At 51.4% G+C, this 41594-nt stretch carries 31 protein-coding genes; 22 read left to right on the forward strand and 9 right to left on the reverse strand.

Annotated features, from left to right (window positions below; all coding sequences use genetic code 11):
* The 16 genes from JK211_RS13495 to JK211_RS13570 all read left to right on the forward strand — a co-directional run.
* Window positions 1–2081, forward strand: a 2081-nt coding sequence (locus JK211_RS13495) for an AAA family ATPase (protein WP_212709193.1), incomplete at its 5' end; no start/stop codon positions are given.
* 394 nt (window positions 2082–2475) lie between these two features.
* Window positions 2476–3666: a voltage-gated potassium channel protein gene (gene kch, locus JK211_RS13500; RefSeq protein WP_212709194.1), complete on the forward strand. Its 1191-nt coding sequence runs from the start codon at window positions 2476–2478 to the stop codon at window positions 3664–3666.
* Window positions 3667–3932: 266 nt separating this feature from the next.
* Window positions 3933–4463, forward strand: a complete 531-nt coding sequence (locus JK211_RS13505; protein ID WP_212709195.1) for a phospholipase D family protein — start codon at window positions 3933–3935, stop codon at window positions 4461–4463.
* 109 nt (window positions 4464–4572) lie between these two features.
* Entirely contained in the window at window positions 4573–5850 is a 1278-nt protein-coding gene (locus tag JK211_RS13510) for a nitrate regulatory protein (protein ID WP_212709196.1), read from the forward strand.
* Window positions 5851–6203: 353 nt separating this feature from the next.
* Window positions 6204–7475 carry a CmpA/NrtA family ABC transporter substrate-binding protein gene (locus JK211_RS13515; RefSeq protein WP_212709197.1) on the forward strand — a complete coding sequence of 424 codons (1272 nt, stop codon included), beginning with the start codon at window positions 6204–6206 and terminating at the stop codon, window positions 7473–7475.
* Window positions 7475–8326: a nitrate ABC transporter permease gene (ntrB, locus tag JK211_RS13520; protein WP_249213371.1), complete on the forward strand. Its 852-nt coding sequence runs from the start codon at window positions 7475–7477 to the stop codon at window positions 8324–8326. Before JK211_RS13515 ends, ntrB begins: the two co-directional genes overlap by 1 nt.
* A gap of 10 nt (window positions 8327–8336) precedes the next feature.
* Window positions 8337–9131 carry an ABC transporter ATP-binding protein gene (locus JK211_RS13525; RefSeq protein ID WP_212709199.1) on the forward strand — a complete coding sequence of 265 codons (795 nt, stop codon included), beginning with the start codon at window positions 8337–8339 and terminating at the stop codon, window positions 9129–9131.
* Between the two features lie 17 nt (window positions 9132–9148).
* On the forward strand, window positions 9149–12097 hold the full coding sequence (gene nirB, locus JK211_RS13530; protein ID WP_343877286.1) for a nitrite reductase large subunit NirB: 2949 nt from the start codon (window positions 9149–9151) through the stop codon (window positions 12095–12097).
* Window positions 12098–12124: 27 nt separating this feature from the next.
* Window positions 12125–12958: a uroporphyrinogen-III C-methyltransferase gene (gene cobA, locus JK211_RS13535; protein ID WP_212709200.1), complete on the forward strand. Its 834-nt coding sequence runs from the start codon at window positions 12125–12127 to the stop codon at window positions 12956–12958.
* Entirely contained in the window at window positions 12958–17094 is a 4137-nt protein-coding gene (locus JK211_RS13540) for a bifunctional nitrate reductase/sulfite reductase flavoprotein subunit alpha (RefSeq protein WP_249213806.1), read from the forward strand. The genes cobA and JK211_RS13540 overlap by 1 nt, the downstream gene beginning before the upstream one ends.
* A gap of 162 nt (window positions 17095–17256) precedes the next feature.
* A complete protein-coding gene (locus JK211_RS13545; RefSeq protein ID WP_212709201.1) occupies window positions 17257–18264 on the forward strand; it encodes an ABC transporter substrate-binding protein in 1008 nt (335 codons plus the stop codon).
* Between the two features lie 24 nt (window positions 18265–18288).
* A complete protein-coding gene (locus JK211_RS13550) occupies window positions 18289–19179 on the forward strand; it encodes a TauD/TfdA family dioxygenase (RefSeq protein ID WP_212709202.1) in 891 nt (296 codons plus the stop codon).
* A gap of 13 nt (window positions 19180–19192) precedes the next feature.
* The gene (locus JK211_RS13555; protein WP_212709203.1) at window positions 19193–20047 is read left to right on the forward strand and encodes an ABC transporter ATP-binding protein; all 855 of its coding nucleotides are present in this window, start codon (window positions 19193–19195) and stop codon (window positions 20045–20047) included.
* The gene (locus JK211_RS13560) at window positions 20007–20867 is read left to right on the forward strand and encodes an ABC transporter permease (protein WP_212709204.1); all 861 of its coding nucleotides are present in this window, start codon (window positions 20007–20009) and stop codon (window positions 20865–20867) included. Before JK211_RS13555 ends, JK211_RS13560 begins: the two co-directional genes overlap by 41 nt.
* A 118-nt stretch (window positions 20868–20985) precedes the next feature.
* Complete coding sequence (locus JK211_RS13565) at window positions 20986–21786, forward strand: MetQ/NlpA family ABC transporter substrate-binding protein (RefSeq protein ID WP_212709205.1); 801 nt, start codon at window positions 20986–20988, stop codon at window positions 21784–21786.
* 274 nt (window positions 21787–22060) lie between these two features.
* A complete protein-coding gene (locus JK211_RS13570; RefSeq protein WP_212709206.1) occupies window positions 22061–24217 on the forward strand; it encodes a TonB-dependent siderophore receptor in 2157 nt (718 codons plus the stop codon).
* Window positions 24218–24269: 52 nt separating this feature from the next.
* Here the strand turns inward: JK211_RS13570 and JK211_RS13575 are convergent, their stop codons facing one another.
* On the reverse strand, window positions 24270–25388 hold the full coding sequence (locus JK211_RS13575) for an ABC transporter substrate-binding protein (RefSeq protein WP_249213358.1): 1119 nt from the start codon (window positions 25386–25388) through the stop codon (window positions 24270–24272).
* Between the two features lie 215 nt (window positions 25389–25603).
* Entirely contained in the window at window positions 25604–26857 is a 1254-nt protein-coding gene (locus tag JK211_RS13580) for a dicarboxylate/amino acid:cation symporter (RefSeq protein ID WP_212709207.1), read from the reverse strand.
* Window positions 26858–27255: 398 nt separating this feature from the next.
* On the opposite strand from JK211_RS13580, the gene JK211_RS13585 reads away from it, so the two are divergent.
* Window positions 27256–27975 (forward strand): dienelactone hydrolase family protein, encoded by a 720-nt coding sequence (locus tag JK211_RS13585; protein ID WP_212709208.1) that lies wholly within the window; start codon window positions 27256–27258, stop codon window positions 27973–27975.
* Between the two features lie 58 nt (window positions 27976–28033).
* Here the strand turns inward: JK211_RS13585 and fecA are convergent, their stop codons facing one another.
* The 3 genes from fecA to fecI form a co-directional block, all read right to left on the reverse strand.
* A complete protein-coding gene (fecA, locus tag JK211_RS13590; RefSeq protein WP_212709209.1) occupies window positions 28034–30400 on the reverse strand; it encodes a TonB-dependent Fe(3+) dicitrate receptor FecA in 2367 nt (788 codons plus the stop codon).
* 93 nt (window positions 30401–30493) lie between these two features.
* The gene (gene fecR / locus JK211_RS13595) at window positions 30494–31453 is read right to left on the reverse strand and encodes a ferric citrate uptake sigma factor regulator FecR (protein ID WP_212709210.1); all 960 of its coding nucleotides are present in this window, start codon (window positions 31451–31453) and stop codon (window positions 30494–30496) included.
* Window positions 31453–31974 (reverse strand): ferric citrate uptake sigma factor FecI, encoded by a 522-nt coding sequence (gene fecI / locus JK211_RS13600; RefSeq protein ID WP_212709222.1) that lies wholly within the window; start codon window positions 31972–31974, stop codon window positions 31453–31455. Before fecI ends, fecR begins: the two co-directional genes overlap by 1 nt.
* Window positions 31975–32160: 186 nt before the next feature.
* Between fecI and JK211_RS13605 the strand changes: the two genes are divergently transcribed.
* Together JK211_RS13605 and JK211_RS13610 are read left to right on the forward strand one after the other, a co-directional pair.
* Entirely contained in the window at window positions 32161–32907 is a 747-nt protein-coding gene (locus JK211_RS13605; RefSeq protein WP_212709211.1) for a 5'-nucleotidase, lipoprotein e(P4) family, read from the forward strand.
* A 137-nt stretch (window positions 32908–33044) separates the two neighbouring features.
* Window positions 33045–34286, forward strand: coding sequence for a cytosine permease (locus tag JK211_RS13610; protein WP_212709212.1), 1242 nt, complete (start codon window positions 33045–33047; stop codon window positions 34284–34286).
* A 47-nt stretch (window positions 34287–34333) separates the two neighbouring features.
* Here the strand turns inward: JK211_RS13610 and JK211_RS13615 are convergent, their stop codons facing one another.
* Genes JK211_RS13615 through JK211_RS13625 form a run of 3 tightly spaced genes read right to left on the reverse strand, consistent with a single transcriptional unit; the run spans window position 34334 to window position 37603 of the window.
* A complete protein-coding gene (locus JK211_RS13615) occupies window positions 34334–35035 on the reverse strand; it encodes a hypothetical protein (RefSeq protein WP_212709213.1) in 702 nt (233 codons plus the stop codon).
* Between the two features lie 39 nt (window positions 35036–35074).
* Complete coding sequence (locus JK211_RS13620; RefSeq protein ID WP_212709214.1) at window positions 35075–36235, reverse strand: beta-propeller fold lactonase family protein; 1161 nt, start codon at window positions 36233–36235, stop codon at window positions 35075–35077.
* 48 nt (window positions 36236–36283) lie between these two features.
* A complete protein-coding gene (locus tag JK211_RS13625; RefSeq protein WP_212709215.1) occupies window positions 36284–37603 on the reverse strand; it encodes an MFS transporter in 1320 nt (439 codons plus the stop codon).
* Window positions 37604–37871: 268 nt separating this feature from the next.
* On the opposite strand from JK211_RS13625, the gene JK211_RS13630 reads away from it, so the two are divergent.
* Window positions 37872–38897 (forward strand): LacI family DNA-binding transcriptional regulator, encoded by a 1026-nt coding sequence (locus tag JK211_RS13630; protein WP_343877266.1) that lies wholly within the window; start codon window positions 37872–37874, stop codon window positions 38895–38897.
* Window positions 38898–38929: 32 nt separating this feature from the next.
* Here the strand turns inward: JK211_RS13630 and JK211_RS13635 are convergent, their stop codons facing one another.
* Window positions 38930–40180 carry an alpha-hydroxy acid oxidase gene (locus tag JK211_RS13635; protein WP_212709216.1) on the reverse strand — a complete coding sequence of 417 codons (1251 nt, stop codon included), beginning with the start codon at window positions 40178–40180 and terminating at the stop codon, window positions 38930–38932.
* Window positions 40181–40417: 237 nt separating this feature from the next.
* Between JK211_RS13635 and JK211_RS13640 the strand changes: the two genes are divergently transcribed.
* On the forward strand, window positions 40418–41074 hold the full coding sequence (locus JK211_RS13640) for an aspartate/glutamate racemase family protein (protein ID WP_212709217.1): 657 nt from the start codon (window positions 40418–40420) through the stop codon (window positions 41072–41074).
* Window positions 41075–41139: 65 nt separating this feature from the next.
* Window positions 41140–41541, forward strand: coding sequence for a DUF441 domain-containing protein (locus tag JK211_RS13645; protein WP_212709218.1), 402 nt, complete (start codon window positions 41140–41142; stop codon window positions 41539–41541).
* Window positions 41542–41594: the final 53 nt, after the last annotated feature.

Here is a 41594-nt window from a genome sequence, read left to right on the forward strand (position 1 = left end):
AACGCACAGAAATGGAAGCCACAAAAGTACCTCAAAAACACCATCATACACTAATCAATAAGTTGGTAGCATTACCTGAAACTCTTGAGGTAGAACTCGGTTCTAGTATTGAAGGGCAAGAAACCGGTTTGTTTGCCGACAAAAAGCAGGCTGCAGTTGCATACAGCAATGCCTTTGCCGCTCATAAACAATCGAATGAAAGTCTAGAAAAACAATTGGGTGATAAAGCGACTAATAAAAACATCGGCATTAAATACAAGCCTGAGCGTTTTGGTGACCAAAACTACACTATTACCAAATTAAAGGCCGATATCACAACTGTTAGTAGCCCTGATTTTCAGCCGTTAACATCAGAGCAAGTGAGCGAGCACCAAAAGCTGATTGATGAAAAGGTTTTGCCTGCAATACCTAAATTTTCTTCACCTCAGCTAAGTTTTTTAAGCTTGGCACAACAAGTTGAAACGCTGGTAACCAAGCCCATCAGTGAGTCTGATAAAATTCAGGCGTTAGTAAAAGATGCTGTACTTAACCGCTGGGTCAATGAAGGTCGTTCTCATCATCGAAATAAGCATAAAAAATGCGCATTTTGTGACAATGAAATTTCGACTGAGCGGTGGGCAGAGCTTGATAAGCACTTTGATGAAGAATCTGAGCTATTAGAAAAGTCGATTGATGCGTTACTTGCTAAAATAGGAACCGAAAATCAAACAGTTCAATCCGCACTCACCATTGATCAATCTGCTTTTTATTCCAAGTTTCACTCACAACTAACTGCCTTAAATTTAAGGTTAAAAGCTGAAACCAAAGACTATCAGCTTGCTTTAGGTAATCTAACCAAGCAACTGAAGGCGCGAAAAGGTGATATTTTAAACGTTAAAGACTATGATAGCCCCGCTGATGGTACCGCGAAACTAACGCAAATCTGGCAGGAATATAGTGACCTTTGCGCTCAATCAGAGTTATTTAGCAGCTCATTAGCTGGCGAACAAACCAAGGCCAGAGCCGACTTGCGATTGAAAGAGGTCGCTGAGTACTTGCTTACGATTGATTACCAAACACAGCTCAATTCAATTGAAATCTTACAGCAAAAAAGAGATGAGGCTGAACAAGCGCAGGCGATTATCAACACGAATATTACCCAAAAACAAGCACAAGTTACGACTAAAAAACGTGAACTGAATGACGAAGAAAAAGGGGCTAAAAAGGTAAATGAATATCTGAATAATTTTTTCGGGCATCAGTTTTTGACGTTGGAGGCTAAAAACGATGAAGGAACAACGCAAGAGGCAAAACGTATTCGGTTTGAAGTGATCCGTGACGGTAAGAAAGCTTATCACCTAAGCGAAGGCGAGTGCAGCTTGCTGGCATTCTGCTACTTTTTGGCCAAGTTGGATGATGTCGCAACCAAAGACTCAAAACCCATTATTTGGATTGATGATCCAATCTCGTCGCTCGATGGTAATCATATTTTCTTTATTTATAGCTTGTTGAATGCGGAAGTGGTCGAAAAGGGAAAATTTGCACAACTTTTTGTTTCAACACACAACCTTGATTTCTTGAAGTATCTGAAGAGACTGAAAGACAATTATCTTAATGCTGAAGGCAGCAAAGTGAAATGTCAGAAAGCTTACTTTGTTGTTGTTAGACAGGATAAAAAATCTACCTTACAGGTCATGCCATCATACTTAAAAGAATATGTGACTGAGTTTAACTACCTGTTCCATCAGATCTATAAATGTGCCTCTCTTGATGCTATCGATGATACTAATTACGTAACCTTTTATAATTTTTCCAACAATGCGAGGAAGTTTTTCGAGATTTATCTCTATTACAAATATCCCGATCAAGGCATGACGCCAGAGACCTTAAGTACATTTTTTGGTGAAGATCGTATTCCGGCGGTCTTAACAGACAGGATTAACAATGAGTATTCTCATCTGTCTGGAGTTTTTGAAAGAGGGGCATCTCCTGTTGAAGTACCAGAAATGCAAACTGTGGCAAGGCAAATTATCGAGCGACTAAAACAAGACAATGAGCAGTTTTCTTCATTAATGAGAAGTGTTGATGAGGCCATTATCTGAAATCATGATTCATGAAAAATTATTATTTTAGAACTATTTTGTCATTTTTTCGAAGGTAACATATGAATGTGATTGAATCGATTTTATAACTATTTTGTCACTTTGTGAAAATCTGATACTAGAGAATGGGCCTTTCAGAGCGATTTATTTTAGATCTATTTTGTCATCCCACAATCTTTTGCGGGCGGATAACTCCCCGCCACTCTGCCTTCCGCTGCCGTCCTGTCACCTGAATCCTCCCCCCGGTACGGAACACCCACATATTTGAGAACGTTTTTTACATTGCAGTTCCTGAGATTCTCCGTAGTCTGGTATTGATTAGATAAATTTTTGTGTTCTGTGGTAGCGGAATACGGTACCCGACGACTTTTAACCGGACAGGCCCGGGGAGCAGATGAAGATTATTAAAATTCTGAAAAGCCCGATGATTGCTGTTTATTGTCTGGCACTGATGGTGGCGCATAACGGGTATCTGATGCTCAGCCCTATCCTTGAGCGGGTGTTGCTGAATGCACCGGAAAAATTCAGGGATTTTCATTCATGGCAGGAGACGCTGAGCTTCCTGGAAACCATGGATATCCCCAGATTTATGATAGGCCTGGTCCTGTTTTGTATGGCCTTTACTCTGTTAATGCGTACCCGTATCGCCTGGTTCAGTTCATTGCTGTTACTGTTTTGCATTGTACTGACGAATGCTTTTATTCTGAAAACCAACCATAGCCAGGTTGTGTATGCCATGTTCACTATTGGCGGCCTGATTGTGTACTGGCGCCATTTTGATAAGCACAGCCTCGGCAGTACCAGTATTTTCGCGGTGGTCAGTATATTATCGCTGATTGTTTACGGCATGCTGGGCACCTTATATCTGGGTGACCAGTTTACTCCGCCGGTGAAAGATCTTCCGACCGCGTTTTATTTTGTTATGGTCTGTATGTCGACGGTCGGTTTTGGCGATATTATTCCCCATACCACCATGGCACGTATGTTTACGCTGACGGTCATTATCTTTGGTATCACTATTTTCGCCGCGTCAGTTGCATCCGTTGCCGGTTCGCTGATTAGCCATAATATTCAACGTATTCTCAAAGGGCGGTTTTCTCACGTGGTACGTAAAAATCATTATATCGTTACCGGATCTTCGGCGCTGGCACAGAGCGTCAGTCAGGGGCTGACCGATGCCGGAGGTGTTGTCACCGTTGTCTGCTATCCGGGAAATAAAACACAGTTTCCGGCCACCACGGATGTGATTGAAGGCGATCCTTCTGCTGTCGCGACACTGGAGCAGGCGGGTGCCTCCAAAGCAAAATATATTGTTGCCCTGATGGATAATGATGCAGACAACGCCTTTGTGGTACTGGCGGCCAAAGAAGTGGGTGGTGAAGACACCAAAACTATTGCGCTGGTCAATGAAAGCCAGAATATGAATAAAATAAAACGGGTTCGTCCTGACGGCGTGTTGTCATTACAGCAACTGGGCAGTGAGATTCTGGTCAGAACACTGAATGGCGATACCATGGACAATAAAATGAATATCAATATATTTTTTAATAGCGCTCAGTCTCCGGATGGCCATAAATCTCCCTGAGCCAGCCACCGTCCGGGGTTCCCCGTAATGCCCCCTGCAGGACAGGCATAAACCGCCGCTTACACTCTGCCAGTTACTGACCCGGTTAATCAGAATCCGCAGTGCCTTTTTCAGAGGATGCGGATTTTTTATTGCCGGTATCTGTGTCAGGGTGCGCTGCCTTTTACCTGAGTAATCACCTCTGGCAGAAGCTAATTCAAGGGTACACGGCCACAGGCCGCGCTGTTGTCGTGCTGAAGCATGATTAAGTATGAATGGATGTACAAATGAAAAAAACCGGTTATTTACTGACAGCCCTGTTACTGGGTTCCCCCTGGCTGACCATGGCTGCAGAGCCGCAGATTGAAGCGGGATTTTCTCCCGAAGGCTCAGCCCGAACACTGGTGCTGGAAACCATCAATTCGGCCCATAGCAGTATTCGTATGCTGGCTTATTCGTTTACGGCCCCGGATATTATGCAGGCATTGGCAAATGCCAGCAAACGCGGGGTGGACATTAAAATAGTGGTCGATGAAAAGGGCAACAAAGGGAAAGCCAGTCTTGCGGCGATGAATTTTATCGTCAATAACGGTATCCCCTTGCGGACAGACCGCCATTATCCGATACAGCATGACAAAACGCTGATTGTTGATGGTCAGACGGTCGAAACCGGCTCTTTTAACTATACGGCCAGCGCCGAAAAACGTAACTCAGAAAATGTAGTGGTGATCCATAACTCTCCTTCCCTGGCGCAGGCTTACCTGAAACACTGGCAGGTACGCTGGGACTACGGGCAGGATTATCAGTCAGCGTACTAATCTCTGAACATTACCCTATCCGGCTCCTGTTCCGGCGGAGCCGGAATCTTTTTCTGTGTGGAATCTGGCGTGCAGTTTGCATAAATGATGCTTTTGCTGAGGACCTGTGATGACCGACTACTTACCCGCGACCCTTCGATTTTTGCAGGCCTCCCGGCAGTGCGAACTTAACAGCCTGCGCTATTTGCTGGGCAGCGGCGAGTTGGTCGGTAAAGTCAGTATATTAATCCATCATCTGCAACGGGAGCGGGGAGCCGTGCATCTGTATCTGTGCAGTGAGGGACCGCAGGCAGCAACAGAATTACGTGACAGAGAACAGGATGCGCTCGGTTCACAACAGGATGTTATACAGTTTCTGGAGAATACACAGATACCGGATCCCTCGCAGCCACAGGCCAGCCGGTTATTTAGCAGTGCGGCGAGGGTTATCTATGCGCTGGGAGTATTACAGGAAACCCGCCAGCAAGTCACTGTCAGAGCAATCCCGCTGGTAAATGCGGCAGAGGGATTTAATGACGCTATCCGGCATTTATTGTCACTGGTCTTTACTGTTTCAGATACCCCGGCAGATCCCGTAATCTCGCAGGCATTAATTGCGTTATTCAGTTTTATGCAGGGCAAAGAGCTGGCGGGACAGGAACGTGCTATTGGGGCTCGTATTTTCAGCCAGCATACCCCGCAAACAGATCATCAGCGCCTGGCGGGAAAGATCATTGATTTGATTGAGCGCCAGGAACAACATTTTGCGACTTTTACTGAGTTCAGCGATCCGCTAAACCGCCAGCAGTGGCTGCAGATGGCTACCGACAGTGAGTTTGAACGGTTACGGCGTGTCGCCTGTACCCGGCGGTCGGTCAGTGATCATGATGCGAGCCAGTACTGGTTCCGGCTGGCAACCCGGCGCATTGATGATATGAAACGGCAGGAAGATAACTTACAGCGCAGCCTGATGCAGTTATGTCGTGAGCGCATTGGTGCCGCGGAGCAGGCCTGTCAGCGCCAGCAGGCCGATATCGATACTCTGAAAAACGCCCTCACGGACAGCGACAGCGGGTTTTCCGTATTTATGGGGGACGGGCAGCAGGTCAGCGGCTGGCTGCCGGGAGAGGGCCTTCAGCCACGGCTGGGGCAGTCCCTGTTATCCCTGTTAGGTCAGCAATCCCGACGGCTTGATGCCCAGAATCAGGAGCTGTCAGGGCTGCGTGAAGCATTACAGCAACGTAAGACAGTTGATAGTGCAAAAAAATTACTGATGCAGCACCGGCAGTTGTCGGAAGATGATGCCTACAAAACCCTGCGTCAGATGGCGATGGATCAGAATAAAAAGATCGCAGAGATAGCTACTGCGCTGCTATCCGTTGCCGGTGTTTTTGCTGACCGGTCGTGAGTCTGTATGCACATAAAAGGTGCGTGTATCGATCACCTCTGGTGCAGATCACCTTCCCCGGCCACAGTCAGTGACTGATGTTTAACCTCAGCAATCTCTTTTTCTGGCCGAAAAAAATCATTTTCCCTAATAAAACAAACGGTTTATTCCCTGTCTCTGCCCGGTCAGCCGACAGATAATCCCGGTCTGGCATGCCGCTTGCTTTATTACAGATGAAAATAGATAGCTCAGTCTCCTGACCAACGGCGGTTAAGGGCACTGAGTACGGATAATGGCGTCCATCACTGCGTAATAAAATACGTGGCGATGGGCGTTTTTTTTTGCCACTGACCGGATACAGAAGGACTGGGTGAATGAGCCATCAGCCAAAAAAAGCCCCGGCACTTTCCCGCCGCACATTTTTACAGGGCACTGCAGCGCTGACAGGCAGTCTGGTATTACCCGGGCTGATGAATAGCGTATGGGCGGCCGGTTCTGATGCACCGGAGCTGAAAACACTGAAGGTCGGTTTTATTCCTCTGACCGATTGTGCATCGGTAGTGATCGCTGCCGCGAAGGGCTTCGATAAAAAATACGGTATCCGGATTGTGCCGGAGAAACAGGCCAGCTGGGCAACAGTGCGGGATAAACTGCTGTCCGGCGAACTGGATGCCGCCCATATTCTGTACGGTGAACTCTGCGGCTTACATATGGGGGTCGCCGGGCCACAAACGCCAATGGCCTGTCTGATGACCATCAACCAGAATGGTCAGGCAATTACTCTGTCGAATCAGTTGCGTGATGCGGGTATTACCAGCCTGTCTGCACTGCAACAGCATATTTCTGCCAATCCTCCCGGTACTTATACCTTTGCTCAGACCTTTCCGACCGGGACCCATGCTATGTGGCTGTATTACTGGCTGGCCACCGCGGGTATCCACCCGTTACAGCAAGTCCGTAGCCTGGTGGTACCCCCGCCGCAGATGGTGGTCAATATGAAAATCGGCAATATGCAGGGTTGCTGTGTGGGTGAACCCTGGAATCAGCGGGCGATTAACGAAAATACCGGTTTCACGCTGGCTACCTCGCAGCAGATCTGGCCGGACCATCCGGAGAAGGTTCTCGGCACCTGCGGCGACTGGGTCACGGCACACCCGGCCAGTGCCCGGGCACTAACTGCGGCGGTACTGGAGGCTGCCCGCTGGATAGATGCCAGTGAGGCTAACCGGCGTGAAACGGCACAAATCATCGCCGGGCGTGCGTTTATCAATACAGATGCCAGCATCATTACCGGTCGCATGCTCGGCCGCTATGAAAACGGGCTGGGGCAGCAGTGGCAGGATACCCATGGCATGCGTTTCTACCATGATGGTGAAGTCAGTTTTCCCTGGTTGTCCGATGCCATGTGGTTTCTGACCCAGCACCGGCGCTGGGGATTACTGAAAACCGACCCGGATTACCAGGCGGTCGCACGACAGATCAATCGTATCGATATCTATAAACAAGCCGCCGCCGCAGTCGGCAATATCCCGTTACCGGGCAGTGATATGCGCAGCAGCGTACTGATGGATGGTAAACGCTGGGATGGCAGCGATCCGGTCGGTTATCTCAACAGTTTCAGTATTCAACAACCCGCGAGGTCATGATGGCACAACAGTCTGAAATCACTCCGGCGGCAGTTGCGCCGGTTCCTGCGGTAAGGTCTTTGCGGCGGCCGGCGCTGTTACTGCGGCGTATTTTGCGGCGAGTCTTTGCCGGGACTCTGGGCCTGCTGTTATTACTGGCTGGCTGGCAAATCGTTGCTCTGAACAGTCATGGTTTTCCGACCCCTGCCCAGACCTGGCAGTCAGCAATACCGGTCTTTGCCCACCCGTTTTATATCGCCGGGCCGAATGACCAGGGTATTGGCTGGAACGTGCTGGCATCGTTACAGCGCGTGGCGATCGGTTTTGGCCTGGCTGCACTGGTCGGAATACCGGTCGGCTTTCTGACAGGCCGTTTCCGGTTTATTGCCGATATGCTGAATCCGGTGATTTCGTTATTACGTCCGGTCAGCCCGCTGGCCTGGTTACCGATCGGCTTGCTGATTTTTCAGCGATCGGACCCGGCATCCTATTGGACTATTTTTATCTGCTCCGTGTGGCCAATGATCCTCAACACTGCTGACGGGGTACGGCGCATTCCTGATGATTACCTGAATGTAGCCAGGGTATTACGCCTGTCTGAGCTTACGGTGATCCGCAAAATCGTATTTCCGGCCGTATTACCCGACATCCTGACCGGGATGCGCCTGTCTATTGGTATTGCCTGGCTGGTGATTGTAGCAGCCGAAATGCTGACCGGCGGGATGGGTATCGGTTTCTGGATCTGGAACGAATGGAACAACCTGAATGTTGAGCACATCATTATCGCCATCTTTGTTATCGGGCTGGTCGGGCTGTTACTTGAGCAGCTACTGATGTGGCTTGCACGTTGTTTTAGCTATGAAAAACGTTAAGGAGACCATCATGCCTGCCAACCCGATTATCCAGGTGCAGCAAGTCAGTCAGCAATTTTCTACCGCCAGCGGAGACTTTCTGGCGCTGGACAATGTCAGTTTTGATATCGCGGCCGGTGAGTGTATCAGCCTGATAGGTCACTCCGGCTGCGGAAAGTCGACCTTACTGAACCTGATTGCCGGACTGACATTTCCCACCCGCGGCGGACTGCTCTGTAATAACCGGGAGATCGACGGGCCGGGACCTGAGCGTGCGGTGGTATTTCAGAACCATTCATTACTCCCGTGGCTGACCAGCTACGAAAACGTAGCTCTGGCTGTCAGTCAGGTTTTTCGCCGACAAATGAGTAAAGGGGAAATGAAAGACTGGATCATGCATAACCTGCGGTTAGTCCATATGGAGCACGCTGCCGCTAAACGGCCGGATGAAATATCCGGCGGCATGAAGCAACGGATAGGTATTGCCCGGGCGCTGGCGATGAAACCGTCGGTGCTGCTGATGGATGAACCTTTCGGTGCGCTGGATGCCCTGACCCGGGCCCATTTACAGGATGCGGTAATGGATATCCGGCAGCAGCTGCAGACCACCATTGTACTGATTACCCATGATGTTGATGAAGCGGTCCTGCTTTCTGACAGGGTATTGATGATGACTAACGGGCCTGCGGCGAGAGTCGGGGAAGTGATGACTGTTGCGCTGGAACGTCCCCGTTCACGGGTTTCTCTGGCGAATGACCCCCGCTATCAGCAGTACCGTCAGCAGGTGTTGCAATTCCTGTATGAAAAACAACCCAAAGCTGCCTGAGCCGGGGCAGGGCGTCCGTGGATAACAGCAGCCAGTGGCTGCGGGAGAGTAGCAATATGAGTAAGCCGGTACTGGTCGTTATCGGACATGGCATGGTGGGACACTATTTTCTGGAACAGCTGGCAGAGCGCGGGTTGCATAAACAGTATCAGATAGTGGTGTTCGGTGAAGAACAATATCCGGCGTATGATCGGGTGCATCTGACGGAGTACTTTACCGGCCGTAGTGCCGAATCATTATCGCTGGTAAAAGACGGTTTTTTTGCGGAAACCGGTATCGAGTTACGCAGCCACTGTCAGGTGACCGGTATCGATCCTCTGGCACGTATTGTGACGGACTCACAAGGGCACCGGCAGGCCTATAGCCAGCTGGTACTGGCAACCGGATCCTATGCCTTTGTCCCGCCGATAACTGGCCATCAGCGGCCGGGATGCCTGGTCTACCGGACTCTGGATGATCTTGATGCAATAGCACAGCAGGCCGCTGACGCCCGCTGCGGAGTGGTAATCGGTGGCGGATTACTGGGGCTGGAAGCCGCAAATGCCTTATTACAGGCCGGACTGGAAACGCATGTAGTGGAGTTTTCTCCGCGGCTGATGGCCGTACAACTGGATGATGATGGCGCAAAAATGTTGCAGCAAAAAATTACTGCACTTGGCGTCCGGGTACATACCTCCATGCAGACACTCAGTATTACCGATGGCACACACGCCCGGCACCGCCTGAGCTTTGCTGATGGCAGTGAACTGGAAACTGATCTGGTACTGTTTTCGGCGGGAATTCGCCCACGGGATGAACTGGCGACCCTTGCCGGGCTGCAGAAAGGACCACGTGGCGGCATCATTATTAATGATTACTGTCAGACCTCAGATCCGTCGGTGTCGGCGATAGGGGAATGTGCCCTCTGGCAGGGGACAATATTCGGGCTGGTCGCCCCCGGTTATCAGATGGCGCGATGCCTGGCAGACCGTTTAGCTATGATCGACACCCCGTTTAGCGGGGCAGATATGAGTACCAAACTGAAGTTACTGGGGGTTGATGTTGCCTCCCTTGGTGATGCTCACGGGAGCACTGCCGGCAGCCAGAGCTACCAGTGGACCGACGGCCCGGCACAGATTTATAAAAAAATAGTCGTCTCCGCGGACGGAGCATCCCTGCTCGGGGCAGTGCTGGTCGGCGACAGTAGCGATTACAGTCAGTTATTACAACGGATGCTCAATGGAATAGCCCTGCCCGATCATCCTGAAAGTCTGATTTTACCGGCGACAACGGGAGAAAGCTGTGGCGGACCGGGCGTTGCCCTGTTACCGGAAACCGCACAAATTTGTTCCTGCCATAATGTCACTAAAGGGGATATCTCTGCTGCCGTTATCGGCGGATGCGGTGATCTCAGCAGCCTGAAAGCCTGTACTAAGGCCGGCACAGGTTGCGGCGGTTGTGTCCCTCTGCTGAAACAGGTGATGGAACATGAACTGACAGCACTAGGCGTTGAAGTTAAAAAAGATATCTGCAGTCATTTTGCGTTCTCACGTCAGGAGCTTTATCACCTGGTCAGGGTAAATAACCTGCGCTCATTTGATCAATTACGCCGTCAGTTCGGGCGGGGACAGGGCTGTGAAATTTGCAAACCGCTGGTCGCATCAATCCTGGCATCCTGCTGGAACGATTATTTGTTGTCAGCGGATCATCTGGCATTGCAGGACACAAATGATCGCTTCTTCGGCAATATCCAGAAAGACGGCACATACTCCGTGGTTCCACGGATACCGGCCGGTGAAATTACGCCACAAGGGCTGATTACCCTGGGTCAGGTCGCTCAGCGCTACAACCTGTACACCAAGATCACCGGCGGACAGCGGGTCGATTTATTCGGTGCGCGGCTGGAACAGTTACCGGATATCTGGCGTGAATTACTGGACGCCGGTTTTGAGACGGGGCATGCCTACGGTAAATCTCTGCGTACAGTTAAATCCTGTGTCGGATCCACCTGGTGCCGTTACGGTGTACAGGATTCGACCCGTTTAGCTATCCGCCTGGAAGAACGTTATAAGGGGCTGCGCTCTCCGCATAAAATTAAAATGGCAGTATCAGGATGCACCCGTGAGTGTGCGGAGGCTCAGGGCAAAGATATTGGTGTGATTGCTACCGATAAAGGCTGGAATCTGTATGTCTGCGGGAATGGCGGTATGAAACCCCGTCATGCGGATCTGCTGGCATCGGACCTGGAAACCGGGGAGTTAATTCGAATTATCGACAGGGTACTGATGTTTTATATCCGTACTGCCGATCGTTTACAGCGTACCAGTAACTGGCTGGATAACCTTGACGGGGGGATTAGCTACCTGAGAGAGGTCATTTTGCAGGACAGTCTGGGGCTGGGAGAAACTCTGGACAGTGAAATGCAGCGGGTGGTATCAGCCTACCAGTGTGAATGGAAAACTACGCTCAACAATCCGCAGTATATGCAGTTATTCCGTCCGTTTATTAACAGTCATCAGCCGGATGAAGGCGTGGTCATGGTGCCGGATCGCGGGCAAATTCGTCCGGCGCTGGCGGAAGAGAAAGAGCGTCCCGTCTCCCGCAGTTTACCGGTGAATGAATGGGTAACTGTCGGTCAACTGTCTGATATACCAGTTAATACCGGAATTGCTGCCCGGCTGGGAGATCAGCAAATAGCATTATTTCGCCTGGGGGATGACCAGCCGGTGGTCTACGCCCTGGATAATCAGGAACCCGGCAGTGGTGCCAATGTGCTGGCGCGCGGGTTAGTTGGTGACGAAGACGGCACGGCTCTGGTGATCTCTCCCCTGTATAAAAAGCGTCTGCGCCTGACGGATGGTGTCAGTCCCGATGACAGTTCGGTCAGTGTGCGTTGCTGGCCGGTGCGGCTGGAAAACGGGGCTATCTGTGTCAATTGTCAGCCGATGGTTGTGTCTGAGCCTCCGGCAATAGAGACGCAGTCCTGAGGGACCTTAGCGCGGAGATATTTTCTGATGATAAATACAAATCTGTACCTGCCGCTGGCCCCCTCCGGCCAGCCGGTTATTCCGGGAGAAGTCTGGCTGGTGGGTGCCGGCCCCGGAGATGCTGAACTGCTGACGCTGAAAGCCTTACGGGTGATCCGGCAGGCGGATGTTGTGGTGCATGACCGGCTGGTATCGGCAGATATTATGGCCCTGGTCCCCGCCACGGTACGCTGTATTGATGTCGGGAAATCACGCGGTAATCATCGCCTTTCCCGGCCGCAGATTAACCAGTTACTTGGTGAACTGGCCTGTGCCGGCCAGCGGGTTATCCGGCTGAAAGGCGGAGATCCTTTTATTTTTGGTCGCGGTGGCGAGGAGCTTGAAGCCCTGCAACAGGCGGGGATCCCCTGCCATATTATCCCCGGAATTACGGCGGCGACCGGTTGTGCGGCGGCTGTCGGCTTACCATTAACTCACCGCGACTGTGCACAGTCACTGCGCTTGATTACCGCACATACCCGGTGCGGGGATGAACTCTGTGAGGATATCTCGCTGGCTTCGTCGGGTCAGACACTGGTGTTCTATATGGGGCTGGGCCACAGTATCGCCCTTTGTCAGCGTCTTATGGCTCTGGGACTGGCGGGTGATATGCCGCTGGCCATTATAGAAAAAGGGACGTTACCGGAGCAGCGGCTGCTGATCGGAACAGTACAGACATTACCGGCGCTGTTGGCACGTTATCAGCCACAGCCGCCGGGGGTATTGATCGTCGGTAAAGTCGTGGCGTATTGCCGGGCCCCTGCATTGCGGGTTACTTCGCCGGAGCTGGACAGCAATGTGGTTAATCATGTCGCGGCCTGATGGTCGCAGGACTGGCGGAGCAGATAACGATGGATGCGGAAGTTAAACAGGTAAAAAGTGTCTGCCCTTATTGCGGGGTTGGCTGCGGCATTGTGATGCAGGTTGAAGATAACCGGGTGATCCGTGTCAGCGGCGATAAACAACATCCGGCGAACCAGGGAAAATTATGTACCAAAGGCCTGACTTGTGCCGCAGCACTGAATGCTGCGGGCCGGCTGACACAGGCGTTTCTGCGCACCGATCGGCAGCAGGATCCGGTACAGACGGAAATAACGGTGGCTATCAGCGAAACGGCACGGCGTCTGAAAGCCATTATTGCCCGCCACGGCCCCGGGGCCGTGGCGATGTATGTGTCCGGACAGATGTCCCTCGAAGCCCAGTATCTGGCAAATAAGCTGGCGAAAGGATTTATTACCACGCCCTTTATCGAGTCAAATTCACGATTATGTATGGCCAGTGCAGGCAGTGGTTATAAACAGTCACTCGGGGCAGACGGCCCGCCGGGGTCTTACCAGGATTTTGAACACGCAGAGCTTTTTCTGGTGATCGGAGCCAATATGGCGGACTGTCACCCGATCCTTTTCCTGCGGATGATGGCGCGGGTCAACGCCGGGGCGAAGCTGATTGTGGTGGATACCCGGCGAACAGCAACAGCGGAGAAAGCCAGTCTGTTTCTGCAACTGAAGCCCGGCAGCGACCTGGTATTACTGAACGGGTTGTTACAACTGCTGGTCAGTCAGGGCAAAACCGATGCTGAGTTTATTGCCCGCTATACCAGAGGCTGGGAGCAGATGCCGGACTTTCTGGCAGATTATCCCCCGGAAACCGTCGCCGCGGCTACCGGACTGGCACAACAGGATATTTTGCTGGCAGCCCGCTGGCTGGCAGAGTCATCCGCCTGGATGAGTTGCTGGACGATGGGGCTGAACCAGAGTGTGCAGGGGACCATGAATACCAGTGCATTATGTAATCTGCACCTGGCAACCGGAACCCTGTGTCGCCCGGGGTGCGGGCCATTTTCTCTGACCGGCCAGCCTAATGCGATGGGGGGCCGGGAAATGGGGTATATGGGAAGCGGGTTGCCGGGCCAGCGGTCATTGCTGGTGGCAGACGACCGCCGGTTTACGGAATCTGTCTGGGGGCTGGCTGCCGGGACGCTGCCGACCGATGGCGGTCACGGGACCGTTGATATGTTTGAGCAGATGGCAGCTGGCAGTATTAAAGCCTGCTGGATTATCTGTACCAATCCTGCCGCCAGTATGGCGAACCGGCAGCAGGTAATCCGCGGGCTGGAACAGGCAGAGCTGGTGATCACCCAGGATGCTTTTCTTGAGACAGAAACCAATCGTTATGCGGATATTTTACTCCCCGGCGCACTGTGGGCCGAAGCGGAAGGCGTCATGGTAAACTCAGAGCGTAATCTGACCCTGATGCAACCCGCCGTCACCCCGCCGGGAGATGTACTGGCGGACTGGCAGATTATTGCACGGGTGGCCTGTGAAATGGGCTTCCGCAACGATTTTGATTACGCATCAGCAGAAGACGTATTCCTTGAAATTCAGAAGTTTAATAATCCGGCTACCGGCTATGATCTGCGAGGTATCAGCTATCCGCGGCTGAAAGAGGGGCCGGTTCAGTGGCCATCATCACCGGGGGATACGCAATCCCGTCATCCGCTGCGCTATCTGCAGCAGCAGGAAGCTTCCCGCGGGCATAAGGCCGCGGAGATTATCTTCCCAGCTCCCGACGGGCGAGCCATATTTCATTGCTGCCGCGAGTCTGAACCGGCTGAGATGCCTGATGACCAGTTTCCGTTTATTCTGAATACGGGACGTTTACAGCATCAGTGGCATACGCTTACCAAAACCGGGCGGATCCCGGAACTTAACCGCCTGAATCCGGCTCCTTTTATCGAGCTTCATCCGCAGGATGCTAAGCGGTTAACTATTCAGCCACAACAACCGGTGGAAATTCGCTCGCGGCGTGGTCTGGCTATTTTACCGGCACAGATCAGTGATCGGGTACTGCCGGGCAGCTGTTTTGCCCCGTTCCACTGGGGAGATGTTTTTGGTGAAAAGCTGTCGGTGAATTCCCTGACCAGTGATGCAGTTGATCCCGTATCGCTCCAGCCGGCACTGAAATATTGTGCAATTTCGTTAACCCCGGTCGTTACCGGCCAGAGTGCAGATGCCCGGCAGGTCAGCCCTGAGCCGGTCGCGGAGGCTGTTATGACAGAGACAACTACGGCGGCGGACCTGTTTGCCGGCCAGCTGGCGGCCGGGTCCCCGTTATCAGCAGCGTTAAGCAGGGAAGAACATCAGTATCTGCAGGGGTTTCTCAGCGGTCTGCGCCTCAGCCCGCCCGATACCCGCAGCGGGGTACCGGTATTACCCGTGGCCGCGCCCCTGAGTGACCATTCCCGGTTATGGATTGACGGCATGCTGGCCGGATTATATGCCCGCAGCCCGTTGCCTGCAGGGCTGACTGTCCCCGCCAGTGAGCCGTCGGCACAGGTATGGATCTTGTGGAGTTCCACGACCGGCAATGCCGGCGCGCTGGCGACACAGTGTGAACAGCAGTTGCAGCAGGCAGGAATAACAGTGCGTTGTGATTGTCTTGCTGAGGTGACGCCAGCACAGCTGGCGAGCGGCGGCAACATTCTGCTGGTGGTCAGTACCTTTGGGGACGGTGATCCGCCGGACAGTGGTGTCTCGTTCTGGCAGGCATTATCTGCCGACTCTGCGCCCTCACTGTCTGCGGTCAGTTTTTCGGTACTGGCGCTGGGGGACAGCAGTTATCTCCGGTTCTGTGGTTTTGGTCGTCAGCTGGATGCCCGTTTGTCAGCGCTGGGGGCTACCCGTCTGAAAGAGCGTCATGAATGTGATGCTGATGATTTTCTGCCTGCCCGCCAGTGGCTGGCACAGCTACAGCCTCTGTTAGGTCGGGGGGAAACACCCGTCACACAGCCCGCGGTCAGTGGTCTCAGCGGCGCGTTACATGCCCCCGCGGTGGTGACTGAAAAGTATCATCGTGATAATCCCTGCCGTGCGCTGCTGACGGGTAACCGGTTACTGAGTGGTCCGGGATCGCAAAAAGAAACCCGGCAAATTATTCTGTCGGTTGACGGGGCTGATATGCCTTATCAGCCAGGGGATTCCCTCGGCGTCTGGCCACAGAATGCCCCCCGTCGGGTGATGGCTATACTGTCAGCGTTACAGTTGGATCCACAACAGAAGGTAGTTTTACCTTCTCAGCAATCGGTGTGCTTGCAGGCGGCATTGTCTGACTATACTGACCTGTCGGTAGTCAGCCGCGAGCTGGCCGAATATATCGGTGAGCATGCGGTCAGCGGAGCATTCCCGCCACAGCTGCGTCAGTTACTGAATGCTGACAGTAACGACTGGCAGCAACAGTACCGGGTCCCTGAACTGCTACAGGCCTTCCCGGCCCGGCTGGATGCAGAGACGTTTATTCAGCATCTCCGGCCGATGCGGCCAAGAATGTACTCTATATCATCGAGCCCGTTACTCACCCCGGACGAAATTCACCTCACCGTTTCGGTAGTACGTCAGGGCAGTGACGGCGCCGGTGATGGTCTCTGTTCGGCATTTCTGGCAGACAGTGCTATCGGCCGGGAGATTCCGGTATTTGTCAGAAAGTCCGCTGCTTTCCGGCCTCCTGCAGAGGGGGCAACAGCGTTAATTATGATTGGCCCGGGGACAGGAATTGCGCCGTTCCGCGCTTTTTTACAACACCGGCAGGCAACATGTGCCACCGGAGAAAACTGGTTATTTTTTGGCGAGCAGCACGCCGGGAGCGAGTTTTATTATCACAGAGAACTGGAAGGCTTCCGCCGGGCAGGGTACCTTCACCGGCTGGATACAGCATTTTCCCGTGATCAGCCGCAGAAAATATATGTTCAGCACCGGATGCTGGAACAGGGAAAACAGCTCTGGCAATGGCTGTCTGCAGGGGCAACGCTCTGTGTTTGTGGTGATGCGGACAGAATGGCAAAAGAGGTACATCAGACGTTACTGCAAATTATCCGGGAACACGGCCGGATGAAAAGTCAGCAGGCGGAACAGTGGCTGTCAGGCCTCGCCCGCCAGCAGCGTTACTTGCGGGATATTTACTGAGTCTCGCAGACCGCGATGGTTTTTCGGCCGAAAAATCCGGCATTAATAAGCAAAATAAAGCATATGCTTATTTCGGGTTTGGTTACTCTTTATTTATTATTTTATGTTTAAAAACATAACGTTCAGTATGAGTTCATTAACAATGAGTCATCTGAGGCTGTAATGATAAAGAATACGCTGTCGGTCGTTATTGCCGGACTAATTGCCGGTGCACTGGTTGCCCCGGTAACAGCCAGTGCTGAAGGGAACATCAGTATTGCTCAGCAATTTGGTATTGGTTATTTATTGCTGGATGTGGTGCGTGACCAGCATCTGATAGAGCAGCAAGGTAAGAAAGAAGGTCTGGATATTAAGGTTGACTGGCGAACCCTGTCCGGTGCCACAACAATGAATGAAGCCGTACTGACCGGTGCGCTGGATGTCGCTGCCGCCGGGGTTCCTGCCATGTTAACTGTCTGGGACCGGACATATGGTCACCAGAATGTAAAAGCTATTGCTGCCCTTGGATCTATGCCCGGCTATTTACTCAGTAATAATCCTGCTGTGAAAAGTATTCACGACCTGAGTGAAAAAGACCGGATTGCTGCACCGGCTGCCGGGGTCGGCTTTCAGTCCAGGACATTACAGATTGCGACTGCTGAGTTATATGGTAATAAAGCCTATAACCGGTTTGATAATATCACTGTCAGCCTGCCGCATCCCGATGCGACTGTGGCGCTGATCTCCGGAAAATCTGAAATTACCGCACATTTCTCCAGCCCGCCGTTTCAGTATCAGGAATTAGATCATCCGGGTATCCACAAAATCCTCAGTTCATATGATGTTCTCGGGGGGCCGGGATCATTTAACGTTCTGTATACCACGCAAAAATTTCATGATGAAAATCCTGAGACCTATCAGGCGTTTTATAACGCTTTAGTACAAGCGGCTGAATATGTAGAAAAGAATAAAGACGATGCTGCACGTATTTATATCCGTCAGGAAAATTCACATTTACCCCTGTCATTAATCGAAAAAATTATTAATGACCCGCAAAACCACTTCACGGTATCCCCGGAACGGACGTATGTCTATGCCGATAAGCTGAATCAGCTTGGAGTATTAAAACATCATGCCGCCAGCTGGAAAGATTATTTTTTTAGTGAAGCACAGGTCAACCCGGGCAGTTAATCACAGTCAGTACGGAGGATTATTATGGGTGAGTTTACCGAAGTCTCCTCGCCGGAAGCGGGGTCTCAGCAGTTTGAAATCCGCCCGTTACCCGGTACCGGTGCCGAAATTATCGGTCTGGATTTAAGTCATAAACTGAATACCGCCGACTTCCGGCGTATTCATCAGGCGCATCTGCACTATCATCTGCTGGTTTTCCGGCAGCAGACACTGACTCCGGAACAGCAGATTGCATTCAGTCGTCGTTTTGGCCCGTTGCAGATTCATGTATTAAAACAATTCCTGTTAGACGGCTATCCTGAGATTTTAATCGTTTCTAATATTGTCCGTGACGGGAAGCCTGTCGGCCTCGGTGATGCAGGTAAATACTGGCATTCTGATCTTTCTTATAAACAGATACCCAGCCTTGGTTCAATGCTCTATGGGAAAATTTTACCCGCCGTTGGCGGAGATACCCGCTTTGCCAATATGCATAAGGCATGGGAAACCTTACCTGAAAAATTACGTCGCAAAATTGAAGGCCTCCGGGCAGTACATTCTTATACAGCGACTTACAGTAAGCCCCGTTTCGGCAGCCAGTGGCGACCGGTATTAACAGAAAAACAGCTAAGTGAAGTGAAAGCGGTTAGCCACCCGGTCATCAGAACGCATCCGGAAACCGGTCACAAGGCATTGTTTGTCAGTGAAGGTTTTACGACCCATATCGAAGGGCTGGCTGAAGATGAAAGCCGGGATATTTTGCAGGCACTGTATGAACACAGTATCCGTGAAGAAAATATTTATACGCACTGCTGGCAAGCCGGTGATTTATTGTTCTGGGATAACCGCTCGTTAATCCATCTGGCGACAGGCTGTCCGGAAGATTGTCCGCGCCAGTTATACCGCACCACCATTGAAGGCGATATTCCATTCTGAACAGGATATAAGCATGACCAACCGGACGGAGCAGCAGCCTGCCCCTTTATTATCGCTGAATCATATCAGCCTTGAGTATCAGACGTCGCAACACCGGGTACGGGCGGTGCATGATGTCAGTTTTGAGGTTTACCCGGCGGACCGATTTGTATTGCTCGGCCCTTCGGGATGCGGAAAGTCCAGTTTGCTGAAAGCGATTGGCGGGTTTATCCCGCCGACAAGCGGGGAGATTTTGCTGGAAGGAAAAAAAATTACCGCCCCTGGCCCGGAGCGGATGACTGTTTTTCAGGAGTTTGATCAACTGGCTCCGTGGAAAACAGTTATCAGTAATGTGATGTTCCCGCTGCTGGTTAGCGGTAAATACCATAAAAAACAGGCCAGGGAGATTGCCGGCCATTATCTGCATAAGGTTGGTTTATCACGGTTTACTGATGTTTACCCGCATATGTTGTCCGGGGGAATGAAGCAGCGAGTTGCTATTGCCCGGGCGATGGCAATGAAACCAGAAATTTTGCTGATGGATGAGCCATTTGCTTCTCTGGATGCGCTGACACGAAGACAAATGCAGGAAGAGCTGCTGGAACTCTGGGAGGATGCGGGTTCGACGCTGCTCTTCGTAACACATTCGATTGAAGAAGCGTTGTTAATCGGCAGCCGGATTTTGATCCTTTCGGCACATCCCGGGCAAATCCGGGCGGAAAGAAACTGCCATCAGTTCACATTACACAATCAGGGCAACGAAGAGTTCCGGCAAGCTGCACGGGAAATTCATTCGTTGCTGTTTCCGGAAAAAGCAACGGTATATCCGTCAGACAGGGAGAGTCCTTATGGCACCACAGCCTTACCTTCGGCCCGGTTATCTGCGTGAAGTAACAGTTCCCGCAGAATTTCAGGCTGAAACACCGCTACCGCCCGGCAAACGTTTATGGAATCAGAGCTGGTTAAGGAAGTCGGTGCTGGTTCTGCTATTACTGATGGTATGGGAACTGATCGCCCGCTGGCAGAATAACAGTCTGATGTTTCCGGGGGTTATCGATACTCTGAGAGCATTCAGTGAGGATATGTTAAGCGGAGTATTACCAGAGAAAATACATAATTCCCTTACCCTGCTCATTCAGGGATACCTGATTGGCAGTGTATTATCGCTGGTCTTCAGTGCCCTTGCTGTCAGCAGCAGAGCAGGCAGAGATTTACTGAGTACACTGACGGCAATGCTGAATCCGTTACCGGCGATTGCTTTGCTGCCGCTGGCCCTTTTATGGTTTGGTTTAGGAAGCAGCAGCCTGATATTTGTGATCGTTCATTCGGTTGTCTGGCCAATAGCCTTAAACACCAGCGCCGGGTTTAACAGTGTTTCTGAAACCTTACGTATGACCGGAAAAAATTATGGTCTGCGCGGTCCGCGTTATGTCTGGCATATTCTTATGCCGGCAGCGTTACCCTCTATTCTTGCCGGACTAAAAATTGGCTGGGCATTTGCCTGGCGTACCCTGATCGCTGCTGAATTAGTCTTTGGTGCTTCCAGTGGCAGCGGCGGACTGGGCTGGTATATTTTTCAGAACCGTAATGAGCTGTTTACCGATCATGTGTTTGCCGGGTTACTGACAGTCGTGATTATCGGGTTACTGGTTGAAGGCGTGATTTTTGCCGGTATAGAACGGCTGACAGTAAAGCGCTGGAACATCTGATCGCTCTGGCACCAGTCGGGTGGTTTACCCGGTATTTTATTTTCCCTTCTGAATTTTAGATGTACAGACGTCCAGACTTCCGATATAGTCGGCGGATATTAACTCAGGGAGGATATCCATGAAAAAAATAATACTGTCTTCAGCTATCGTTCTGTCAGCATTGCTGCTGAGTGCCTGTAAACAGGATGACCAGAACAGTGTCAGGGTAGCAATTAATGCCGGTCCGGATCAGCAAATCTGGGATACGGTGAAACAGGTAGCGAAAGACAAATATCACCTGGATGTGAATGTCATCACCTTTAATGACTACGTACAGCCCAACGAAGCGCTGCTGAATAAAGATGTTGATGCTAACGCGTTTCAGAGTGTGCCTTATCTGGAAATGCAGGAAAAAGAGCGAGGCTATCCGTTTGTTATCCTGGGTAAGACCTTTATTTTTCCGATAGCTGCCTATTCTTCAAAAATTAAAAACATTAAAGATCTGCCGGACGGTGCCACCGTGACCATTTCCAATGAGTCCACCACGCTGGGCCGCAGTCTGCTGTTGTTACAGTCTCAGGGGCTGATCACGGTAAAACCTGAGGCAGGTTTACTGCCAACGGTGCTGGATATTACCGCTAACCCTAAAAAACTGAATTTTGTACTGGTGGATACTCCGCAGCTGACCCGAACCCTGGATGACCCTAAAGTCTATTTATCGGTCATCAATAATAATTTTGCGTCACTGGCAGGATTATCAGCATCAAAAGACGGATTATTTATGGAAGGTAAAGCCTCTCCTTATCTGAATGTACTGGTTGCCCGTAAAGATAATATTAATGATAAAAAACTGCAGGAACTGAAACAGGCATTCCAGTCACAGGAAGTGCTGGATAAAGCGAATGACATCTACAAAGGTGACATTATTAAAGCCTGGTAATCTTCGCCCGCAGACCCGGCAGTGACCTGACTGCCGGGCTATTTTCTCTCCCTGCTATTTCCTTATTTTCTTTCTTTTTCACCGACAGCCTTCATTTCTTTGACCCGGCCTGCCCGTCAGTATTTTTACGGGGTCTGATGGGCGGAATAAAATAATGTTTTTTTATTTAATTCAGTGATAAATATTGTTTTGTAGCCTAAGATTGACAATGAATGATTAATAATGATTATTGTTTGCATTAACTTATAAATTGTATTTTTTGCGCATATAAAACATGACAATCATTCCCCGTATTTCTTTACTGACCAGTGCTGTTGTCATCGCGCTTCCGGTCATGGCGGCAGAAACTGCTGCCGATAAAACGTCTTCTCCGGCAACCTCTGTCACAGCACCAGTTACCGGGAATAAGGTAACAGTGGTGGGAAACTGGCTGGACACACCGGATATCAGTTCGGTACTGCTCGACCACCCGGGAGCACGAACTTATATCAGTGCGCAACAAATGAGAGAACGGGGAGATGAAACCCTGGCTGATGCACTGCAGGGGGTTCCCGGGGTACAAATCAGGGGCAGTAATGGCACCGGAGGAAGTGATATTTCTCTGAATGTGGGAGTCCGCGGATTGCCTGCCCGGTTGTCACCCCGCTCAACTATCCTGATGGATGGGATTCCGCTGGCGACGGCACCTTACGGTCAGCCACAGCTCTCTATGGCGCCGTTATCGATGGGAAATATTGAGTCTGTGGATGTGATCCGTGGCGGTGGTACGGTACGCTACGGGCCGCAGAATGTGGGCGGTATCATTAACTTTACCACCAAACCGATCCCCGAAAAATTTGGCGGCAGTGCCAGTGTCCAGACCCGCGGAGCAAAAACCGGCGGCCTGAAAACCCTGACCAGTGCCAGTGTCGGGGGGATGACGGACAACAAGAGAGCGGGTGCCGGGATACTGTACTCAGGGCTGCACGGACAGGGATACCGTAAAAGCAACGATAATACGGATATTGACGATTTTATACTGAAAACACAATATTCCCTGACTGAGCAGGATCTGCTACAGGCCAGCTTTCACTACTATGATGCCAGCTCAGGTATGCCGGGCGGGTTAACCCGTTCCGGATATGCGCAGGATCCTTATGCATCGACCCGTAAATGGGATCACTTTGATGCGCGGCGTAAGGATATGTCGTTTAAATATAAACATCAGCAACAAGACCGGCAGCTGGAGGTAATGACCTATTTTACCGATAGCTTCCGGGGCAGTAATATCGAAACGGAGGGCGGAGTGGCCAGGCCCGGCCAGCGGCGTATGATCACCTATCCGCGTCATTATTCGACCTGGGCCATCGAACCGGGTTACTCACAATCGTTCCTGACCGGGGAAATAGCCCAGGAAGTGACTCTCGGTTACCGGTATCTGAATGAAACCATGGACGAAAAAGCCTATCGTTCCGGCTGGTATAATATCGGCAGCCAGTACTCAAGCCCTGCCACTCCGGATTATTATCAGCATACCTCCGGCGGCACCCGTGCTCATGCACTTTATCTGGATGATGCAATTAATGTCGGTGACTGGACAATTACCCCCGGCATCCGTTACGAAAATATCCGTACACATCTGGATAATGGTATTCAGGGTTATCACCGGGAAAAACACTACAGTGAGCCTCTGCCGTCACTGAATGTAATGTACCACCTGTCCGACGAATGGAAGCTGTTTGCCAATACCAATACTTCATTTGGCAGTATGCAGTATTTTCAGCTGAATACGGGCGGAAAAGGTGATCAGAGTGCTGACGGATTAACTGCGGAAAAAGCCCATAGCTATGAGTTTGGTACCCGTTATGACGATACTGTCCTTAAGGCTGAGGCCACGCTTTTCTATATTAATTTTGATAATGAATTGCAGTATGTCAACGATCGCTGGACCAATATGGGGGCCACGCGACATAAGGGGATTGAAACCTCTGTCAGTTATGATCTCGGTGCTCTGAGTCACGCTCTGGAGGGGATCAGCGCCTATACCACCTATACCTACACCAAAGCCGAAGCGATCCGCGGGGCATTTTCCGGTAAAGATCTGCCATTCTATTCCCGGCAGGTCTTTACCGTTGGCGGCCGCTACCAGACAGGCAACTGGACGTGGAATCTGGACAGTTTTGCCCGGTCGAAACAGTATTCTCCGGGCAGCGGTTCCCAATATATTACGCAGGAAAGTGCCGATGGTCTGTACGGTAATATGCCGGGTTATATGGTCTGGAATTTCCGCGGGGCTTATGATTTCGGGGCTGCCTGGAATGGATTAACCCTCGGGGCCGGAATTAATAATCTGTTCGATCAGCAATATTTTACCCGCTCCACGGATCCCAACAGTGGTAAGTATATTGGTGAGCCGCGGACTTATTTTGTTCAGGCCTCAGTCACATTCTGATAATGGCAGGCGCGCCCGGCCTTTTCCGGGCGGAGCGCCTGCCACAGGTATATCAGCGGGAGATCCAGAACACCCCGGAAGTTTTCAGTCCCATAAACTTCTGATGGATTAATGTCAGATCGGCTTGCGGATCAAGGTCTGAGAATAATTGCGGGTGAAGGAATTTTGCTATCACTTCGACAGCAATCACATTCGATGGCAGATCGTAGAACTGGTGATAAATCGCCAGCACCTGATGTTTTTGTACAGCCTGCAGTACATTAAACCCGGTACGGTTCATCAGTCCGGCCAGCTTTTTCTCTGCCAGGGCCGGATCCTGCTGATAACCGAGGGGCACGGATGCTGAAGCTTTACGGTTTCCCTGCCAGTCAGCGCCGGTGAGTAGATAAAAATCCGGATTGAGGGTAATAATCTTTTCCAGACTGACATCACCGCCCATACCACTGAATAATGTCCCCCCGAGGTTGGTCCCGCCTGCCGCCTGAATAAACTCTCCGAGGCTTCCCTGACCAAAAGTACTGCAACAAAAATCCCCCAGGATACCGGCACTGCGTTCAATAAAGACCGTCGGGCGCTGGCGAGGGGTGAGATCTGCCGTGCGCTGTGCTATCAGCGACATCCGCTGGTTATAGAAGTCCAGATACTGACGGGCATTTTTTTGCTGATGGAAAACCTCACCCAGCAGTTCAATACTTTTCACCGTGTTCTGCAGAGGTTTTTGCCGGAAATCGATAAAGATATACGGTATATGCAGGCTGTCGAGTTTAGCGGTAACCCCTTCATCTTTCAGTTTGGCCAGTAAGCCAATATCAAAAATAACCAGGTCTGCTTTTCTGGCGACAGCATTTTCGACATTAAAGGTCGTGGTATAAGGATTAGCGAAGGTCGGAATTGTTTTCAGATCGGCAAAGTTACCGGCAAATGCCGCCATAATATCCGGTGACTTCTTTTGCAGGGAATCATCCCAGGCAGCAATGCTGGCAGAAGGGTCACCTTTAAAGATAATGCTCATTGCCTCAATTGCCCTGGCATCGGCCAGCATAATGCGGTGAGGTACCCGGTTAAGATCGACTTTTCTGCCCAGCAGATCGGTTACCGTATCCGCCTGAGCCTGCTGGCCGAGGGTCATTATCAGGGTCAATATAAAGATCAGTCTGGTCGCTATTTTCATCTCAGTGTGCTGCCTGCCATTGATTACTGTGGTTCCCGCCATCAGGTGTCGTGGCCGGGTAAGGATTCTGCTGACAGAAATATAACATTATCGGCAGTGAAGTGTGAGAAGGGGGGTTACCGGAGTTAATCTGCGGGATTTTTTACCTGGCGGGCGGAGACGGGGCTGATTCCGGTTAACCGCCTTCCGCTGGCAGCTGACCGGAACCGGGGCGGTTATTTACCGCCCAGCACTTTTTGCATCTGTTGTTCGTCGAGTTCACCGACCCGTTTGGCAACAAACAGGGTAGCAACACCGTTCCCGACCAGATTGGTCAGTGCCCGGGCTTCTGACATAAAGCGGTCGATACCGAGGATCAGTGCCAGACCGGTGACCGGCAGGGTACCGACTGCCGACAGGGTTGCGGCCAGCACAATAAAGCCACTGCCGGTGACGCCTGCGGCACCTTTGGAAGAGAGTAATAACACCACCAGCAGGGTGATTTGATGAACAATATCCATCTGGCTGTTAGTAGCCTGGGCAATAAATACGGCAGCCATCGTCAGATAGATAGAGGTACCGTCGAGGTTAAAAGAGTAGCCGGTCGGGATCACTAATCCGACCACGGATTTCTTACAGCCGGCTTCTTCCATTTTTTTCAGCATCCGTGGCAGAACAGATTCTGATGAGGAGGTACCGAGTACAATCAGTAATTCTTCTTTGATGTAGCCGATAAATTTAAAGATATTGAACCCGATATAGCGTGAAATCAGTCCCAGCACGATCACCACAAACAGAATGCAGGTCAGATAGAAACAGACAATCAGCTGGCCCAGCTGTAACAGGGAACCTACCCCGTACTTACCGATAGTAAATGCCATTGCGCCAAAAGCACCGATCGGGGCCAGACGCATGATCATATTAATAATGCCGAAAATAACCTGTGAAAAGTTATCAATCACATTAAAAATCAGGGTTCCGGTTTTACCCAGGCGATGCAGGGCGAAGCCAAACAGGATAGCGAACAGCAGAACCTGCAGGATATTTCCGCTGGCGAAGGCACCGATAACGCTGTTCGGGATAATATCCATAATAAACGACACAATACCCTGCTGCTTCGCCTGGTCGGCATAGGTGGTAATGGCAGACGCATCCAGGCTGGCCGGGTTAATATTCATTCCGGCACCAGGCTGAGCAATATTTACCACAATAAGGCCGATAATCAGTGCCAGGGTGCTGACAATCTCAAAGTACAGCAGAGCAATGGCACCGGTACGCCCCACCGCTTTCATGCTCTCCATTCCGGCGATCCCCGTCACCACGGTGCAGAAAATAACCGGCGCGATAATCATTTTTATCAGCTTAATAAAACCGTCCCCGAGCGGTTTCATCTGGGTGGCAATATCCGGATAAAAATGTCCCAGAAACACACCGATAGCGATGGCAATGAGTACCTGGATGTAGAGGCTGTGGAACAGCGTTTTTTTCATAATGATTCCAGTCAGATAAATATTACGATTATTTTTATAGTTTCAGTCAACTACCTGCTAAAAAGTAACAGCATGTTAATTAAAATCAAATAACATCACAGAGTTGAATGGGGAATTGACGTTTTTATGAACTGACTCGCTTCAGTGAGCCGATAATATTCAGTTATTTAGATATTATCATTCTTCCGCTTAGCAGTATCAGGCTAAAAATAGCCGGAAATAACGGGTCACAGATGAATGAACACTGTGTGCCATGTTACTAAAAACGGGTTGAAGCGTGATAAACACCCTTTAAGCTGGCAGCCGTCACCCGGGGCGGTGATTTACCGGTTATCCTCCGGTATGTATTATTTTTATTTTATCAACGTTGATTTCTGTTTATCAGATCAGGAGAAACCATGAGCCAGTTCCAATCGAAAAAAATTATTTATCGTTCAGGCAGTACTGAACTGGAAGGCGTTCTGGTATTTGATGCCAGCCTTACCGCACCGGCAGCCGGTTTAGTGATGGCACCGAACTGGATGGGGGTGACTGAGGCATCGGTCAGTCTGGCAGAAAAAGCCGCAGCCCGTGGTTATGTGGTACTGATTGCTGATCTTTACGGTAAAGGAGTACGCCCTGGTTCGGCAGAAGAAGCCGGTACGGTCATGATGTCAGTAAAAAACACGGATGAAGAAGTCGGTCGTATGGCCGCGGCTATGCAGGCATTAACGTCTCAGACCGATGCGCCGGTGACTGCCGATAAAGTGGCCGTGTTTGGTTTTTGTTTTGGCGGACATTGTGCGCTGGAACTGGCCCGCAGTGGTGCGTCGCTAAAGGCCGCAATTTCTTTTCACGGCGGACTTGATACCTGTGGCAGCTATGATGCTAAAAACATTAAAGGTTCAGTTCTGGTGCTGGATGGTGCGGGGGATCCGCTGGTGCCACGGGAACAGTTACCGGCATTTGCTCAGGAAATGACCACCGCCAGCGTCGACTGGAAACTGCACAGCTATAAAGGTGCAGTGCATTCGTTTACTGATGTACAGGCTAACGTTAAAGGCGTTGCTGAATATAATGCAGATGTCAGTGCCCGTGCTTTTGCGGCAATGTTTGGTTTATTAGACGAAGTCTTCTGATACCCGGTGTATTACCGCTAACCCCCCTCTGGCATAACGATGCCAGAGGGGGGAAAGGTTACATTTTTATCGATGCCTGCATATAGAAGGTCCGTGGCTGACCGGCATACAGCCCTTTATTATTATCATCGTAAGAACGAATATAGTAAGGCTGATCAAACATATTCTTCACTCCCACGCCGACTTTCAGGTGTGAATACTGCGGACCAAAGTCGTAACCCACCCTTGCGCCCCACAACATATAACCGGCAATTCGGCCGGTACTGCCGTCAGCACTGGCCGCGACGGTATTGGCATTGTCTGCATACTGCCGTGACTGATATTCCCCGTTCAGAGTAAATGACCACTGGCCGGGTGTGTAATCAATACCGACCACGCCTTTATGTTTCGGTGAAAAAGGCACCTGATTACCGTAAGTACTGCCGTGCTCGAGGATCACGGCATTCACATAGGCATAGCTGGCATAAACAGCGATATCTTCCAGTCGCGGAGACAAGGCGGACAAATCATAACGGGCGCTGGTTTCCAGGCCGCTGTGGCGGGTTTTGCCACGGGCAGTGACCGAATCATCCGTCTGATTTGAGTCATACTGATTATTAAAGTTGATCAGGAAAATACCGGCTTCTGCATTAAGATATCCGTCATCGTAACGGGTTCCGGCCTCCCAGGTTCTGGCTTTTTCCGGCTCAATACTGCCGCTGCTGACAGCTTTACCGATTTGGCTGTACTGGACAGTACCAAACGACCCTTCTGTATTGGCATACAGATTCCAGCTGTCTGTCAGATGATAAAGCACGCTGAGCGCCGGCAGAGGAGCATTGTAGCTGATCTTCTGGCGGGTATTTTTTAGCGTATTATTCTGATAAGACTCAATATGCTCAAAACGGATACCCGGTGTAAAAGTCCAGTTGCCGATATCGATCCGGTTATCGGCATAGAATGCATGGGCTTCGGTCCCTGAGCGGGTATCCCTGTCATACGGGCTGGATGCAGAGGGCAGTATGCCCTGAGCAACCGGAGTGTAATAGCGCATTTCATGGCTGGACTCACTGATATAACGGTAGCCCACACTGACTTCCTGCGCCGAAGAACCCAGCAGGAAACTCTGGCTGTAACGGGGTTCTATGCCGCGAACCCAGTATTCCCGCGGGGAGAGTGTAATTTTGCTGCCCTGTTGCAGATAGCCGCTGCGCAGGGTGTGAGTGAAGAAGCCTTGCAGCGTAAATTTATGCTGCATATCGGGCTGGTATTGGTAGCCGACACCGGCCAGTTCTCTGCGTCCCCAGAACTGGTCATAAGGGCGGGTTGATTGCCAGCGATTGGCCTGATAATCCGCCTGGTTCAGGCCGCCGGGCATATCGGCACGGCCATCATAATATTGCAGCAGGCTGGTGAAGGTATTTACCCCGTCAGGCGCATAACGGCTTTTGAGCATAACATCGTCAATGCGGGTTGCACTATGTTCACGCCAGTCGCTGCCGCGGGTACCTGAATAGAGCAGGGCACTGCCAAATCCGTTATCTGCGGTGCCGCCCACCATCAGGTGATGAGTTTCTTTCGGGCTGTTCTGTGACGATGACGGGCTCAGCATCCCTTCGGTTCCCGCGTCAATACCAAAATCTTTCGGTATTGCACGGGTAACGTAGTTAACCACGCCGCCGACATTTTGTGGTCCGTAACGTACCGCACCACCATCGCGAACCACGTCAACCGCATCCATATTCCCCAGAGATACAGGGGCCAGTGACAGCTGTGGCTGCCCGTACGGGGCAAAAGGAACCGGGATCCCATCCATCAGAATGGTCGAGCGGGTTGCCAGCCGCGGGTTTAATCCGCGGATACCAAAATTCATCGCCAGGTCATCACTGCCGGTACCGTTATTTTCCGGTGCATTGACCCCGGGGATACGGTTCATTACTTCACGCAGTGTGGTGGCACCTGTTTTGGCAAAGTCTGCACGGCGGATAACATCCCTGGCCCCGGGGTGTTCAAAGACATCATTTTCACGGGCATCGCCCAGCCAGTCGCCGACCACTGTCATGGAGGTTTCTGCGGTGGTGGTGTCAGGGAGCGGAACCAGGGTCCAGCTGTCGGGCCCGAGGGCTTTTGCCTGTAACTGACTGTCGCGAAGTAATGCCTGTAAGGCATTGATTGCCGTATAATCTCCCTGCAGCCCCTGGCTTTGCTTACCGCGCGTCAGGCTGGCATCAATGGATAATGTGATTCCGCTTTGTGCGGCATACTGGTTCAGAACGTTATCCAGGGTTCCTGCCGGTAACTGATAGTGGCGGATGGCCGGGGGTGTCTCTGCATAACTGCCGGCGCTGAAAATACCTGTCCCTGTCAGCAGACAAATGCGCAGCCACAGAGCCAGAGAATGTGACTGCCTGGTACGGTTCCCGGAAGTGGTATCTGAAGTTTTCATGCTATCTCCGTCATTATTTTTATATCGTCACTGATGGAGTCGAATGAAAAACTAAAAAGGACAACAATAAATACGAATTTTTATGAGAATTATTCAGTTTATTGCACTTATAACGATAATGTATTTTGTAATATATTGAATTTTAACCGGAAGGGCAGAGGCGATGGCTTTAAGCGCGGCATCTGTATTAAACGCCGGAAAAGTACCGCTTAACCTCAGGTCTGCTGCTGATGCGGTACAATGTAATAATCCGGAATGATAGCCGGATAAGGCGGTGATAACACGACTCAGCGGCTGGTCACTGAAACTGATCATACCTTTGACCCAGTCATTGTCATGCGGGTCCGCAGGCCGGAGAGCAGAAAACCCGTCACGCTGAATCAGTAAACTTTCCCCCTGCTGAACCCGTTGCCGTTGGCGGGGATCTTTCTGTAATACGGCTTCTACGACATGTTCACTGACGCTCAGCACAACGTCATTATCGCGCTGTTGTACCGAAAAGCGTGTGCCGAGTGCGGTCAGTAATGCTGGCCGGGTCAGTACCCGAAATGGCCGGCCAGCCGGGTCTTTACCGGTGCTGATGGCAATATCACCATATAACAATTCAACCAGCCGCTGCTGACGATCAAAGCGGACATTGGCGGCACTGTCGCTATTCAGAGCAAACAGGGTGCCGTCGGTCAGGGACTGCTGAAGCATCTGACCTTTAGCCGTGTGATAATCGGCCCGCATAGCTTCTGCCAGTTCAGAATGCCATAACGGCCAGCCGGCAGTGGCTGCACCGGCCAGCATGACAATCCCTTTCAGTACCGAACGCCGTGTTGCCGGGGGATCCTGCAGTAAGCAGCCGGCAGTATGGGCCGGAATGATGTTCAGTTGCTGGCGCAGGGATTCAACCTGTTGCCAGGCCCATTGATTATCCGCATGACCTGAATACCACTGTTGCCACTTTGCCGTTTGTTGTGCTGTGACCTGCGGATCATTTAATTGTGCGTACCAGTATGACGCTGAACGCAGGGCTGTTTTTCGGGCATCAGAAAGGGATGTCTGCATTACAGGCCATGCTCCAGTCTGAAGATCAGACAATGCTCTGTCGCTTTCGCGATATATTTTTTGACGGCGCTGACAGAAACCCCCAGCCGTAAGGCGATATCGCGATACTGTAATCCTTCCAGTTGTGATAACAGAAAAGCCCGGCGTGCTTTGTCACTCAGGGTATCCAGCATCTGATCCAGCAGTTGCAGGGTTTGCAACTGTATCTGCCGGCATTCCGCAGAAGGAAGCTGGTCATCGGGTAAGTTAGCCAGCATGTCGAGATAGTTTTTTTCCAGCGCCTGGCGACGGAACAGATCCACCATGACGCGTTTTGCAACGGTACACAGAAACGAACGCGGGTCACGAATAGTGTCGCGCTGCCGGGAACCCAGAATCCGGACAAAGGTATCCTGTGCAATATCTTCTGCGTCAAAAACCGAGTGCATTTTTCGGGTCAGCCATAACGTCAGCCAGCCATAATGTGTATGGTAGAGTGTATCAACGGTCAGGCCGGACGGTGGTATGGCAGAATCGGTCATCACAATAAACATCGCAGCTAAATATCAGACGGCATATTAATATGCGAATAGTTATCATTTCAATGATGTTACCGAAGTTTCTTACTCCCGGACAAGCCTGGCCACGCGGGTACTGATGATCATAAAAGTGTCATCTCTGGTACCTACTATGTCTGCCATCTTTCACAGAGAGCGAATCCGAACCCGATGAAAAACCTGTTAAAAGCACTGCCGCTGATCGTATTACCGCTGGTCACTGTAACGTCTTATGCGGCAGAAGCACCTGCCCTGTGTACCCCGAAAGCGTATGAAATGGCGCTGCGTTATCAGCAAAAATCGGCAGAGATAATGGCTCTGCAGTTACAAACCTATAAATTTGCCCGTCAGGATTTCCTGCAGAAAGCCGCGCACTTAGCGTCTCCGGAAAAAGCAGCGGTGGTGATGGATCTCGATGAAACTGTGCTGGATAATTCGCCGCTGCTGGTCAGAGATATGGAAAATTGTCATGACTATACCCGGTGGGATACCTGGGATGCGTGGGAGAAATCAGGGCACCCGGGCCTGATTCCGGGGGCGAAGGAATTTTTGCAGACAGTCAGCGATAAAAAAGTCCGTATTTTTTATGTCTCGGACCGCTCTCAGGCAAATAAAAATCAGACCCTCGCGACCCTGAGGGACTTAGGTCTGCCTCAGGTCTCTGATGACAGTGTGCAGCTGGACACTGCCTCTAAACAGGTGCGCAGAGAGGCCATCCGTCAGCATTACCAGATCATTATGCTGTTCGGGGACAGTCTGCCGGACTTTTCTGCACAATTTAAAAATAAAAAAACCACCGAACAGCAACGTCAGCTAGTGCGTGATAATGAAGCACATTTCGCTGATGACTGGATCATACTGCCTAATGCGGCCTATGGTTCGTGGTCACAGGCTTCCCTGAATGCCTGGAAACAGTAAGCTGCATTATTTTTGTGCACTGTGGCGGGATATTGATCAAACCCGCCAGCGACGAGCACTGAAAACAGGCCCTCAGACACCTGGCGTAACTTTTGCATCATTCCTTACAGGCTTCTTTCTGTAAGGTAATTGATATCGTGTCTGAATCATCCGGTGAGTATGAACACGAGGCAGTCCCTGCGGCTGCCCGCAAAAGTCTGTTTTCTGTCGCAGTCGTGTGGGCCGGTTTCCCGATGGTGATGGTGGGTGCTTTTGTCGGAGCACAAATTGTCACCAGTCTCGGCTTTATCCGCGGTATGCAGGCGATCATCACCGGCAATATTATACTTGCAGTGTATGTTGCCTGCCTGAGTGCTCTGGCGGCAAAGCAGGGGAAAACCTTTGCCTTAAGTTGCCGGGAAATCTTCAGTCCTGTGGGGGCGAAACTGATTGCGGTATTTCTTTCCGGGCTGGTGGTCGGCTGGTTTGCAGTGCAGACCGGGCTGGCAGGCCATGGACTGAATAGTCTGCTCGGATGGCCTTCAGGCTGGTCAGTGGTGGCGGCAGGTGCAGTATTTACGCTGCTGTCAATGGCCGGTATGCAAATGCTGAAACCGGTCAGTATTATCTCTATCGTGCTGTTTATTATTACCGGTGCTGTGAGTGTGGGACTTAATTTCCGGCACCATAGCTGGCAGCAGGTGCTGGACTATACTCCGCCTTCCGGCCATAGCCTGGCTCTGGGTATTGGCGTTACGATGGCTATTTCGGTGTTTGTTGACTCGGGAACGCTGACCGCAGATTTTACCCGCTGGTCGAAAACACCTTTCCAGGCGGTTATTGCGTCTCTGGCAGCTTTTCCTGTGGCGAATATCCTGCCGATGTTACTGGGCGGGGTGGTTGCCGCCACCGGTGAGGCGACTGATGGTGATTTTGCCCATTTACTGGCCCGGTCCGGTTCCTTATTTGCGGTATTTGCCGCAGTATTCTTCGTGATTAACTGTGCTTCGGTCGCGACGCATGGCTTATATAATGCCGCCTCTGGCTGGAGTTCGGTGATCCCACTGAGTTTCCGCCAATTAGTTGTCCTTTTAGGGATCTCGGGGACTGGCCTGGCACTGGCCGGGATCAGTAACTGGCTGGTGAACTGGTTAAGTTTACTGGGTATTGTGGTGCCGGGGATCGGTGGCGCGATCATTGGCTGGATGATTGCCGGACAGGGACGTTATGCGCCGGGTTGCTTGCTCAGTAGCTGGCTGTTTTCTGTTATCTGCAGTACGGTGTGTTATCTGAAAGCAGCGCAATATTCTGTCGCGATGGTTTCTATTCTGTCCGCCGTTCTGTTCTGCGTGTGTGCCTTAGGAGTTCACACCCGCACAGCCCGTCAGCGTAGTTTCTGAGGCCGACAGCACCGGTCCCGCTTTCCGGGAACGGTGCTGTCGGGAGATCAGCGAAGCTCGTAATCATTAAATATCATCGTGCTGTCGCCTCCATCGGTAATCCCGGTCTCTCCCGGATAAGTCAGAAACGCATCCCCCTTATGTACCAATAACTCTCTGTCATTATTAGGTTTTCCTGGTTCACTGATCAGAACATGTCCTTCGGTGAAGAACACCCGCACCCCCGGCCCGTGTTGCCGGTAAGGCGTGGTGCTCTCTCCCGGCTGCAGGGTGACTTTCCAGCCCCTGACCGTTGGTTTATCCAGGACCTGGCTGAATTGCGGCAGAGCGGGGCGGCGTGCTTCAGCAAAATGCAACGGGCCGTGCTGGCGGATTTCAAACGCTACCTGCTGGTTGACTGTCTGACCGGTATTGGTGACTTTATCAATATCCTGTTTTCCCTGATGAGCACCAAACTTCACGTTACCACTTGCCATTACGCTGCTGACCGGCGGCTTATCGGGATAAGCAATCGTGACCGGACTGCCATCAATGTGGGTATTCACATAATCAAGGTGTTGCTGGTGGAAAAGGGTGGAGACCCCCGGCGGGATCATCACCCGCATCACCGTGAGATACTGATTTTCCAGGATCACATGGTGCAGAGGTTCGAGGTGAGTCGGGACGACTTTTTCTGCCGCCTGACTGATTAGCGGCATACTTAAGGTGGCAAGCAGCAGACCCGGCAGGCATCGCGTTTTTTTCGGCATCTTAACACCCTCATGAATAATCACTTTTAATACCGTTGGTTAACCTTCTACCACTGTGACCCAGTTGGCACCTTCAGCGGACGGATAACGCGAGAGCAGTGTCAGTTCACCGGAGTGCTGATCAATGTGGTACAGAGAAAAGTGGTCAGACTGCAGGCCGGTTTCAATCAGGAAACGGCCACTGTTATCAATGGCAAAACCGCGCGGGAGTTTTTCGGTATGAATACTGCGGATTAAATGCAGGCTTCCGTCCCGCGGGGAGACTGAGAACGCTGTCAGCAGACTATTGGTGCGTTCAGTGGAGTAGAGGAACTTCCCGTCAGGAGTCATATGGATATCGGCCTGCCAGATGCGTGGTTTCGGGGTATCGGGCAGGTCAAAATCGCCGGTCAGTGGCCTGGCTTCGCCTTTCTGCATCGTGGCGGCGATTTCCGGTGCAATAGAAGGCGTGGCTTCCTGTGGTGTCACGGTACCATCCCTGTTCAGTTTCAGCTTCTGAATATTACCGGCCATCTCTGTGAGCAGATAAATATAATGGTTACCGTCGTCCGCCGGCCGCGGGGCAAAGATAAAGTGACGCGGACCGGTGGCAGCTTCATGCTGAATATTGACGGCGGGTGGTGTTGCCGGAGTGACTTTGCCGCTGTACGGATCAAAACGATATTGTAAGAACTGGTCAGCACCCAGCAGTGATACATATAAAAACTGGTTCGTCGGGTCAGTCTGAATACAGTGAGCGCGTTTACCCGTATGGACAATCTGTACCGGAGGTGCTTCGGGCTGTCCTTTGTCATTGATGCGATTTACCGTAAACAGGTCCCCGCCGTACGAAGCTGATAACAGGTAATGCCCGCTGCGATCCAGTGATATATAGGCCATGCTGTCCTGCAGAGGCGTTTCGCCGGCAGGTGTCAGTGTTCCGTTATCCGCAATGTGCCAGCTCATTACCCGATAAGGCTTGCTGCGGATAGCTGCGTACAGAGTTTTTTTATCGGGTGATACCACGGATGACATCACTTGTTTTGCCGCAGGATAGGTAGCGACAGGCTGCATCGTCTGACTGTGCTTATCCAGCGCCCAGGCAGAGATTGTCCCGCTTGCGGCATTGGAAATATAGACAAAGGTCTGTGGTGTTGCGGCGGCACTGGCAGCCACAGAACATAAGCCGACCAGGGCCGCAGTGAATAATATCTTTTTCATTCGGAACCTCATTGATGGGGTAAATGGCGTGATCCGCTGACAACAATATCAGTAAGTACTTCCCGGCCGGGCAACAGGCTGGGGGGACTGCGGGTCTCCGCCACCGAGATCCAGTGGCTCAACTTTGCCCATAATGAACATAAAAGTGATGGCACCAAACAGACAGATACCACCCGCCACCACCAGCGGAACCACAAAAGAACCATGGCTGATACTCAGCATCACCCCCGTAAAGGAGGCGGTCACAATCCCCGCGAGGTTACCGGCAAAGTTCTGGATCCCGCCCAGTGTGGCGACATAACCGGAGCCCGGAGCCACGTCAGCTGGCAGAGTCCAGATATTAGCGGCGGTAAAGGCCAGTCCGGCGTAGGTCAGGGAAAATAACGTCAGGATCAGGGGGATGCTTGAGGTGAATGCGGCAAAGGCGATCACCGAAGAGAGTAGCATACCGGCAATTAAACAGGTCTTACGGGCAGCCGTCAGGCTGAAGCCTTTATTATATAACCAGTCAGAAGTCAGCCCGCCCAGCAGACTGCCGGGGATCCCCATCAGCGCAGGGATAGCACCGAGGGTACCCAGTTCTTTCAGGGAGAAGCCCTGTGACATTGTCAGGTAAGTGGGAAACCAGGTGACGAAGAAATAGGTGGCAAAGTTCATACAAAAGAAGCCAATCATCATGCCCCACACGGTACGATGGCGGAACAGTGTCCTGAGTTTTATTTTTTCATCGGGGCTGGAAATGACCATCTTACGGTCTTCGAGCAAATTCTGGCGTTCTGTTTCATCCAGTCCCTGTTTTTCTTCGGGGTCACGATAAAACATCAGCCAGATAACGACCCAGACTAATCCCAGCGCCCCGGTAACCACAAAAGAGGTTTCCCAGTCCCGGGCACTGATCAGCCAGGCGACCAGAGGCAATGCCAGCGCACTGCCTGCCCGCGGACCGGCATCAAAGATACCACTGGCGGTGGCCCGCTCTTTTTTGGCAAACCAGCAGGCGACAACCTTAGCACAACCGGGATTACCGCCGGATTCACCGACCCCCAGTAACAACCGGGAAATAAAAAGTGAAGTAAAACCGCGGCCAAAGGCGGTGAATACGGTGAAAAGTGACCACCAGCCGACGGCGACCGCCAGGCCGATACGGGTACCCAGCCGGTCAATAATGCGCCCGGCAGGAATTTGCATCAGTGCGTAGGTCCAGAAAAAGGCACCGAGGATCAGCCCCATCGAGGTATCATCCAGCCCGAGATCTTTTTTGATATGCGGTGCCGCAATCGCCAGATTTATCCGGTCGATATAGTTGATTGCGATGGCAAAAAAGCAGAAAAGTATCATCATCCAGCGTATTTTTGGGTACTTGCGCATGAGATTTTCCTTTACAATTATCACCCGTCAGTTATGTCTGCTCTGGTGTGACTTGTTATATGCAGGGTAGGCAGAGAGATGATTTGGCATCATCAGTTTGTTAATGAATGGTAAATTTTGTATCTCTGTTATATTTAATTAACCCAACTCATTAACATTACGTAAAGTAAGCGATTACAAATACCAGTCAAGGTCAAAGTAAGCGCTTTCATTGCACTGGCCGGTTTCTGTATAAAATTTGTGGAGAGCATCACTTTTTAGGAGATGGATGATGGCTGATAAAATCACCCCGGCACGAGTTTCTCTGGAAGATGTCGCCCGGTTGTCCGGTGTATCAACGGCGACCGTCTCCCGGGTACTTAATGGCAGTGCTATTGTCCGGGAGTCAAGAAAAACAGCGGTCGAAAAGGCCTGTAAAGAGCTGGGCTATGTGATTAATCGCGCCGCCAGAACGCTGGCTTCACGTAAAAGTATGACCATCGGGGCGGTGGTCCCGACCCTGGCAATTGAAACCTTCTCCCGGCCGATTGATGCTTTCCAGAAAATTATTCATCAGCAGGGCTATACCCTGCTGCTGGCAAACTCAGATTTCGATATGGATACTGAGCTGAATGAAGTTAATAAATTGCTGGAATATGGTGTTGATGCACTGATGCTGGTGGGGCATACCCACCACCCGCAGCTATGGAAGCGCCTGCAACAGCACCCGATCCCCTGTATTCAGACCTTTTCTATCGATCCGCAGCGACCGGCAGTGGGTTATGACAGTATTCTGGCCTCACAGCAATTGCTGCAACACCTTCTGGCGCTGAAACACCGGCATTTTGCGGTGATATTCGGCAGTCCGCCGTCAAATGATCGCCTGTCAGAGCGGCTGGAAGGGATCCGTCAGGGGCTGCAGCATGCCGGTTTATCTCTGGCTGCAGAGAATTGTATCGAAAATGCTTTCACGATGAATGATGCCCGCCAGGCAATGTTCCGTCTGCTGGACGGACCACAGCCACCGACGGCGGTGATTTGCGGTAATGATTTACTGGCATTTGGCGCAATGCGTGCAGCAAAAGAACGGTATTTACGTATTCCGAATGATATCTCGATCACCGGATTTAATGATTACGAATTCGCTGAGCATCTGGAGCATCCGTTAACCACCATGCGGGTGGATTTGGCAGGTATAGGCCGTTTAGCTGCCAGTTACCTGCTGGCCACCCTGAACGGTCATCCTGCAGAGTCCCTGTCCTGTGTTACCCCGCAGCTGATTATTCGCGGCAGTACCGGTTCGGCTCCGCAATAGTCGGCTGGTCAGAAAACCGGCCTGCAGGCCGGTTACAGGTCCTTATCAAACCAGGGACCGCGACGCAGATAACTTTTATTCAGCGCCGCCGGGGTTGTTATGCCCACCAGCGCCATATCCCGGTCAATTTCATCTCTCAGGATATGCATGGCATGTTCGATGCCGGCTGTCGCTCCGACAACACTGGCATACAGAAACGGGCGTCCCAGAAATACGAAGTCAGCACCCAGCGCCATTGCTTTCAGTACATCCGTACCACGGCGGATCCCGCTGTCAATAATGACTTTCATTGTCCCTTTACCGGCAGCTATTTCCGGCAGGGTATGCAGCGGCGGCACCGTATAGTCCAGTTGCCGGCCGCCGTGATTAGACAGGATCACCGCATCGGCGCCACAGTCACGGGCGATAAAGGCATCGGCCGGGGTCATCAGGCCCTTAATTACCAGGTTACCTTTCCAGCGGCGGCGTATAGCTTCAACATGTGTCCAGTTCAGTTTGTCCCTGGCGTGGGTGTTACGTACTTTGTTCGACATCATCGGCGGGCCGCGCTCAGCATCTGTGTTTTCAAAATGCGGAGCCCCGTGACGCAAATAGGTTTTTGCCACTGTCCCCAGCAGCCAGCGGGGGCTGGTCGCACTCTGCCACATCACTTTGGGAGTGATCCGGATCGGCATACTGAAACCGCTGCGCGTATTGTGTTCACGGTTACCAAGCATAGGGGTATCTCCGGTAACCACCAGTGTCTGGTAACCCGCCTGTTCCACCCGCCCGATCAGCCGGTCAATCCGCGGCTGATCACCTGCCAGATAGGCCTGAAACCAGGCATCCGGATTTTCTGCAATCACATCTTCCAGCCGGATAAGGGATGATGCACTGAGGATCATCGGGACATCCATAAGTCTGGCGGCCCGCGCCAGATGCATATCTGCCCGGTAAGAAACAAAAGATGCCCCGCCCAGCGGGGCGATACCAAAGGGATGCCGCCAGTGCTTACCGAACAACCCGGTACTCTGGTCTCTTCCTGAAACATCACGGAACATCCGTGGAAGAAAAGCATATTGCTGATAGGCCTCAAAATTCCCGCTAATCCCGCGGCCGGTTTCGACACCGCCTGCGACATACTGATAAATCATCTCTGGCAGGCGTTTTCTGGCATGACGTTCAAAATCGTCGAGCGCCAGTAAATCGCGAAACTGATGCGCAACGGTGTTTGCCGGGCGGGACTGGCTCACAGGCGTTGCTGACGATTTTTCCCGGGGGGCGGGAGTAAGAGATACGGTCATGAAGTAGTCATCCTTAGGGCCGATAACAGACCGGCGCTGATGTTGAATGTAAGCGATTACAAAAATACCAGTAACACTCTGTGCTGCCGGAATGTAAATTAACATCCTGTTCATATTTTTTTGTGACACCCGTCACCATAATAACTTTTTTGTAAGCCATTACATTTGATATCTGCAGTAGAATCTCCAGTGAAATGAGCAGATTTTTTTCTGATTCACCCTGACCCGGAGGACCGGATGACACAACGGATAGCCTTACTGCATGCCACTCCTGTAGCAATGGCGCCTGTTCACCGTGCTTTTGAACAGCGATGGCCTGAGGCATTACTGGTTAATTTACTTGATGACAGCCTGACGACTGACCGTGCCAAAGAAAAAGCACTCTCTGCTTCATTATGTGATAGGTTTGTTAAATTCGGTCACTATGCATATGCTTCCGGTGCGTCGGCGATATTAGTCACCTGTTCGGCCTTTGGCCCGGCGATAGAACTGCTGGCCGAACAGCTGCCAGTTCCGGTACTTAAACCGAATGAAGCCATGTTTGCCGAAGCGTTAAATGCCGGAAAACGTATTGGTATGCTGGCAACCTTTGCCCCCGCAGTTGTCACTATGGAAGCAGAATTTGCGGACTATGCCAGACAACAAAACAGTGATGCCACCCTGAAAACCCTGGTGGTGGAGGATGCAATAGATCTGTTACGCCGCGGCAATGCGCACCAGCATAATCAGCTGGTGGCTGACAGGGCCCCGGAACTGGCCGACTGTGATGTCATTATGCTGGCCCATTTTTCCACCTCCGGGGCATTAACGGCGGTGCAGGAAAAAGTCAGCACTCCGGTGCTGACGGCTCCCCATGCTGCAGTACAGGCTTTAAAACAACGAATATCAGGCTGATTTTTCTCTGATTGTGTCGGACAGATCGATAACAGGGTGGAGGACAGTGATGGCGGGAAAACACCATGAATAGTTTACTTCCCTGCCTGTTGTTGCTGCTGATCGGAGCACTGGGCATGATTGGCCACAATATGGCGGTGGTTTATGCAGCAGTAATTCTGCTGGTCATCAGGATCACTCCGCTGGCCCGCTTTTTTCCGTTTATCGAAACTCAGGGTGTGAATATCGGCATTATTATTCTGACGGTGGGTGTAATAGCCCCGCTGGCTAATGGCGATATGACACTGCGGGCCCTGGTCCGTACCCTGGCTGACTGGAAATCTGTCGCTGCAATTGTGATTGGTATTTTCGTGTCCTGGCTTGGCGGGCGGGGGGTTTCTTTTCTGTCCCTGCAACCGGGCATTGTTGGCGGTTTACTGGTTGGCACAATTATCGGTGTGGCTTTTTTTAGGTTCATCGCACCTTAGCGTGAATTAATAGAAAACGGCGGTAAAAGTGGTTAGTTTTGTATTCGCCAAAA

Source organism: Tatumella sp. JGM130 (assembly GCF_018257525.1).
Lineage (GTDB): Bacteria > Pseudomonadota > Gammaproteobacteria > Enterobacterales > Enterobacteriaceae > Tatumella > Tatumella punctata.

Bases quoted from the DNA above. Each gene is read 5' to 3' on its own strand.
- kch (WP_212709194.1), top strand. From the start codon at position 2,476: ATGAAGATTATTAAAATTCTGAAAAGCCCGATGATTGCTGTTTATTGT.
- JK211_RS13505 (WP_212709195.1), top strand. From the start codon at position 3,933: ATGAAAAAAACCGGTTATTTACTGACAGCCCTGTTACTGGGTTCCCCC.
- JK211_RS13510 (WP_212709196.1), top strand. From the start codon at position 4,573: ATGACCGACTACTTACCCGCGACCCTTCGATTTTTGCAGGCCTCCCGG.
- JK211_RS13515 (WP_212709197.1), top strand. From the start codon at position 6,204: ATGAGCCATCAGCCAAAAAAAGCCCCGGCACTTTCCCGCCGCACATTT.
- ntrB (WP_249213371.1), top strand. From the start codon at position 7,475: ATGGCACAACAGTCTGAAATCACTCCGGCGGCAGTTGCGCCGGTTCCT.
- JK211_RS13525 (WP_212709199.1), top strand. From the start codon at position 8,337: ATGCCTGCCAACCCGATTATCCAGGTGCAGCAAGTCAGTCAGCAATTT.
- cobA (WP_212709200.1), top strand. From the start codon at position 12,125: ATGATAAATACAAATCTGTACCTGCCGCTGGCCCCCTCCGGCCAGCCG.
- JK211_RS13540 (WP_249213806.1), top strand. From the start codon at position 12,958: ATGGTCGCAGGACTGGCGGAGCAGATAACGATGGATGCGGAAGTTAAA.
- JK211_RS13545 (WP_212709201.1), top strand. From the start codon at position 17,257: ATGATAAAGAATACGCTGTCGGTCGTTATTGCCGGACTAATTGCCGGT.
- JK211_RS13550 (WP_212709202.1), top strand. From the start codon at position 18,289: ATGGGTGAGTTTACCGAAGTCTCCTCGCCGGAAGCGGGGTCTCAGCAG.
- JK211_RS13555 (WP_212709203.1), top strand. From the start codon at position 19,193: ATGACCAACCGGACGGAGCAGCAGCCTGCCCCTTTATTATCGCTGAAT.
- JK211_RS13560 (WP_212709204.1), top strand. From the start codon at position 20,007: ATGGCACCACAGCCTTACCTTCGGCCCGGTTATCTGCGTGAAGTAACA.
- JK211_RS13565 (WP_212709205.1), top strand. From the start codon at position 20,986: ATGAAAAAAATAATACTGTCTTCAGCTATCGTTCTGTCAGCATTGCTG.
- JK211_RS13570 (WP_212709206.1), top strand. From the start codon at position 22,061: ATGACAATCATTCCCCGTATTTCTTTACTGACCAGTGCTGTTGTCATC.
- JK211_RS13575 (WP_249213358.1), bottom strand. From the start codon at position 25,388: ATGAAAATAGCGACCAGACTGATCTTTATATTGACCCTGATAATGACC.
- JK211_RS13580 (WP_212709207.1), bottom strand. From the start codon at position 26,857: ATGAAAAAAACGCTGTTCCACAGCCTCTACATCCAGGTACTCATTGCC.
- JK211_RS13585 (WP_212709208.1), top strand. From the start codon at position 27,256: ATGAGCCAGTTCCAATCGAAAAAAATTATTTATCGTTCAGGCAGTACT.
- fecA (WP_212709209.1), bottom strand. From the start codon at position 30,400: ATGAAAACTTCAGATACCACTTCCGGGAACCGTACCAGGCAGTCACAT.
- fecR (WP_212709210.1), bottom strand. From the start codon at position 31,453: ATGCAGACATCCCTTTCTGATGCCCGAAAAACAGCCCTGCGTTCAGCG.
- fecI (WP_212709222.1), bottom strand. From the start codon at position 31,974: ATGACCGATTCTGCCATACCACCGTCCGGCCTGACCGTTGATACACTC.
- JK211_RS13605 (WP_212709211.1), top strand. From the start codon at position 32,161: ATGAAAAACCTGTTAAAAGCACTGCCGCTGATCGTATTACCGCTGGTC.
- JK211_RS13615 (WP_212709213.1), bottom strand. From the start codon at position 35,035: ATGCCGAAAAAAACGCGATGCCTGCCGGGTCTGCTGCTTGCCACCTTA.
- JK211_RS13620 (WP_212709214.1), bottom strand. From the start codon at position 36,235: ATGAAAAAGATATTATTCACTGCGGCCCTGGTCGGCTTATGTTCTGTG.
- JK211_RS13625 (WP_212709215.1), bottom strand. From the start codon at position 37,603: ATGCGCAAGTACCCAAAAATACGCTGGATGATGATACTTTTCTGCTTT.
- JK211_RS13630 (WP_343877266.1), top strand. From the start codon at position 37,872: ATGATGGCTGATAAAATCACCCCGGCACGAGTTTCTCTGGAAGATGTC.
- JK211_RS13635 (WP_212709216.1), bottom strand. From the start codon at position 40,180: ATGACCGTATCTCTTACTCCCGCCCCCCGGGAAAAATCGTCAGCAACG.
- JK211_RS13640 (WP_212709217.1), top strand. From the start codon at position 40,418: ATGACACAACGGATAGCCTTACTGCATGCCACTCCTGTAGCAATGGCG.
- JK211_RS13645 (WP_212709218.1), top strand. From the start codon at position 41,140: ATGAATAGTTTACTTCCCTGCCTGTTGTTGCTGCTGATCGGAGCACTG.